This is a genomic window from Cupriavidus necator, from assembly GCF_016127575.1.
In the GTDB taxonomy this organism is placed as follows: Bacteria; Pseudomonadota; Gammaproteobacteria; order Burkholderiales; family Burkholderiaceae; genus Cupriavidus; species Cupriavidus necator_D.
The window spans coordinates 2,325,325-2,382,805 of the sequence record NZ_CP066019.1 but is presented as its reverse complement, the minus strand read 5'-3'; the positions used below and the strand labels follow the sequence as shown (position 1 = coordinate 2,382,805).

Here is a 57,481-nt window from a genome sequence, read left to right as displayed (position 1 = left end):
CGGCGATATTCTCGTTGGCGGTGGCCGGTGCGGCCGCGACTGCGGCGGGTTCCTTGCCGGCCTTGCGCGGGGCCGATTGCGGCTTTACGTCGGCCAGTTCGGGCGGCAGCCGGAACTCGGCATGTTCCTCGCGCCCGGCCATGGTGGTGACATCCACCGGGCCCAGCCGGCGCAGCGCGTTGATCACGTCCTCGACCATTTCCTCGGGGGCGGAGGCGCCGGCGGTGATGCCCACCACGTTGGCGTCGCGCACCCAGGCGGGGTCCAGCTCGGCGCCTTCGGCGATCAGGTAGCTGGGCACGCCGCTTTCAGTGCCGATCTCGCGCAGGCGGTTGGAGTTGGAGCTGTTCGTCGCGCCGATCACCAGGATCACGTCGGCCAGCTTGCACAGGTCGCGCACCGCGCTCTGGCGGTTCTGCGTGGCGTAGCAGATATCGCGCGTATCGGGACCGACCAGGTTGCTGAAGCGGCGCCCGAGCGCGGCGATGATATTGCGGGTGTCGTCCACGCTCAGCGTGGTCTGCGTGACATAGGCGACCGGGGTGTCGGCGGGCAGGTCCAGCTGCGCGACCTCGGCCTCGTTCTGCACCAGGATCACCTTGCCCGGGATCTGGCCCATGGTGCCTTCCACTTCCGGGTGGCCGGCATGGCCGATCAGGATCACGGTGCGGCCGCTGGCCGCGTACTGGCGGCCCTGGGTATGGACCTTGATCACCAGCGGGCAGGTGGCGTCGATGGCATGCAACTGGCGCTGGCTGGCATCGGCGATGACCTCGCGCGAGACCCCGTGCGCGCTGAAGATCGTCACGGCGCCGGTCGGGACTTCGTCCAGTTCTTCGACGAAGCGCGCCCCCTTGTCCTTCAGTCCCTCTACGACGTGCTTGTTGTGCACGATCTCATGCCGCACGAACACCGGGGCGCCATGCTTGACGAGGGCGCGGTCGACGATCTCGATCGCGCGCACCACGCCAGCGCAGAAGCCCCGGGGCTGAGCAAGAATCACCTGCATAGAGTAAGCCCCCCGACCCTTTGCAACGGGTTTCAGTGTTTGGGATGGCGGGACAGGAAATGCACCGGCATCCACCGGAGATCCACCGCAGATCACATTTCCGTCGCACGGTGGTTACTATATACCCGACACGCCGGCTTTGTCTGGAGTCGCCTTGGCCAGCGCGAGGCTGGCCCGGGGCGACTCCGCCTCACGGGAAAACGGGCTTATGACGAAAAACGATGACGTGCTGGTGACAGGCGCCTCGGGCTTTCTGGGCTCGGCGGTGGTGCGCAGGGCGCTGGCACGCGGCTTCCGGGTGCGCGTGCTGGTGCGCCCGCAAAGCCCGCGCGCCAACTTGGCCGGGCTGCCGGTGAGCGTGGCGGAAGGCGACATGCGCGACGCCGGCGCGGTGGCTGCCGCGCTGCAGGGCGTGCGCTACCTGTTCCATGTGGCCGCCGACTACCGGCTGTGGGCGCCGGACCCCGAGGAGATCGTGCGCACTAACGTCGACGGCACCCTGGCCGTGATGGAGGCCGCGCAGCAGGCCGGCGTCGAGCGGGTGGTCTATACCAGCAGCGTGGCGACGCTGCGCGTGGCCGGCGCGCGGGCGCCGGTGGACGAGACCGCGGCGCTGCGCCCGCACGAGGCCATCGGCGCCTACAAGCGCAGCAAGGTGCTGGCCGAGCGCGTGGTCGAAAAACTGGTGGCCGAGCGCGGCCTGCCGGCGGTCATCGTCAACCCGTCCACTCCGATCGGCCCGCGCGACGTGCGGCCGACGCCGACCGGGCGCATCATCGTCGAGGCGGCCACGGGCAAGATCCCCGCCTTTGTCGATACCGGCCTGAACCTGGCGCATGTGGATGACGTGGCCGAAGGGCATTTCCTGGCGCTGGAACGCGGCCAGGCCGGCGAGCGCTACATCCTGGGCGGCCAGGACGTGATGCTGCAGCAGATGCTGCGTGACATCGCGCAGCTGTGCGGCCGGCGCCCGCCGACCATGCAGCTGCCGCGCTGGCCGCTGTACCCGCTGGCGTACGGGGCGGAGGCGGCGGCACGCTTTACCGGCAAGGAGCCGTTCATCACTGTAGATGGACTCAATATGTCCCGGTACCGGATGTTCTTTACATCAGACAAGGCGCGCAAGGTGCTGGGCTATCAGCCGCGGCCATACCAGGAGGGTTTGCGGGACGCGCTGGAGTGGTTCCGGGCGCAGGGGTATCTCGACAAGCGCTAAGCTGGCAGGGAGCGCTCAGGACCGCACCGGCGCCTGCGCCCGGCCCTTCCACTGCCCGCCGCGCCGCAGCCAGTAGCGCCGTGCCGAGTCGATGGTTGCCCCCAGGTAGAACAGCGCCGTGACCGGCAGCAGCGGCGCCAGCCACGCCGGCTGCCGGTATTCGCGCAGCATCGGCAGGTAGGCCAGGGTCATCGCGCCCCAGGCCAGCCATGCCGGCCACAGCCGCCAGCCGAGCGCCAGCACCGGCGGCACCAGGTAGGTCAGCACCATGCCCGCCACCGCGCCGGCCAGCAGCGGCGGCGAGTAGCGCAATTGCGTATAAGCGCTGCGCGCGATCATGTCCCACAGGCTGCGCCAGTCGTTGTAGGGCCGCAACGACACGCTGTCGTCGGCCAGGTCCAGCCGGATCGCGCCGCCGGGCTTGATGCGCGCGGCCAGGCCGCAGTCGTCGATCAGCTCGCCGCGGATGGCGGCAAAGCCGCCAATGCGCGCCAGCGCCGCGCGGCTGGCCAGCATGCAGCCCCCGGCCGCGGCCGCCACGCGGCAGCGGGCATCGCGCACGCGGGCGAAGGGGTAGAGCTTGGCGAAGAAGAAGACAAAGGCCGGCACGATCAGCCGTTCCCAGGCGGATTCGCAGCGCAGCCGGACCATCAGCGAGACCAGGTCGCGCCGTTCGTGCTCGGCGCGCGCCACCAGACCGGCCAGCACGCCGGGGCCGTGCCAGATATCGGCATCGGTCAGCCAGACGTAGCGGGCCTGCGGGGCGATGCCGTCGGCCGCGGCCAATCCTTCGGACTGCGCCCAGACCTTGCCGCTCCAGCCGGCCGGCAGCTCGCGAGCGCCGATCACGGTCAGCCCCCGCGGGCGCGCGGTGGCCGCGGCGGCGGCGCGGGCGATATCGGCGGTGCCGTCCTGGCTGTGGTCGTCCACCACCACCAGCGCCAGCCGGCCCCGGTAGCGCTGGCCCAGCACGCCGGCCACGGCGCGGCCGATCACGTCGGCCTCGTTGCGGGCGGGGATGACCGCGACCACCTCCGGCCAGGCTGCGGGATCCGGTGCGGCAGCCGGCTTGCGCACGCGCCAGAAGCCCGCGCGGGCAAAGATCAGCACCAGCCAGACCGCCAGCGACAGCAGCGACAATGCCAACGCAAGGTGCATGGGCCGGCCCTACTTGACGAAGCGCCGCGCCAGCCGGGCCAGCCGCGGCACGGTTTCCGGGCGCAGCAGGCGCGCGTCGTAGCCGGCCATGCGCCGGTCGTTCTCGGCCAGGCACAGGTCGATCATCGCGCCCGGCGTCAGGGCTTCGCCCAGCGCCGCCGAGCCGTTCATGGTGAAGTTGGCGTCCTGGGCCACGCCGTCGGTGTCGATGCCGCGCGCGATGCCGATGCGCTCCCAGACCAGGAAGGCCCACACCCGCGCCACCTTCAGCGCAAACAGCGGACGGCGCCACCACGGCAGGGTGCGCCGGTACCAGGCGGCCCAGTTGACGAAGAACAGGATATGCCGGCCTTCCTCCTGGATCACCGGCTCGAAGGTCTCGACCAGCTCGGCGGGGAAGAAGCCGGAGCGCCTGGCCGCGGCGAACAGGCCGAAGGCGAAGAAGCTGTCGATGCACTCGCTGTAGCCGGTAACCAGCCAGCCCCATTCCGGATCGTCCGGGGGCGGGTAGTCAGGCTCGGGCGCGAGCGCGATGCCGTAGGCCTCGACCAGTTTCGACAGCACCACCTTGTGGCGCGCCTCTTCGCCGCCGTCCATTTCCAGCGCGATGCGCAGCAGCGGATCGCTGACGGTCTGGGCAAAGGTCTTGACTCGGATCGAGGCGCGGCCCTCGGTCTGCACGGCGATATCCCAGATCGGCAGCGAGGTGACGCGGTGCAGGGCCTCCGGCGACAGCTTCGGCCAGTCGATCACGGCGGGTTTGTAGGGGTTGTGGGTCTGCAGCAGCATATTGCAGAACATCTGCAGGTGCTGCGCGGAGCCGATGCGTACCGGCCCCGCGGTGGGGTCGGTCCAGTGGCGCATGGCATGGTCGGCCTGCTCGACGGCAGTGCGCGCGACCGTATCGGCAACCGCGATGGCGCGGGCCTCGGCATCGGCGGCGCTGTTGCGCGGCGGCGCAGCCGCCGCGTTGCCAGCAACCTCAGTGGTCTCGGACATTCGGCCCCCTGGCGTTGGATTGCCCGGGAGCCATTGTAGCGAGGCGCGCCGGCCGGCGCACCCCGCTGGCTACGGCAAGCTCAGGCGCGGTAGCTGACTGGCCCGCGCGAGCGCATGTCCAGCGCGTAGTAGCACACCGTCAGCAGCACCAGCCAGCCCGGGCCCACGTACAGCGCCACGCGGGTCTCCGGGAAGTAGGCCATCAGCGCCACCACCAGCGCCAGGAAGGCCAGCGCGATGTAGGAGCCATAGGGCCAGAACGGCATGCGGAAGGCCAGCGCCTTGCGCTCGGCCGCCGACAGGCTGCGGCGGAACTGGATCTGCGTGACCAGGATGATGGCCCAGGTCCAGACCGCGCCGAAGGTGGAAATCGCCGTCACCCAGACGAAGACCTGCTCGGGCACCAGGTAATTGAGCAGCACGCCGCACAGCAGCGCGGCGATCGACACCAGCAGCGCGCGGCGCGGCACGCCATTGCGGTCGACCTTGGCAAAGGCCTGCGGCGCCTGGCCCTGCTGCGCCAGGTTGTACAGCATGCGCCCGGTGCTGAAGATGCCGCCATTGCACGACGACAGCGCCGCGGTCAGCACCACGAAGTTGATGATGCCGGCGGCGGTCTTGATGCCCAGCCGCTCGAAAGTCAGCACGAAGGGGCTGCCCTGGGCGCCGATCTCGTTCCACGGGTACAGCGACAGGATCACGAACAGCGCACCCACGTAGAAGATCAGGATGCGCCAGAACACCGAGTTGATCGCGTCAGGGATCGACTTCTTCGGGTTGCGCGCCTCGCCGGCGGTCAGGCCGATCATCTCCACGCCGAGGTAGGCGAACATCACCATCTGCAGCGACATCAGCACGCCGGAGGCGCCGTTGGGCATGAAACCGCCGTGCGCCCACAGGTTCGAGATGCCGGTGGCGATACCGCCGTTGCCAAAGCCGAACACGATCATGGCGCCGCCGCCGATCAGCATCAGCACGATGGTGACGATCTTGATCATGGCGAACCAGAACTCGAACTCGCCATAGGCCTTGACCGCCATCAGGTTGACCGAGCCCATTGCCGCCAGCGCGGCCAGCGCCCAGATCCAGCGCGGCACGTCGGGGAACCACATGCCCATGTAGATGGCCACGGCGGTGATCTCCGCCACGCAGGTCACCAGCCACAGGAACCAGTAGTTCCAGCCGGTCAGGTAGCCGGCCAGCGGGCCCATGTGGTCCTGCGCGTAGCGGCAGAACGAGCCGGCCACCGGGTTGTGCACGGCCATTTCGCCCAGCGCGCGCATGATCAGGAAGATCACCGCGCCGCCGATCAGGTAGCCCAGCATGATGGCGGGGCCGGCCATCTTGATGGCATTGCCGGCGCCCAGGAACAGGCCCACGCCGATGGCCGAACCCAGCGCCATCAGCCGGATATGCCGTTCGCCCAGGCCGCGTTGCAGATGTTCTGCGCTTGCACTCATGTGTCGTTGTCTCCGTGTCATCAGAAAGGCCGCGCCGGCCTTCGTGGGGCCGGCGGGAGCAGCTATTTTCTCGTCCGCGGCGGGCCGTAAACGGAAAATAGCGGGCAGGTTAATCAGATAACGCGGGTATTTGTTGCTGAATTCGTGGTGAAAATCAGGAAAAATTGCTGACGACCTGAGCGGCGACACCCCCGCGCGCAATCGTGTGGCTCGATGGACTGAGTGCAGCCTTGCTATCCGTGTGCGGACACCCGCCCCGCCCCGGGCGGCTGCCCGAAGCGCCGCGTGAAGCTGCGCGAGGTGGTCTGGCGCAGTTCAGGCTGCGGCGGCGCCGTCGTAGGCGGGATAGTCCGTGTAGCCCTCGGCGCCGCCACCGTAGTGGTGCGCGCGGTCCGACGAGGCCAGCGGCCAGTTGTTCTCAAGCCGGGCAACCAGATCGGGGTTGGCGATGAACGGCTCGCCGAAGGCGGCAATGTCGATCAGGTCATCGGCAATCAGCTGCTCGGCGCGTGCGCGTGTCATGCCACCCGCAAGGATCAGCGCACCCGTGAAGCGACGTCGGAACCTTGCCAGGAAGTCGCCCGGCGTGGCCGAGCTGCCGCGCGTGCTCTGGTCCATGAGGTGGACGTAGGCGATATTCCGCTTCGAGAGCTCGTCGGCCAGATGGAGATAGGTCTGCTCCAGCTCAGGGTACTCGGCCATGTCGCCCAGTCCGCCATAGGGAGACAGGCGGATGGCCGTGCGATGCGCGCCGATCCGGGCTGCCACGGCGTCGATGGCAGCCAGTACAAAGCGGGTACGGCCTTCCAGCGTGTCGCCACGGAATTCGTCGGTGCGGTCGTTCACCGTCGGGTTCAGGAACTGTTCGATCAGGTAGCCATTGGCACCGTGAAGTTCCACGCCGTCGAAGCCGGCGGCGATCGCATTGGCCGCGGCTTCCGCGAAATCGGCGATTACGCCGTAGACCTCACCGCTGGCCAGCGCGCGCGGCGCGGATACATCGACCGCACCGGGCGTGCCGTCGGCGGTATAGCCCCAGGCCTTGGTGTTCTTCGCAACCTGGTCGGTTGCGCTGACCGGCTGGATGCCGCCAGGCTGGATCGAGACGTGGCTCACCCGGCCGACGTGCCAGAGCTGCGTGAAGATCGTTCCGCGCTTCGCATGCACCGCGTCGGTCACCTTGCGCCAGCCTTCAACCTGTTGCGGCGTGTAGAGGCCCGGATTGAACAGGAATCCCTGCGCGCTGGGCGAGATCACCGTGCCTTCGGTCACGATCAGGCCGGCGTCGGCACGCTGGCCGTAGTAGAGCGCGTTGAGATCGTTGGGCACCCCGTCCGGGTTGCGCGAACGGGTCAGCGGCGCCATGGCGATCCGGTTGGATAGCGTTTGCTCGGCCATGGCAAAGGGCTTGAAGAGGGGGCTCATTTGTGCTCCAGGGAATGGGTTTCGATGGAGCGCAGTTTGCCCGGTTCATCTTTGCAGATTAAGCCGTGTATCGGTCAAATACTTTTGATCTGGCATCAAATATGAAAACTAGCTCTCGAACGGCTTCTGGCCAAGCACCTTGACCACATACTCGACAAAGCAGGTGATGCGGGACGCCAACGCGGTGTTGCGATAGTAGACCGCGTTGATCGACTGGCGCACATCGAGGGTCTGTTTCGCAAACAGCTGCACCAGCCGCCCGTCTTGCCGATCGTCGCGCGTCATGAAGTCCGACAGGCAGGCAATGCCCTGGCCGTTCAGGGCCAGGCTCCGGAGGGTCTCGCCGCTGGACGAGGCGATGGTTGGCTTGATATGCAGCACGCTGCCGTCGTCGTCGCGCAGCGGCCAGTCGTTCAGCGATTCCGGCTGCGTGAAGCCCAGCAGCGCATGCTGCGCGAGCTGCGCCGGCTTGGTGGGCGTGCCGTGGCGCTTCAGGTAGCCGGGACTGGCCAGGATGCGGATTCGGCTGGTGCCGATGGGGCGCGCATGCAGCGTTGAGTCCTTCAGCTGGCCGATGCGGAACGCCACATCGGTGCGCTTTTCGATCAGGTCGATGATGCCTTCGTTCGAGTTGAGTTCCAGTTCCACTTCCGGGTAGCTGGCGCGAAAGCCCTCCAGCAGCGGCACGATCACATGCAGCATGAACGGCGTTGCCGCATCCACCCGCAAGCGCCCAACCGGCCGCAGGCGGCGCGCCGCGATCTGCTCTTCCGCCTCGTCAACCATCGCCAGGATGGCGCGGGCGTGTTCCAGGAATGCCGCCCCTTCCTCGGTCAGCTCCAGCCGCCGCGTGGTTCGCCGCAGCAGCGTGGTCTGCAGTTTCTCCTCCAGCCGGCCCAGGGTGCGGCTGGCGGCGGAGACCGTCAGCTTGAGCTGCTCGGCGGCCGCCGTGATCGAGCCGGTGTCCACCACGGCGGCAAAGGCCAGCAGTTCGTCGATGGTCGTCTTCATTATTGATTTCAAATCAAATGAATTTCCCTTATACACGGCTTTATCCGCAAAGGTAAGGGCGGCAAACTGCGTGCATTCGAGTTTCCTTCATAGGAGTTGCACCATGAGCGTTCCTTCATTTGGTGTCGGGACTTTCCGCCTGACCGGCCAGGCCGTGATCGATTCGGTGCGCAACGCGCTGGACCTGGGCTATCGCGCCGTCGATACGGCACAGATCTACGGCAACGAGGCCGACGTCGGCCAGGCTATCGCCAAGGCCGGCGTGAAGCGCGATGAACTGTTTGTGACCACCAAGATCTGGACGGCGAACTACGCCGCCGGCAAGCTTGTGCCGAGCCTGCGCGAAAGCCTGGACAAGCTGCGCACCGACTACGTCGACCTGACCCTGATCCACTGGCCGGCGCCGGGCAATGGCGTGGCGCTGCCCGAATACATGGCGGCGCTGGCCGAAGCCAAGGCGCTGGGCCTGACGCGGCAGATTGGTGTTTCCAACTTCAATATCGCACTGACGAAGCAGGCGCTCGATGCGGTTGGCAAGGGCGAAATCGCCACCAACCAGATCGAACTGAGCCCCTATCTGCAGAACCACAAGCTCGCCGCGTTCCTGAAGGAGCAGGGCATCGCCGTGACGTCGTACATGACGCTGGCCTACGGCAAGGTGCTGAAGGACCCGGTGCTGGCGCAGATCGCGAACAAGCACCGCGCCACCGTCGCGCAGGTTGCGCTGGCATGGGCGCTGCAACTCGGCTATGCGGTGATTCCATCGTCGACCAGGCGCGAGAACCTGGCCAGCAACCTGCTGGCGCGCGACCTGAAGCTCGACGCCGACGACATGGCCCAGATCGCCGCGCTGGAGCGCAACGGCCGCGAGGTCAGCCCCGAGGGCCTGGCCCCGGCCTGGGACTGAGGAGGCCATGATGTCCGATACACACGATCCGCTGTTCCAGCCGCATTCGCTGGGTGCCCTCACGCTGCCCAATCGCATCGTGATGCCGCCGATGACGCGTTCGCGCGCAAGCCAGCCCGACGACGTGCCGAACGAACTGATGGCCGAGTACTACGCGCAACGCGCCAGCGCCGGCCTGATCGTCAGCGAGGGCACCTGGATTTCGCCGCTCGGCAAGGGCTATGCGTGGACGCCCGGCATCCACACGCCGGCGCAGGTCGCCGGCTGGCGCAAGGTCACCGCTGCCGTGCATGAAGCGGGCGGTCGCATCTTCGCGCAGCTCTGGCACGTGGGCCGCCTGAGCCATGTCAGTCTGCTCGATGGCCACGCACCGGTGTCGTCGTCCGCCATCCCGGCGCACGGTGTGAACGTGTTCGTCGCCGATCAGGATGGCAAGCCGGGCTTCGTGCAGGCATCCCACCCGCGCGCGCTCAAGGTGGAAGAGATCCACGCCATCGTCGACGAATTCCGCCAGGCCGCGCGCAACGCGATGGCGGCCGGCTTCGACGGTGTGGAACTGCACGCGGCCAACGGCTATCTGGTCAACCAGTTCATCGACTCGGAAGCCAACAACCGTACCGACGAATATGGCGGCTCGCTAGAAAACCGCCTGCGGTTCCTGGGCGAGGTGACGCAGGCGCTGATCGAGGGCACGGCCAGCAAGGACCGGGTCGGTATCCGCCTGGCGCCGCTGACCACGCTCAATGGCTGCGTCGACGCCGATCCGGAAACCACCTATGCGGCCGCGGCAAAGCTGCTCGGCGAGCTGGGCGTGGGCTACATCCATATCGCCGAGGCCGACTGGGACGATGCACCGCATATGCCCGCCGCATTCAAGCAGCGGCTGCGCGAGGTGTATCGGGGCACGCTGATCTACGCCGGCAAGTACACCGCGGAACGTGCGCAGGCCGCGCTGAACGAGGGATGGGCCGATCTGATTGCCTTCGGCCGGCCGTTCGTGGCCAACCCCGACCTGCCGGAGCGCCTGCGCGCTGGCGCGACGCTCAACCCCCATGACCGCGACACGCTGTTTGGTGGTGGCGCACGCGGGCTGACCGACTATCCCGCACTGGCCGCCAGGGCGGCCTGAGTGGAAATCAGGAGATTCAGAATGTAAACACTGGCGCAAATCGCCGCTGGCGGCGAAATCGTCATCAACGGCATGCCGCCACGACGTCGCGCATGTCCGCGCTGTCCAGCCCTTCGGTAAATGCGCCGCGGATCTGGTCCAGCAGTTGCCTGGCCGGCTCGGGCCTGCCCTGGCGTTGCCAGAGCCGTGCAAGGCTCAGTGAGGCCCGCAACTCCAGCGACCTGGCATTCTGCTTGCGGGCTACCGTGATCGCCTGGTGAAAACACGCTTGCGCGTCATCTTCAGACAGAAGGCCATCAGAACGGCAGCCGTGAAGGATCATCTCGCCCTTGACCCGATGCCACTCAGCTTCGCAATAGTGCTCACCGGTCCTTTGCACCGCGTCTTGCGCTTCGGCTAGCGCGTCCAGGGCTGAATCCACCTGTCCCATGCGTGCGTAGATCTGCGCCAACAGTTGCTGGAAGTGCGAATGCCCCAGCGCCGCGCCGGTAGCGTGGTACGCCGCCAGCCCCTGGCGCATCTGCGCGATGCCTTGCTCATGCTGCCCTTGCTCGGCCAGGGCCCAACCGCGCAGGAAGGTCGACCAGGCAAGCCACACGGGGAAGCCCTGCTCGCTTGAGAGCGCGATGGCCGCGTCGGCGCACTCGAGCGTGAGCCTTGGGTCGCAGCGGAATTGGTGCAGCTCGGCCGCCAGGCAGAGGCCATGCGCGAGACTGAAGGGATGGCACAGCTGCCGGGCCAGCGTGAGCGAACTCTGTGCTCGCTTGCAGGCCTGGTCCGGATAGCCGAGATTCCACAGGACCAATGCCGAAAAGGATAGCGCCCGTGACTCCGGGTCGACGCCATGCATATTCACATGGACGTGATCCGGTTTGGCGCCATAGAGGGCGAGCGCATCTCGCAGGTGGCCATCGGAGGCCCTGAACTTCCCGCAGTAATACAAGGTCGTGGCGAGCGAGACATGGGCCTCGCCCAATAGCTCCGGGTCCTGCGTCTTCCTGGCCTGGGCAAGCAGTTGCTTGCCCAGCTTGTAAGCCTTGCGATGCTCGGCGCGCAGGGAGAAATACGTGCGCAGGCCGACCAGCGTGGGAAAAAGCTGCGGGGTCTCCCCGACCTCGCCGCACAGCGCCAGGGCACGGCTGTAAGTGGTTTCGACCTCGGACGAGGCAAAGCCCCTGGCGGCGATCAGCGCCGGCCCGATGGCAAGGCGCAGCGTGAGTTCCTGGCGGGCGCGTTCGGGCGAATCGGGCTGGCGCTGGAGCAATTCCAGCGCGGCATTCAGGTGGCGGATCGCTTCGTGGTACGCGGAGCGCTGCACTGCCTGCTGGCCGGTGCACTGCAGGTACTCGACGGCCTTCGGTTCATTGCCGCTCAGGCTGTAGTGCCGGGCCAGCTCGCTGTAGTGATCCTTCAGCTGATGCTGGAACAGGGCTTCGATTGCCTGCGCCGTGCGTTGGTGCAGCGCGGTGCGCTCCTCGGTCAGCAGCGAGCTGCCGGCGACTTCCTGGGTCAGCGCATGCTTGAACATGTACTCCGTATCCGGGAATGCGGGCCGCTCGTAGATGAATTCGCCGGCCTCCAGCCTGGCCAGCAGCGGCTGCAACTGTTCCTCCGGCTGGGAGACCACGCGCTGGATCAGGCTCAGGGAAAACTCCTTGCCGATCACGGCAAGGCTCTGCAGCAAGTCTTTCTCGGGGCGGGGCAGCCGGTCGATGCGGGCGGCCAGTACGCCCTGGACCGTGGTGGGAATATGCAGCGCGATCGGGGTCTGCTCGATCCGGTAGTGGCCAGGTTCGCCGAGCAGGGCCTTCTCCTCGGACAAGGTCTGCACCACTTCCTCCATGAAGAATGGATTGCCCTCGGTCTTGTCCAGGATGAGCCGCTTGAGCGGCATCAGCGCGGGATCGTCGCCAAGCAGCGCGGCGAGCAGTTCCTGGGCCTCGGCCTGGCCCAGCGGATCGAGCCGTAGCTCGGTGTAACGGTCCGGCTGATGTCGGCCATGCTGGTACTCGGGCCGATAGTTGAGCAGCAGCAGGATCCTGGCACCTGGCAGGTGGCTGGCGAGGACATCCAGGAACGCCTCGGTCTCGCTGTCCAGCCATTGCAGGTCCTCGAAGATCAACTCGAGCGGCTGGTTGTGGCTCTCTCGGACCAGCAGGCGCGTGATTGCGTCGAAGGTGCGCTGGCGCCGGATGCGGGGATCCATGTTCGGCAATGCCGAACCCGGCTCGCTGATACCCAGCAGGAAAAGCAGGTAAGGCAGCAGCTCTTCCAGTGTGCGGTCCAGCATCAGCATCCTGCCGGCGACCTTCTCGCGGCACCTGCGCTCATCATCGAGCGGCTCGATCTGGAAATAATTCTTCACCAGGTCGATCAGCGGCAGGTACGCGAACGACTTGCCGTGCGACACCGAGAAGGTCTCAAGCACCATGCAGCCGCGCTGCGACAGCACCTTGAACTCATGGAACAGCCGTGACTTGCCGACCCCGGCCTCGCCGACCACGCCCACGATCTGCCCGTGTCCCGCCTTGGCCCGCTCCAGCGCGTCACGCAATTGCGCCAGCTCACCCTCGCGGCCTACGAACTGCGCCAGGCCGCGGCGTTGCGCCACCTGCAGGCGCGTGCGCAACACGCCCAGGCGCAGCACTTCATACACGGCAAGCGGCTCCCTAATGCCCTTCACCTGGGTTGCGCCCAGGGCCTTGAAGTCGAAATACCCCTCCGTCAGCCTGCAGGTCGCCTCGCTGACCAGAATGGACGACGGCGTGGCGATGCTTTCCATCCGCGAGGCAATGTTGATCGTGTGTCCTACCGGATCGTAGTCGGTATGCAGGTCGTCGCGGCGGATGGACCGCACCACCACCTCGCCGGTGTGGATGCCCACCCGGATCTGGAGCGGTATGCCTTGCTCCAGGCGGATGCGGTCGCCGTGGCGGCGCATCGCTTCCTGCATCCGCAGCGCCGCATACAGCGCGCGCTGCGGGTGGTCTTCATGCGCGATGGGCGCACCGAACAGGGCCAGTATGCCGTCGCCCAGCGACTTGGCGACATAGCCTTCGTAGTGGTGCACGGCCTCCATCATCAGCGCGATCACGGGATCGATCAGGCGGCGCGCTTCTTCCGGGTCCAGGTCGTGGATCAGCGCCGTGGAACCCGCCATGTCGGCGAACAGCGCCGTGATGGTCTTGCGCTCGCCGGCGGTCGCGCCCCTGGCTTCCATCGCCGCCTGCTGCGCCAGGATGCGTTCGACCAGGTGGCGTGGGGTGTAGTCGATGGGAGCGGGCGCCGCCGTCAGCTGGTTTTCATCGGAAGGGCCGACAGTGGGTAAGGCCAGCGATGCGCCGCATGCGGTACAAAACCTGTCGGCCGAACCCGAGTCGTGGCCACAGTGCGGGCAGCGTCGGCCCAGTCGTGATCCGCAATCCTTGCAGAACCTCGCGTCAGGAGGGTTCTCGGATCCGCAGTTTGTGCAGTGCATACAGACCTCGTCACTTCAGGTCCCTTCTCTTGATGATTAGACGCTTTCTCCACTTTGGGATCAATGGGCGGCTGCTTGGCCGTGTTTTTCAGGTTCGGCTTCAATTCGAACATTTCACGGACCTGGAACCCAAGACCCGCTCAGTATCCTCGCCGAGACGAGGGGCAGGCTTATAGATGGAAGCAGGCGACCTGGAGAACAGGGCCGTCGGGCGGGTGGTTACCACGTCGCCTTCGGTGGGGTGCGTCATGGTCTGGAACAGCCCGGTGCTTTGTACCTGGGGATGGGTCTGGATGGTGTGGATGGAATACATTTCCGCGACCGGGATATCCATCTCGCGGCACACGTCCATCATCTCTTTTGTGGTGTACCGCGCGGTGATGTTGCGCAGCTCCGCATAGATCGCCTGGATGTTCTTGTTGCGCTCGATCCGGCTGCTGATGTTGAACTGTTCGATGAATTCGCCGCGCCCGAAGCGGTGAAAGAAGGCCTTCCAGTGCTGCTCCGTATAGGGCAGCAGGGCGATGTACCCGTCCTTGGTGGGCGAGGGCTTGCGGCCGCCCTTGAGCAGGCGCGCATAGCCGGCGTCGCCAATGGGCGGCTGAAAGCCGTGGCCGCCCAGATGCTCCGTCATCGTGAAGGCGACCATTGTCTCGAACATCGGCACTTCGACGTACTGGCCTTCGCCGGTGCGGACCTTGTGGACGATCGCGCCCAGGATGGCGTTGGCCGTGGCCAGGCCCGCGATCTTGTCGGCCAGCAGGGTGGGCGGGTAGTCAGGGACGCCGCTTTCGTGTCCCACCAGATGGGCCAGGCCGCAGGCGCCCTGGATGATGTCGTCGAATGCGGGCTGGCCGGCAAAGGCGCCGCCCTCGCCAAAGTCGGTGGCGGCGCAGTAGACGATGCCCGGGTTGATCTGCGCCACCGAATCGTAGCCGAACCCCAGCCGCTCGATCGCCTTGATGCGGATGTTGTGCACCAGCACGTCGCAGCGGCCGATCAGCTGGCGTAGCTGTGCCTTGCCTTCTTCCGCCTTGAGGTCGATGCACACCGAACTCTTGTTGCGGTTGATATTCATGAAGGTGGAACTCATGCCGGGCGTGCGGCTCACGCCGTTTGCACGCATCAGGTCGCCCTCGGGAGGTTCTACCTTGATCACCTCGGCGCCATAGTCCGCCAGCACCTGGGTGGCGACGGGACCCAGTACCACCGCGGTCAGATCCAGCACGCGGATACCGGCAAGAGGGCCTCGGGGAGCGGTGGCGTCCGGCTTCTTCTGGTCGTTCGTCATGTCGCTTGCGTTCATGGTTGCCTCGCTTCTCATCGTTATTACCTAGAGCAGATTCGTTGTATCCACTCTATAGTGTTGCTTGTTCGCAAGCAAGTAAGGATAAACATGGATACTTTGCACGTCACGGTCGGGGACCTGCCACCCGAATGCGAGGCGCTCCGGGAGGAGGCAAGAGCCTTTGCCAGGGAGCACATCACAAAGTATTCACGCGTCGAGCGGGCATACAACTGGGCCGGCCGCGACCCGGATTTCTCCAGGAAGATGGGCGAAAAGGGGTGGCTCGGCATGACCTGGCCAACCGACATCGGCGGCGGCGGAAAGAGCATGCTGGAGCGCTATGTGATGCTGGAGGAACTGCTGGCCGTAGGTGCCCCGATGGGCGCGCACTGGGCCGCCGACCGCCAGATGGGGCCGCTGCTCATCCGCTACAGCCGCGACCAGCTTGCTCCCAAAATCATCCCGCAGATCCGCCGGGGCGAGGCGTTCATTTGCATCGGCATGAGCGAGCCGGACTCGGGCTCGGACCTCGCTTCCATCCGGACCCGCGGCACCAAGGTCGAAGGCGGCTGGAAGATCAACGGCCGCAAGGTGTGGACCTCGGGCGCGCACCATGCGCACTACATGGTGGCCCTGGTGCGCACCAGGGAACGTGGCGATGACCGCCACGCCGGCATGAGCCAGATCTTCATCGAGATGGACCGCCCCGGCGTGACGGTGCGGCCCATCGTCTCGCAGCTCGGCACGCGCATCTTCAACGAAGTGATCCTCGACGACGTGTTCGTGCCCGATGACCACCTGGTGGGCGAGGAGGGCAAGGGCTGGAGCCAGGTGATCAATGAACTGAAGTACGAGCGATCGGGCGCGGAGCGCTTCCTGAGCAGCACGCAACTGCTGCTGGAGATGCTCGATGCGGCGCAGGCAGGCAACCGTCAGCAGGCCGTGGCCATCGGCAAGGTGATCGCGCGCTATGCCACCTTGCGCCAGATGTCGCAGGGCATCGCACTGATGATGGCCGAGGGGCAGGACCCGTCGCTGGCCGCCTCCATCGTCAAGGACCAGGGGGCGCTGCTGGAGCAGTCGCTGCCCGACATTGCCTACGAGGTATTCCCCGACAGACTGGGGGATGGAAGCGAGTTCGACCAGGTGCTGAACCTGGTGACGCTGGCGGCGCCATCGTTCTCACTGCGAGGGGGCACGAGAGAGATTTTGCGCGGAATTATTGCGAAAGGACTGGGGCTGCGATGAGCGACAACATGATTGAAGAAACCGTCAAGCGACTGCTGGCCAACGAGGTGAGCCGCGAGCTGCTGACCGCTGTCGAGACCGGTGAATTTGCCGGCGCACTGTGGCAAGCCATCGCCGACGCCGGCATGACCAAGATTCTCTGCCGCGAGGCGCATGGCGGCATCGAGGCCTCGTGGCCGGAAGCGTTGTCCCTGTTCTACCAGGTCGGCTATACCCAGGCGCCGGTGCCGCTGTCGCAGGCGGTGGTGGGGCAGTACCTGGCATCGCGCAGCGGGCTGGACCTGGCGGCCGGCAGCGTGATTGCGCTGGCCGCCGGCGCGCAGACGCGGGCACTGGCACTGACCGGCAATGAGGCGGGGACGCCCGCCACCCTCACCGGCACGATGACAGCGGTGAAGTGGGCGCGCCATGCCCATTGGCTGGTGGTGGAGGCGGCAGGCCACGTCTGCCTGGTGGATGCCAAGGGGACTGGCGTGCGGGTGGAGCCAAAGGCCGATGCCGCATCGCTGCCGGCCGACACGGTGGTGCTTGACCATGCCCCCGTGGCGCATGTGCTGCCTGCTGGCATTTCCGGGCTGAGCCGGCCGCTGGAAGTGTTCTACGCCGCCACCACCGCCGCGCAGCTGACCGGCGCGCTGGATTACGCGCTGGACCTGGCGGTGCAGTATGTGAAGGACCGCGTGCAGTTTGGCAAGCCCATCGGCAAGAACCAGGCTATCCAGCAGCAGATTGCCGTGCTGGCCGGCGAAGTGGCCTGCAGCTACGCGGCTGCGGCCACCGCACTGCGCGATCTGCCCGCCATGCAGGAGGACAGCGCGCCCCAGGCTGAATTCAGCGCCGCGGTCGCCAAGGTGACGGCCAGCGACGCGGTGCGCACGGGTGCCTCGATTGCGCACCAGGTGCATGGCGCCATTGGCTTTACCTACGAATACCCGCTGAACTTTGCCACGCGGCGCCTGTGGGCCTGGCGTGCCGAGGCCGGCAGCAGCACCGAATGGGCAGAGCGCCTCGGCCAGGCGTTCATCCAGGCAGGCTCGGACCAGTTCTGGCCGCACCTGACCGCGCGCACCCTGCCGTCGGCGGATGCCCCGGCAACGCCGGCTGACCACCAAGCCCAACCCACGCATGCAGAAAGGACCGCCACCCATGTCTGAGACGCCGAACCAGGCCATCCTGACCAGCCGCGACGGCCATGTTGCCATCATCGAGCTGAACCGCCCGCCGCACAATTTCTTTGATGTGGAGATGATTGCCCGGATTGCCGACGAGCTGGACCGGCTGCAGGCCGACAAGACCTGCCGTGCGGTGCTGCTGCAGGCGGGCGGCAGCGCGTTCTGCGCGGGGGCGGATTTTTCGCGGCGCAATGGCGCGGAGGGGCGCAGCGCCTCGCGCATTAATCCCATCTATCTGGAGGCACTGCGCATCTTCAGTTTCAGCAAGCCGATTGTGGCCGCCATCGAGGGCGCGGCCGTGGGTGGCGGCCTTGGCCTGGCGCTCGCGGCGGACTTCCGGGTGTCATGCGCAAAGGCCCGGTTTTCGGCCAACTTCAACCGGCTCGGGATTCACCCTGGCTTCGCGCTCTCTTACACCCTGCCGGCGCTGATCGGCAAGCAGATGGCGGCGTGGTTGCTGTACACCGGCGCCCGCGTAGATGGCGCCCGCGCCAGTGAGCTGGGGCTGGTGGACTTCATCGTCCCCGAGGCGGAGGTGCGCACCGCCGCGATGGCACTGGCCCGGGAAATGGCCACTTCATCGCCGCGTGCGTTGCAGTCCACCCGCCAAACCTTGAAGGCGGACTCGCTCAGCCACATCCGCAACGCCATCTCGCGCGAGAGCGCGGAGCAGGCTACCCAGTTTGCGGGGCCGGACATGGCCGAGGGCGTGAAGGCCATGGCCGAAAGGCGGCTGCCGGTCTTTGAAGACTGAATCCGGCCAAGGCCAAACCATTTCGATATACAGGAGACAAGCACCATGCAACGGAGACAATTTGGCGCCACGCTGCTGGCGGGCGCGGCAGCGTTGGGTTTCCCCTACATCGCCCGGGCGCAGGGCAAGGCGATTCGCGTCATCGTGCCCTTCACGGCGGGCAGCGGCTCGGACGAGGGCGCGCGCTTTTACGCGGAGCTGATCGGCAAGGCGCTGGGACGCTCCATCGTGGTCGAGAACAAGCCGGGGGCCAGCGGCCTCATCGCCGTGCGCACTGTGCTGGCGGAGCCGGCGGACGGCAACACCATCCTGCTGGGCAGCAACTCGCTGATCGCGGTGAACCCGGTGATGGTGAAGGACCTGGGCTACGACCCGTTCAAGGACCTGGTGCCGCTGCACGGCCTGGCGATCTCCGCCGCCGCTTTTGTGGCCGGCAACGATTCACCCTACAACAGCATTGCGGATGTGGTGGCCCGCTACAAGGCCACGGGCAACCCGATCTCGATCGGCAATTATTCCGAAGGCTATCGCCTGGTAGGCGAGTGGCTGGCGCAGGTAACGGGTATCAAGACCACGCCCGTGCCGTACAAGGGCGGAGCGCCCATGGTGACGGACCTGATCGGCAACCGGCTGGACATCGCCCTCAACGACATCACCGGCATCGCCCCCATGGAAAAGGCCAAGAAGCTCCGCGTGCTCGCGATTACCGGCGGGGCGCGCGACAAGCTGTTGCCGAATGTCCCGACGATGAAGGAACTGGGCTATGCGGACTTTGAATCCTACGTGTGGTCGTCCTTCTCGATGAAGGCCGGCACCCCGCAGGACAAGCTCAAGGAGCTTGCCGCAGCGATTTCCGCCGCGCAAGGGACCGAGGCGGCAAAGGCATACCAGTCCAAGCGCGCGGGTACCTTTTTGAAGAAGGCGCTCGGCGAATTGGGGGAATTCCAGCGTGCGGAATACCTGCGCTTCAAGGGTGTGGCGGAAAAAGCCAATATCCGGCCGAGTTGAGCGCCTGGCCTTACTGCTGCGCCGGAAACTGCGCACGCAGGGCCTTGTGTCGACGCAGTTCTGAAAAGTGGCCCGTTCGCTTCGGTACAATTTGGGCGCCGTGCAGCTCCGCGTGAACAGACCCATATCCTGTTCAACGCAGCCACAACGGCGCCATGGACCATTACCACTGCTTCGAGACATAGCCGGCCGATCCATGCATCGGTCGGCGCGCCGCAGGCGACATATCGCTCACTACCTATGAAACAGCAAACCAGTCGCACCCAGGAGCAACGGCGTGAGGAGTCTGTCAGCCGTATGGTGCAGGCCGCAATCGAGCTGATTTCTGAAAAAGGCCTCGCCGGGCTGACGATGAATGAAGTCGGCACCAAGGCGGGCTATAGCCGCGGCCTGGCGCACAATCACTTCGGCTCCAAGGAAAAGCTGCTGGAGGAATGTCTGGAACAGCTCTCGCGTGAATTCAATGCCCAGCGCAAGAAGGACGGCAGCGATACCCGCGGCATTCACGGCATCTATTCGCTGGTGGACGCCTACACCCAGCGGCCGGAAAACGCGGTCAACAGTATCCGCGCGATGTTTTTCATCGTGCTTGACTCGTCCGTTGCCGACTCGCCGCTGCATGGCTTTGTCCACGACTACAACGAAAAGAACATGGCCTACGTCGAGTACAAGCTCAACGAGGCGAAGACCCTTGGGCAGATCCGGGCGGACGTGGACACAAAATCCGCGGCCTTCATCCTGATGAGCCTGCTGCGCGGTATCTCCGTGCACCGCCTGAACCGGGCTTCCATGGACCCTGCAGCCGTGAAGGCGGAGATCCTGCGGATGATCGGGGAGTGGTTGCTATAGAAGAACCATCGTCATGGCGAGGCTGAGGGTGGGCTGAGGGCACCGGCGCCTCGGTCCGCGACGCCCTGCGCCGGCACTCGAGCGAGACCGGCGAGACGGTGCTGCTGGGCCGCCAGAGCGGCAAATAGGCTGCAATACCTGTCCGTCATTGCTGTTGCCGGATGCCGTTAAAAAGCCCGGGACGGTTTCTGCCAGGGCCAAGACACTCGCCGCAGGCATAAGTTCTGAGCCGAGGCCCGGCAGTGCCGCGAAGCGACCGACGTTCAGTGCATGGACGCGTTCGCTTCACTGTCGATCTGCTTGCGCAAAGTCGCGAAGCGCCTCTCCACATTGGCGCCGAATAGCGGATCGGCACTGGCCGGATCGATGGCGGCGACCTCCGCCCAGTCCGCTTCGGTCAGGAACCGGGCGGCGCGCGGCATGACCTGTTTCTCCTCGGTGGACAGATGGTTGCGGTAGTACACCAGGTACATGGCGGCGGCCGCTTCCAGTGCCGCTCGCGAGGTGACCACCTCGCTCTGGGCTTCACGCAGGCGGTCGAGCAATTCCGCGCCGACTGTGGCGATCACGCGATGTTCCTGCAGTAACCGGCTGATGATGATCCGCGTGCCGGGATCCCGGTCCACGAGCAGCGCGTAGGCAACATCCTCACGGGGGTGGTGCACGCAATCGCCATAGTTGCGCAGGTATTGGATGATCGTGGCCATCAGGCCGTAGTCGGGCTGCTCGCCCTGATGGAAGGTGCTGACCTGCTTTTCCAGCAGGTCGAGCATTGAGGCGAAATGGATATGGTCGGTATGCCAGGCGGCAAGCGGTGTCGGGCCCGGGGTGGAAAGCGCGGCGGAAGGTGAAGTTGGAAGCGAGGTGGCTAGTGGGGTGGCCATGGCGCCCTCCTGGGAAACTGGGCAAGCAGACCGTTGAGTCCGATGCGATATCGGGACTCGCGGGGCCCTATTGACACAATAGCTTCCCTGCATGATCTGAGTCTGACGCAGATCAATGCGGCGCTAAGCGCTCGGATCTCGCAAGGGGCGGAAGCCTTATACGCCGCACGTTCAACCTGCGCCGCCCTCTAACTCGCCTCGACGCGAGAGGGTCACCACGGTTAGTCCGGTGCCAGAATCGACTACCGCGCAGGCAGGCTAGCCGCGTGCGGCCGCCCGCCACGCCCCGGGCGGCTGCCCGAAGCGCCGCGTGAAGCTGCGCGTGAAGGTGGTCTGGTCCGGGTAGCCTGACGCCAGCGCGATCTCGGCCAGCGGCAGCGTGGATTGCGTCAGCAGCTGCAGCGCGCGGTCCAGCCGCAGCCGGGTCTGGTAGCGGTGCGGGGTATCGCCGAAGGCCTCGGCAAACAGGGTCTGGAAGCGCCGCACGCTCCAGCCGAAATGCCCGGCGACTTCCGCCACGCGCAGTGGCGCGGCCAGGTTGGCGCGCAGGTAGGCATCAACGGCCATCAGCGGGAATACCTGCTCGTCGCCGGGCATGCCGAGGCAGTCCGCCAGCGCCGCGGCCAGCGTTGCCGCCAGGTGCCAGTCGGTCTGCGGCCCGCGTGCTGCTGCGGCGGCGCGCCATGCCGCCAGCGCGCGCACGCGGCTGCCGAAGGCGCCGTCCAGCGGGAACGTGCGCGGGCGCGTCATCAGCCGCGCGGGCAGTGCCACCGAGCGCGCCGGGAAGTCCGCCACCAGCTGCAGGTTGCCGTCCAAGCCCAGGAATTCATGATGGCTGCCGGCCGGCACGATCAGGCCGGTGCGGTCGTCCACGCGATAGACGTGGCCGTCGATCTCCAGCTCGGTGGCGCCGGCCAGACCGAACAGCAACTGGTGGTAGCCGTGCTGGTGGCCGTCAGGCTGCGGGCGGTAGCGCCGATGCTCGACCAGCGGCGAGGCTTGGGGTTCAGCGGGCTTCGGCATGCCGCAACCTGCCAGGGGTCTGGCACAGCCAGACGCCCGCGCCGGCCACCGCCATGCCCAGCGCCTGCACCGCATCCAGCCGTTCGCCGAACAGCAGCCAGGCCTGCAGCGCGGCCAGCGGCGGCGCCAGGAACATCAGCGCCGCGGCATTGGCGGCCTGGCCACGCCGCACCAGGCTGACCAGCAGCCAGGTGCCGGCGCCCGACAGGCCGATCGCCGCCCATGCCAGTCCGGCCCACAGCGCCACGCCACCATGCCAGTGCAGCGGCGCGTCGGCGGCCTGGATCGCCACCATCGCGGCGGCTACCAGCATGGCGCCCAGGTTCTGCCAGGCGGAACTGGCGCGCAAGTCACAGGCGGCGATGGCGGGTTTCTGCAAGAGGGTTCCCATGGTGATGGAGACAATGGCCAGCACGCCCAGCAGCACGATCCAGGGCGACAGGGCCGACGCGGCCGGGTGAATGCCGGCCTGCATCGCCGGGGCGACCACCAGCGCGACGCCGAGCGCACCCAGCGCCAGGCCCTGCCACGTCCGCCTGGAAGGTAGCTCCTTCAGCAGGGGGATGGCAAGCAGCGCGGTCAGCAGCGGCTGCAGCGCGCCTAGCAGAGCCATGATCGTCGGCGGCAGGCCCCTGGCCACGGCGCCGTAGCCGGCGCACAGGTAGATGCCCTGCATCAGCGCGCCTGCCAGCAGGTGGCGCGGCGCCTCGCGCAGCGGCGGCCAGGCCGCGCGCGCCGCCAGCGACCAGGCCACGAACATTAGCGCCGCCACGGCAAAGCGGCCCAGCAGGAACAGGCTGGTATCGGCCAGCGGCACGATGGCCTTGCCGACGATAAAGCCGGTGGACCAGATCAGGACAAAGCCAACGGTGGGCAGCCAGGCGGCAGCGGACAGGGGGCGCGACATGCAAGCAGGCGTTTCCGCCGGGGGCGGGATCGGAGGGACAGAGCGCAAGGCTAGCCAGGCAGCGCGCCGCTGTCTTGGCAAATCCGGCAATCGGCGTGCTGAAAGCACTGGTAACACTCCGGCGGCGCCTCCGGGTCAACCAATGTGCGCTTGCCACGTAACATAGTGATGTTGATCGAACAGGGCGAGGAGCAAGGCATGAATCCGGCGCAGCATTCGAGACAATCCGGCCGGGGCGCGCTCGCCGCCTGGCGGGCCGCCGCGGCACTGGCACTGGCAGCGTGCCTGGCCGCCTGCGCCCAGGTGCCGGCCGAGGCTGGCGGCAGCACCGCCGCCACCGACCTGCGCTGGCTCAACACTGTCACCTACGGCGCTGACCAGACCACCCTTGGCGACCTGCGCCGGCTGGGCCGCAAGGGCTTCCTCGACCAGCAACTGACGCTGCCGCTGGCCGATCCGCCCGAACTGGCGGCCGTCATCGCAGCCTTGCCCAACCTGCAGGCCGATGCCGCCGCGCAGATCCAGTCCGCACGCGACGCCCGCCAGCGCATCGACGCGCTGCCCGACGACAGCAAGCAGCAGGCCCGCCAGGCGCTGAACGCGCAGGGCCGCGAGATCGTGGCCGATGCCGCGCGGCGCCACCTGCTGCGCGCGCTGTATTCTCCGGCGCAGCTGCGCGAGCAAATGACGTGGTTCTGGATGAACCATTTCAACGTCTACTCGGGCAAGGGCCAGGTCCGGCTGCTGCTGGCCGACTACGAAGAGCGCGCCATCCGCCCGCACGCGCTGGGCCGCTTCCGCGACCTGCTGATGGCCAGCGTGACCGCGCCGGCCATGCTGGTCTACCTCGACAACACCCAGAGCAGCGCCAACCGCATCAACGAGAACTACGCGCGCGAGCTGATGGAGCTGCATACCATGGGCGTATCGGGCGGCCCCAGCGGCTCCCGCTACACCCAGCAGGACGTGCAGGAGCTGGCGCGCGTGCTGACCGGCGTGGGCGTCAACCTGCGCGGCACGCCGCTGCCGCGGCTGCCGCCGGCGCGCGCGGGGCTGTACCGCAGTGAGGGTTTGTTCGAATTCAACCCCGCGCGCCATGACTTCGGTGCGAAGATGCTGCTGGGCCAGCGCATCGAGCCGGCCGGCTTCGACGAAGTGGCGCGAGCGGTGTCGATCCTGGCGCGCGAGCCGGCCACCGCGCGCTTTATCAGCGCCAAGCTGGCCGCCTATTTCATCGCCGACAACCCGCCGCCGGCGCTGGTCGAGCGCATGGCGCAGACCTTCACGTACACCGATGGCGATATCGCCGCGGTGCTGCGCACCTTGTTCCTGGCGCCGGAACTGGACCGGCAACTGGCGGCGCCCACGCGCAAGTTCAAGGATCCGATGGTCTATGTGGTGTCGTCGATGCGGCTCGCCTATGAAGGTCGTCCCGTGACCAACCTGCGCCCGGTGATGAACTGGCTGAACCAGCTCGGCGAGCCGCTCTACGGCCACGTGGCGCCGGACGGCTATCCATCGTCGGAAAGCGCGTGGGCCAGCTCGGGCCAGATGGTGCGGCGCTTCGAGATCGCGCGCGCGATCGGCTCGGGGCCGGCGGGATTGTTTGCCGGCGATGACGCGAGGCCGCGCGGCGCGCGCTTTCCGATGATCGGCAACAAGCTGTACTTCGACACCATCGAAGCCACCCTTGGCCCCGCCACGCGCGCCGCGCTGGGCCAGGCGGAATCGCAGGCCGAATGGAATACCGTGCTGCTCGGGTCGCCCGAGTGGATGCAGCGCTGACAGGGAGCAGACCATGCAACGCCGACAATGGCTGAAAACGATGGGCGGCGCCACGCTGGGGCTGGCCCTGCCCGCCATCGCCTCGCGTGTCTATGCGCTGCCGGCGCGGGCCGATGCGCGCTTCCTGCTGGTGTTCCTGCGCGGCGGCTATGACGGCACCAGCGCGCTGGTGCCGGCCGGCAGTGATTTCTATTACGCCGCGCGGCCCAATATCGCCATTCGCCGCCCGCCCGCGGCCGGTGCGGACGCTGACCCCAACGCGGCAGTGGCGCTGGCGCCGGCTTTTGCCGCCGACAGCGCCGCGCGCGGCATCGGCGACTGGGCGCTGCACCCGGCATTGGCCGCGACCATGCTGCCGCTATGGCAGCGCGGCCAGTTGGCCTTCGTGCCGTTCGCCGGCACGCACGACCTGTCGCGCAGCCACTTCGAGACCCAGGACGGGATCGAGGCCGGCTTGCCCGGCGAAGGCGAGGACCGCAAGTCCGTGGCCGCGCTGCGCGGCAGCGGCTTCCTGAACCGCCTGGCGCAGGCCATGGGCGGGCAGGCCGCGCCCGTGGCCTTCACCGACGGCCTGCCGATGGTGCTGTCCGGTCCGCGCGACGTGCCCAATGTCTCGCTCAAGGGCAGCGGCCGCGCCCCGTTCGATGCGCGCCAGGCGAAGCTGCTGGCGCAGATGTACCGTGGCACGCGTTTCGAATCGCTGATCGATGAAGGCTTCGAGCTGCGCGAAACGGTGGCGCGCCAGGCGCAGCCGCAGCCCGGCATGTCAGGCAACGACGCCGGCACCATGGCCGCGCGCATGCAGGAAATGCAGGCCGCCAACCGCCGCTCGCTCAGCGCGCGCGGATTCGAGGTCGAGGCCCGGCGCATGGCGGGCTTGATGCGCGAGCGCTTCAACCTGGGCTTTATCGACGTGGGTGGCTGGGACACCCACGTCAACCAGGGCGGCGCACAGGGGCAACTGGCCGGCCTGCTCGACAACCTCGGCCGCGGCCTGTCTGCTTTCGCCGCCGAGATGGGTCCTGTGTGGGACAAGACCACCGTGGTGGTGCTGTCCGAGTTCGGCCGCACCTTCCGCGAGAACGGCACGCGCGGCACCGACCACGGCCACGGCACCGTCTACTGGGTCGCGGGCGGCACCGTGCGTGGCGGCCGCATCATTGGTGAGCAGGTAGCGGTGGAACAAGCCACGCTCAACCAGAACCGCGACTGGCCGGTGCGCAATGAGTACCGGGCGGTGCTGGGCGGGGTCTTCCGCAGGCTGTACGGGCTCGATGAGGCGCGGCTGGCGCAGGTGTTTCCGGGGGTGCGGGGGCGGGATATCGGGTTGGTGTAGCCCCCGCGCCGCGCTGTCCGGAGGGGCGTTCAGTTGCTGCCGTTGGCTGGGGTGATGATGGTTGGCGCGAGGGGCGTGATGGGCGCTGGGGGCGCAGGCGGTGCGGGCGGATTTGCGGAAGCCGGGGAGGCAGGGGCGGCGTTAGGCGCTGGTTCGGCCTGAGGGGGTGGCGCAACCGGAGCGCTGCCCGCGCTCATGTCCTGCGGCACCGCAATCACCGTCTCCCCCCGATCCAGCGCCAGGCTGGACTCATCCGGGCCGACATCCACCGCGGCAGACGATGCCGCGCCGGCCGGCGGCGCGACCTCGGCCTCCGGCGTGGGCAGCGCCGGCCGACGCGGTGCCGGGCGCGGCGCCGGGGTCTCGCTGGCCTTGTCGCGCGTGAACAGCTGGCTGAACCAGCCGCGCAGCTGCGTTCCCAGCGATGCGAACAGGCTGGTCTCTTCGTGCTCGGCAAAGCGCGCGCGGCCGTCGACGATGCGCGAGCGCAGCGCGCGCTGGTAGAAGTCGCCCACCATCGGCAGCGCGCTGTGCGCGCCCTGGCCCCAGTAGTCGCTGCGCAGCGTGACGCGGCTGTCGTTGAAGCCGACCCAGGCGCCCGCCACCAGTTCCGGATGCATCAGGATGAACCAGCCGTCGGCATTGTCCTGGGTGGTGCCGGTCTTGCCGGCCACGTCGGCGCGGATGCCGAAGCGCGAGCGGATGCTGGCGCCGGTGCCGCGGTCGATCACGTCGCGCATCACGTCGAGCAGGGTTTGCGTGGTGGCGGCGGGCAGCGCGTGCTCGGCGCGCGCCGGCCGGAACACCTGCAGCACATTGCCCTGGCGGTCTTCAATGCGCGTCACCATGGTGGGCGCGATGTAGTCGCCGGCGTTGGCGATGGTGCCGTAGGCGGCCACCATCTCCTTGAGCGTGACCGGGCTGGTGCCCAGCGCCAGCGACGGCACCACGTCGAGCTGGCTGTCGCGCACGCCCATGTCGCGCGCCAGCCGCGCCACGCGCGTCGGCCCCACTTCGTGCATCAGCTGCGCGGTGATGGTGTTGCGCGAATAGACCAGGCCGTCGCGCAGCGTCATGGCGCGGCCGGTGGGGCGGCCTTCATCGGTGGGGCGCCAGACCTCGCCGCCAGCCAGTTCGATTTCCACCGGCTGGTCCACCAGCGTGTCGTCGGGGGTCTTGCCTTCTTCAAAGGCCGCGCCGTAGACAAAGGGCTTGAAGGTCGAGCCCGGCTGGCGGCGCGCCTGCTGCACGTGGTCGAACGCGTCCTGGGTGTAGTCGCGGCTGCCGACCCAGGCGCGGATCTCGCCGTTGCGCGGATCGATGGCCATGAAGCCCGCCTGGATGCGCGTCTTCTGCTGGTGCAGCGCGCGCATGAAGGCATGGTCGGACATCAGATGGCGCAGCGCCTCTTCCGGCGCGGTGCCGGCGGCGATGGCGGCACGGTACTCCGGGGTTTCGCGCACGAAGGCCTGCACCAGCGGCAGGTTGGCGGCCCAGCCCGCGCGCGGCGCCCAGGCCGCGTTGGCGATGGCCTGCAGCCGGTTGCCCTGCTGCACCACGGCCTGCGTGGCCATGGCCTGCAGGCGGGCGTCGATGGTGGTATGCACCACCAGGCCGTCGGCGTAGATGTCGTAGCCATTGCGGTCGGCCCAGCCGATCAGCCACTTGCGCAGCTGCTGCGCGAAATGTGGCGCGGGGCCTGGCGGCTCGGTCTGGCGCTCGAAGTCGATGCGCAGCGGGCGCTTCTTCAGCTGCTCGTAGCGCGCCGCATCCAGCTTGCCGCGCTTGACCATCTGGCCCAGCACGATATTGCGCCGGTCGAGCGCGCGCTCGGGGTTGAGCACCGGGTTGTAGTAGCTGTTGCCCTTGAGCATGCCGATCAGCGTGGCGCTCTGCAGCACGTCGAGCGAGCGCGCCGGGCGGTCGAAGTAGGTGCGCGCCGCCATCTCGATGCCGAACGCGTTGTACAGGAACGGCACGGTGTTGAGATAGGTCTCGAGGATCTCGTCCTTGGTATAGAGCGCCTCAATCTTCAGCGCGGTGATGGCTTCCTTGAGCTTGCGCGTCAGCGTGGGCGCGCGGCCAATTTCATCGGGATAGAGGTTGCGGGCCAGCTGCTGGGTGATGGTGGACCCGCCCTGGCGGTCGCCGGAGAAGGTATGCACCGCGGCCGAGGCCAGCCTGCGCCAATCCAGCCCGTGGTGGTGGTAGAAGCGGTGGTCTTCGGTGGAGATCAGCGCAGCCACCACATTGGGTGAAATCTGCGACAGCGGCACCCAGTCGCGGTTGGCCCACTTGAACACCGCCAGCTCCTTGCCGTCGGCGGACAGCACCTGGGCCGGCTGCTCGGACTTGGCCTTGCGGATATCGCTGATGCCCGGCGTGAACGGGATCAGGACCAGCACATAGAGCAGGAGGGCCGCCGGGATGGCGGCCAGGCCCACCAGCACGCCGCGCCGCGTGGGGCGCAGCGACCCGGGCCGGGTCAGGCCGGCGCGTGCAAGGCGCGCGGCCATGCCTGACAGGCGTTGCTGGAGGGGGGCAGGCAATGAAGCCTGCAGCGAGGCGAGCAGCGGGGCAAGCCGGGTCTTGATCTCAGCCAGCCTCATGAGGCGAAGCGGTCGAGGCACAGGCACATGGCGGCACGGGGCACTGGCATTACCGTCGTCGGAAAAGCATGCATCGTACCAAAACGTTCCCCTTGGTTACAGGGAAAACCCCCATTTGGGGCTATCCGTCACTTCCTGCTACGAAGCATGGGTCACAAAGGTTACATATTGCGCCGCGACAATGCCGAGGCCGCAACTTGTGCGGACGATGCGCCGTTGCCGGGTTGCCCGGCTGGACCTGGTTGGCCTTGCCGACCCGGCCTGGGTCCGGCGCGGTGTCGTGCCTCAAACAGAACACAGAGAAATTACAGTGAAGAAAGCTCTCCTTGCAATGACGGCAGCAGCGGCCGCGTCGGCCGTATCCGGGGTGGCGTCGGCCCAGTCCGCGTCGAACGTGACGCTCTACGGCATCGTCGATGCCGGCGTCGAAGTGATCAGCCACGTGCCGGGCAGCAACGGCGCCCAGGGTACGGCAACGCGCCTGAACTCTGGCAACCTGTCCGGCTCGCGCTGGGGCCTGCGCGGCACCGAAGACCTGGGCGGCGACCTGAAGGGTATCTTCGTGCTGGAGAGCGGGTTCGACATCGATACCGGCACCTCGGGCCAGGGCAACCGCCTGTTCGGCCGCCAGGCCTACGTCGGCCTGCAGGGCGGCTGGGGCGCGGTCACGCTGGGCCGCCAGCAGAACGCGCTGTACGACCTGTTCGGCGCCTTCGACCCGATGGGCGTGGGCCCGCGCTACTCGCTGAACAGCGTTGACTCGGCCTTCAATGGCCGCGCCGACAACGCCATCAAGTACACCGGCAAGTTCGGCGGCCTGACCGCCACCGGCTTCTACAGCTTCGGTCGCGACAACAACGGCGAAGTCCCGGGCGAGCCCAAGGTCGCGCGCAACTTCGGCGGCGGCCTGTCGTACGCCGCGGGCGGCTTCTCGGTCGGCGCTGCCTACGACCAGTACCAGGGCGCCACCGTGACGTTGCAGGACCGTGCCGCCAAGCGCGCCGCGGTGGGTACGGCCTATGCCTTTGGCGGCGCCAAGGTGTTTGCCGGCTACCGCTGGCTGAAGGACGACGGCGTGTCGAGCGCCAGCGCCATTTCGACCCGCAGCAACGTGTACTGGGCTGGCGCGCAGTACCGCTTCACGCCTGCCTTCCAGCTGACCGGCGCGGCCTACTACAACGACACCCGCAATAGCGACGCGGATCCGTGGATGTTCGTGCTGTCGGCGGACTACTCGCTGTCCAAGCGTACGGATGTGTACCTGAATGTTGGGTACTCGAAGAACAAGTCGGGTTCGGCGCTGGGCCTGAATGGTGTTGGCACGGTGGTGGCTGGTGAGAACCAGACCGGTGCTACCGTTGGCCTGCGTCATCGCTTCTGAGCGTAACTGCCTGATGCCCGCCTGGCAGGTTGTGATGCCTGCATGGGCGGGCGCTTGACTGTCATATCGACACCTGCGGCTGGTATTGCGGGGGGTCGTTGGGCCGGTTGATTTGATCGGCCTCTTTTTCTCTGGTCTTCGCCCTTTGGTTGCGGGGTGTTCTTGTTGTCGCCAAGCGCGACATCGCGATATCCGGCGGCATGGCGATGACTACCGATACCCCGCCGCCCCGATAAACTGCCCAAACCTCTCACACCAAATCACCACCGCCCCATACCGTGCCGGATCCACGCCAGCCGGCAACGCCACGGTGAAGTTGCCAAAGGTCTTCAGTTCACCAACCTGCAGCGACCGGTCCTTGATCCGAAGGAAGGCCTCCTTGTTGTCGACAAACTCCGGCGCCAGGTAGATCCGATAGTCCGGCCCCGGTGCAACGCTGCCTTCAAAGGCAAGCGCCTGCGGCGAAACATGGAGTTGGCCGCTGGCCCAGTGCAGCGCGTCGCTGCCTGCCAAGTCCTTGCGGAAGGTGCCGGTGTAGCGCGACTGTTGTGATACAGCCTGCACTTGCTCGGCACTGGCACCGGCCTGCTCCGTCAGGATCGGCAGGACATAGATGCCCGCGGCAAAGCCCACGGCCAGCGCGGCAAGGTGGGTCAGCACAAGGATGGCGGACTTGCGGAGCGGGTTGGGCGGCATGTTTTTCTCCCGAAGGCATGAGGATGCGGGTATGTCGGCGCCGGGGCCGGATCCTGACAGATCTGTGGTGCCTTAGCACATTCGCAACGGTTTCACCAATCCAACACACGGAAGTGGTTATGATTTGGTAGTCGCCTAGTCGAGAAGCTGCCTATGACCCTCCACGTCACGATCCGCACCATCCGTACCGGCACGCTGCAATCCGCCCGCTATCAGGCGCGGGTTTATCTCACCACCGATGCCGAAGCCCTGCCGTTGCTTGCAACGGACTGGAGCGAGCGCGAGGCCGAAGCCTTCCGTACCGCGCAGTTCTGGGCGCAGCGCCACGCCTATGTGGTGTCTAATCCACGCGCCGGGACTTTCTACGGAGTTTCGTGCCGGCGCTGAAGCCGGCCCGCGGTTGGCGCGGTGCCCCCGCGTTGTGGCTGGCGGCCATCCTGGCCCTGGCCGGCTGCACCGCCGAAAGCGTCGTCGGCGTCCTGTCGGGCGGCCGCGATGGCTTGTGGCGCAACGTGCAGCAGCGCTGCCTTGGCAGTACCGCGGCGGCTCATCCCGATTGCGCGCAAGTGGATCGGTCCCAGGGACTGGTGCTCTACAAGGACGCGATCGGCAAGTCGCATTACCTGGTGATCCCGGCACGGACGATGACCGGCATCGACGACGCCAGAGCCTGGGACGGCGCAGGCGCCAACCCCTGGGCCTTCGGCTGGGCCGCGCGCGGCATCGTTGGCCGCTCGCTTGGCAAGGCCGTGCCCGACGACATGCTGGGCCTCGCGATCAATTCCCGCGCCTCGCGCAGCCAGGACCAGCTGCATATCCATCTCGATTGCATCAGCTCGGCCGCGCGCGCCGTGGTCAATGGCGCGGCCGGGCCGATCGGCACCGGCTGGACCACGCTGCGGCTCGAGGACAAGCCGGTGCGCGCGATCTTTGTGCCAGCCAGCGCGCCGGTGCTGGCGGTCGACCCTTTCCAGCTCGTGCGTGACGGCACCAAGGGGGGCGCCGCCGCAGCGCCGCCGGACCGCGGCATCTTTGTCACCTATGTGCGGGAGCGGCAGGGCGGGGCAGGCTTTGTCGTGATCGACCAGCCCGTCGACAGCGCGGCCGGCAGCAACGGCCACGCCAGCGATTTCCTGGACCGGCGCTGCCGGCTGGCTGAAGGCCTGGCGAGCGCGGCGGGCTGATCGGCGGCCCGCCCGCCGGGCCTTACTGCGCACGGGCGCCCGAAGCCGCAGGCGTTGCAACGGGCTTCGCGGGCGTTCCGCCGGGCTTGGCGGGCGGAATGCCGGGTGTCGCCAGCGCGTCCAGCGCCTTGGCCGCCGCCAGATGCTGCGGGATCATCAGCCCTTCACGCGCCGTTGCCACGGCAATCTGCGCGCCCTGGGCGCTGCCGCGGGCGACAAAGTCGCGCCCGTGGCGGTAGACCAGCCGCGTCAGCTCGGCCACTTCGGTATCGGACAGGTCCGGCCCGGTCACCAGGATCGCCGCCGTGGCGATGGTGCGCACCGGCGTGTGCAGGCCGGGATAGGTGCCCGGCGCGATGGTGGCGCGGAAATAGCCCGCCTTCTGCCCGACCATCGCGGTGATGACCCGTTCGTCCAGCGGCAGCAGCCGCAGCGGCATTTCGCCGAGCGCGTCGCGGATGCTGTCGGCCGGCACGCCGATCACCTGGATCACCGCGTCGACCTGCTTCTGGCGCAGCGCCACCAGCCCGGTGCCCAGCCCAACTTCCTCGGCCTTGAAGTCCTTGTCGGTCAGGCCATGCGCAGCCAGCACACGCAGCGCGGTCACGCGCGAGGCTGAGCCGCGCTCGCCCACGGCGATGCGCTTGCCGCGCAGCTCTGACACCGAGCGGGCGGGATCGGCGTCGCGCACCAGCACGTGCACGGGCTCGGGGTAGAGGCTGCCGATGGCGCGCAGCGAGGCTTGCGGGCCGTCGGCGGCAAACACGCCCTTGCCCTCGTAGGCTTCCAGCGCCGCATCGCCCTGCGCCAGCGCCACCGAGACCTTGCCGGCGCGCAGCAGCCGCAGGTTCTCTTCTCCGCCGTGCGTGACCAGCGGCATCGCGCGCACGCGTGCCCCGTCCACCAGCGCCTTCGCGAAGCGCAGGTACTGGCCGTGTTCGGCGCCGGCGGCAATGGCATAGCCCTCGTTGACCCGTGCCAGCCGCGCGCGGATGTTGGCGTGCGCGGTGGTCAGCTCCTGCTCGATCACGGCGCGCTGCGCCGGCGAGGCATCCTTCTGCACGGACTCGATCACCTTGCGCATCGCGTCCAGGATCGCCGCCGGGCCCCTTTGCGCATCGGTGGCGACGGTCGGGGCTTCAGCGGGGCGGTAGCCGGCCGGCAGCACGCCGACCCAGCGCTCGCCGTCGCGCCGGTACAGCGCCGTGCCATGCGCGCGGATGATGTCGCCGGCCTTGTTGCCGCCGCTGGTGATGCCGGTGATGCCGCGCGGGCCCGCGCCCAGCGCCGACACCAGCCCGGCCACGCCGGGCGAGTCCCAGGCGCCGAAGTCGTAGTCGCGCAGCAGTTTCAGTTCCGCATCGAAGTACACCACGCGGCGGGTTTCACCGGCCGGGGCCTTGGTGTCTGCCTGCGAGCCGCGCCGGTCCAGGCCGGCCAGTTCCACCGTGCCCGGCGGCAGCGCCTGCGCCAGCCGCTCGTTGATGCCGGCGCGGATGCCGTCGGCGGGCGGGCCGCCGCCGCAGCCTGCCAGCCAGGCGCTGGCCACCAAGGCAATGAGGAGGGTGAAGAGGGCGCGGCGCATGTCAGCCTCCGATCAGCGGCAACGCCAGCAGCATGGTCAGCACGAAGGCGTTCATCAGGTCGACGAAGAACGCGCCGGCCAGCGGCGTGATCAAATAGCTGGTGGGTGCCGGCCCGTAGCGGGACGTGATGGCGCGCATATTGGCCATGGCGGTGGCGGTCGACCCCATGTTGAAGCCGATAAAGGCGGCCGAGGTGACCGCAGCCTCGTAGTCACCCCCCATGAAGCGGAAGCACACCAGCACCACATACAGGATGATGAAGACCACCTGCATGGCGATGATCAGCAGGAAGGGGCCGGCGGACAGCGCCACCTCGGCCAGGTCCAGCGCCATCATGGTCATCACCAGGAACAGCGACAGGCAGATATTGGTGATCAGGTCGGTGGCGCGGTCGTCAAAGCGCACGCCGGCAAAGGGCAGCAGGTTGCGGATGGCGATGCCGAGCATCATGCACCACAGGAAGCCGGGGATGGTGATGGCGCCGGTGGGCATCTGCGCGGCGATCCAGCGCCCGCCGATCACCGCGGCCAGGATGCCGGCCAGCGAGGCCAGCGCGCCCACGGTGGTGATGGGGGAAACCGCGGCGGCTTCTTCCTCGGTGTCGCCGGCCTCGCGCGCGGTCGAGCGCAGCTTGTAGCGCGAGATCAGGTACTGCGCCACCGGGCCGCCGATGATGCCGCCCACAATCAGGCCGATGGTGGCCACTGTCATCGACAGGTCCATCACCGCCTGCAGGTTGTTGACCTCGGCAAAGCGCTCGGCATAGGCGGCGCCGGTGCCGTGGCCGCCCACCAGCGTGATCGAGCCGCTCACCAGCCCGAAGATGGGATGCAGGTCCAGCGTCCTGGCCATGGCCACGCCCACCACGTTCTGCACCAGGATGTAGGGCAGCAGGATGATGAGGAAGATCACCAGCGCCTTGCCGCCGCGCCTGAGCATGCGCAGGTCGGCGCAGAGCCCGACGCCGCCGAAGAACATCAGCAGCAGCACCGGCTTCATGCCGGGATCGATCACCACGCGGAAGTTCGCTGCCGCCAGCGCCACCGAGGCGATGATCGCGAACAGCAGGCCGCCGGTGACAGGGTCGGGAATGTTGTAGCGCGACAGCACGCCGACGCTGCGGTTGACCAGCGTGCCGATCAGCAGCACCACGACGGCAGTCAGCAGCGAGCCCAGCAGGTCGAGGTTCATCGGGGGCGTCCTGGCGGAGAGGGTTGCGGGGGTACCTTGCCATCGGGCGCCGCTGGCCGTGCCGGGGGTGCACTGGCCGCCGGCAATGCCTGACGGGGAGCATGCATCACTACGGGTTGTAGACGCGCGGGTGGAATAAGGCAAGGAAAGGTTGGGGGTGGGGCGCAGCGACTACCGGGCCGTGAATGCCGATGCCGTGCTCCCTCTCCCGCTTGCGGGAGAGGGGAGCGAACCCTCGCTCAGCGCGCCCGCAACGCGTCCACGATATTCATTCGCGCCGCCCGCACCGCCGGCAGGAATCCGCCCGCCAGCCCCATCACCATCGAGAACGCCAGCGTCTGCAGCGCGATGGCCGGGGTCAGGATGAAGCGGAACGAGAGGTCCGCGAAGGTCTGGAAGTTGGTGGTCGAGAACGACGCGAACTGCATCAGCGTGGCGCACGCAAGGCCTGCGATGCCGCCCACCAGCCCCAGCAGCGCGGCTTCGATCAGGAAGGCGGTCAGCACGTTGACGCGCTTGAAACCCAGCGCGCGCAGCGTGCCGATCTCCGCCACGCGGTTGGCCACCGAGGCGTACATGGTGATCATGGCGCCGATCATCGCCGCGACCGAAAAGATGGTGGACAGCGTGAAGCCGAGGATCTTGATAAAGCTGGACAGCGCCTTGGACTGGTCGCTGTAGAAGGCCTGCTCGCGCTTGGCCTCGTCGGCCAGCCGCGGGTCGACGTCGATATCGGCGCGAAAGCGGTCGAACAGCGCCGAATCCGCCAGCCGCACCACCATCGACGAATACGCATTGCGCCGGAACGACTGCATCAGCTGGTCCACGTCGCCCCAGATCTCGGAGTCGAAGCCGCTGCCGCCGGCGTCGAAGTGGCCGACCACGGTCCAGTCGCGCTGGGCAAAGCGCAGGTGCTCGCCGATCTGCACCCCGGCAAAGCCGCCGGCGATGCTGCTGCCGACGATGATCTCGGACGAGCCCGGCCGGAACATGCGTCCGGTCACCAGCCGCACCTGCGGGCGCAGGTCCATGCCCGGCGGCGAGATGCCGCGGATCACGACGTTGGACGGCTGCCCGGTGCTGGTCTTGGTAAGCGAGATCAGCACCACCGCCTCGCGCGAGGCCAGCGGCCGGCCAGCGCCGCTCATGGCCACGGCCGGGTGCATCTCCATGATGCTGGCTTGGTCGCGGTTGACCGAGCTCTGGATCTCGGTCTCGGCGCCCTTGCGGATCAGCACCACGTTGTTCTGCTCGCCGGTGGTGACCAGGGTCTTCTTCAGGCCGGCGTCCAGCATCAGCATGGTGGCAAAGACGAACACCACCAGCGCCAGCCCGCCCGCGGTCAGCGCGGTGGTCAGGCGCCTGGCCCACAGGTTGCGCGCGATATAGGTCAGCGGGATCGCCACATCAGCCTCCGCGCGCTAGCCGATGGCCCGCAGGCCCTCGACGATGCGCACGCGCGCAGCCTGCACCGCCGGCACGATGCCGGCAAAGACGCCCACCGCCAGCGCGCAGGCCGCCTGCAGCTGCATGGTCTGGGGCGACACGGTGAAGACCGGGAACACGCCGCCAACGGCCTGCTTGAAGGCGCTTGCCACCGGCGGCGTCGCCAGCATGCCGAGCGCGCCGCCGGCCACGCAGATCGCCAGCGACTCGCCGAACACCAGCAGCGCCAGGAAGCCGGGGCCGAAGCCCAGCGCCTTGAGCGTGGCGTATTCCACGGTGCGCTCGCGTGCGCTCATCGCCATGGCATTGGCCATCACCGCCATGATGATCACGATCACCACGTAGGACACCACGCGGATCGCCGCGATGATCTGGTTGGACATGGCGACAAAGCCCAGCTGGAAGGCCTGCTCGGTCTCGGTCAGCGTCTCCGCCAGTGAATTGCGGAACACCGCATCGACATTGCGCGAGATCGCGGCGGTGTTGTCGGGGTTGTCCACGCCCAGCACAAAGACGCCGACCTGGTCGGCCTGGCGCGGGGTGCGCTTGCGCACGGTCTCGTTCAGGTATTCCCAGTGGAACACCATCTGGCGCGTGATGGTGCTCTCGTCGCGCCCTTCCATGATGCCGCGCACCACGAACTCCCAGGTGCCGGGGTAGATGGTGCCCTTGATCGGGACCACGTCGCCAAGCTTGAAGCCGAACTGGTCGGCCAGCTGGCGCCCGACCAGCGCGCCCTTGCGGTCGCGCTGGTAGTCGGCGCGCTGCTGGTCGGGCACGATGAATTCCGGATAGAGGTCGAGGTAGTTATCGGATACCGCGAACTGCGCGAAGAAGTTCTTGGGATCGCGGTAGACGCCGCCGAACCAGTTGGAGCGCGCCACCGAGGTCACGCCGTCGACGCCCCTGATGCGGCTTTCGTAGCTCAGCGGCAGCGGAAACACCAGCGAGATCGCATTGCGCGTGACCAGCCGCGCGCTGGATGCTGCAGACGCGCCCGCATACCAGGCATCGATCACCGTCTGCAGCAGCCCGAACGCCAGTACCGCGATCACCAACCCGAACACCGTCAGCGTGGTGCGCAGCTTGTGCCGCAGCGCGTTGCGGGTGATCAGCTTGAGTGCGTACATGACGACTTAGGCAATCTCGCCACGGATCAACTCTCCCTTCTCCAGGTGCACCAGCGACCCGGCCGCGGCCGCGGCGTGGGCATCGTGCGTGACCATGATGATGGTCTTGCCGGCATCGGCATTGAGCCGCTGCATCATCGCCAGGATCTCGGCGGCGGAGGTGCGGTCGAGGTCGCCGGTGGGCTCGTCGGCGACGATCAGCGCGGGGTCGGTGATCAGCGCGCGCGCAATCGCCACGCGCTGCTGCTGGCCGCCCGACAGCTCCGACGGGTAGTGGCTCATGCGGTCGGCCAGGTTGACCATGTCCAGCACCAGTTCCACGCGCGCACGACGCTCCGCACGTGGCAGGCTGGTCAGCATCAGCGGCAGCTCCACGTTCTCGAACGCGGTCAGCACCGGCATCAGGTTATAGAACTGGAAGATAAAGCCGACATTGGCGGCGCGCCAGTCGGCCAGCTCGGCCTCCGGCAGCCGCGTGATGTCCAGCCCCGCCACATGCAGCGTGCCGCTGTCGGGCCGGTCGATGCCGGCGATCAGGTTCAGCAGCGTGCTCTTGCCCGAGCCCGACGGTCCCATCAGCGCAACAAATTCGCCTTCGCCGATATCGAGCGAAATATCGGTCAGCACCGGCACGGTCTGCACGCCGCGCCGGTAGGATTTGGCGAGGTGGCTGATCTGCACCAGCGGTGCTGCGCTCATGTGGTCCTCTCTACGGCTTGGCCACGGTGATGCGGTCGCCGTCGCCGAGATTGTCGGCCGGCGACAGCACCAGCACGTCGCCGGGCTTGACGCCCTGCACGGCCACCAGTTCGCCCAGCTTGTCGCCGGTCTTGACCTGCACCTCATGCGCACGGCCGTCCTTCACCACATAGGCCAGCTCCCGGCCCTGGCGCGTGACCACGGCGGCGGGCTGCACCGCCACCACCGGCTGGCGGTCCTGCGCCGAGGCGGTGCGCGACAGGAAGGCGATCTTGGCGCTCATGTCCGGCAGCACGCGCGCATCGCGGTCGACAAAGCGCACCTTGACCAGCACGGTGGCCTTGGAGCGGTCCACCGTCGGCACGATGCGCGACACTTGCCCCGCCAGCCGCAATCCCGGCAGCGCATCCAGCAGCAGCTCGCACGGCTGGTTGGCGCGGATCTTGCCGATATTGGATTCGGCGACATCGGCTTCCACCTCCAGCGTCTCCATGTCGGCGATGGTCACGATCGCGCCCTTGGTGTCGGCGGCGGCAGAGAAGGGCGTGATGTTGTCGCCCACGTTGGCATGCTTGACCAGTACCACGCCATCGAAGGGCGCGCGCACCACGGTCTGCTCCACCGCGACCTCGGCCGCGCGGGCATTGGCCTGGGCCGAGGCGATCGCCGCGCGCGAACTGTTGACCGAGGCCCGCGCCTTGTCAAAGCGCGCCACGTCGGCGTCGTACTGGGTGCGCGAGATGGCGTTCGGCACGATCAGGATCTTCGAGCGGCGCAGGTTCACCTCGGCGTCCTTCAGCTCGGCCTGCTGCAGCGCCAGGTTGGCCTGCGCCACCTGGACCTGTGCCTGGGCCTGCGCGAACGAGGCGGCGACGTCCTTGCTCTCCAGCCGTGCGATGATCTCGTCCTTCTTCACGCGCGAGCCTTCCAGCACGCCCAGCCATTCCAGCCGGCCCTGCGCCTTGGACGCGACCGCCGCCTTGCGCTGCGGCACGACATAGCCGGTGGCATTGAGCACGGTGAAATTCTGCGTGGGATAGGCGGAGGTGACGGTGGCGGTCTGCACCGCCTGCGGCCCGGCCAGCTTCATGGCGATGCCGGCCAGGGCCAGCACGGCCAGCGCGATCACTGCATAGCGCAGCCACCTGCGCCGGGGGCGGATGCCGGCGCCGGCCGCGGCGGCGCTCCGGTCGATTTTCAGCCTGGACAGGTCGTGGTCAGCCACTGCGCGCTTCCTCTCGCTGTGATGGGCGGGGCTCCCAGTATAGCGGCGAGTGAAAGGGTGTCCATTGCTTGCGAGAGGGGAGCAAACCGCTGGCGTGCGGGGGGAGGTCAATGCTCGGCTTCCACCGCCAGCTTCAGCTTTGCCAGCGCAAAATCCCATTGCCGCCCGATCGCTTCCAGCGACCGGCGCGCGGCTTCGACCTGGCCGGGCTCGAACTGCCACAGGCGCTCGCGGCCGGCGCGGCTGTCGCGCACCAGCCCGGCCTGCGCCAGCACCTGCAGGTGCTTGGTGACCGCCTGGCGCGTCATGGCGCTGCCCGCGGTCAGCTGCGCGATCGACAGCGCGCCGCCCGCGCACAGCGCTGCCACCAGCCGCAGCCGGGTTTCGTCGCCAAGCGCGGCGAAGACGGTCGCCGCATCGCGCAGTTCGAGCGCGGGCGGGGTTTCAGGCTGCGCCGCTGACATGCTTGCGGATGTTTTCCATCTGCCCGTCCCAGCCGCCGCTGTTCATGCGGAAGGCTTCCATGCGGCGTTCGGGCGGGATCTGGTCGAAGCCGGATTCGACCACGGTCAGCAGCGTGCCGCCTTCGGCTTCCTTCAACTCGAACACCACCAGCGTGGGCGGTTCGGCCGAATAGTCGCGGCCGCGCTCCATCGGCGCCGGATGCCAGCGCCAGGACAGCAGCCTCGGTGGTTCCATGCGCTCGACCTCTACGTCGAACTTCAGGTATTCATAACCGGGATAGGTGATGCTGCCCACGGCACGCTGGCCTGGGGCGAAGGTCACGCCGTCGAATTTCACGCCAAACCAGCTGCCGAAGGTGTCGGCGTCGGCCAGTGCATGCCAGACGCGTTCGATGGGGGCGGCCAGCAGGATGCTGCGCTCGATGCGGTCGGTGGATGAAGCCATGTCCGGTCTCCTTGTTCAGGCATGAATGGGCAACGTTGTGGTTGCATGTTAGGAGACCGGACGGGGAAGCGCAACCGAAAGGTTGCGAATGGCCTCAGTATGGTCAGAGATCCAGCACCAGCCGCTGGCCCTTGCAGCGCGACACGCACAGCATCATCGTCTTCTGCGCAGCCTTTTCGGCATCCGACAGGTACTGGTCGCGGTGATCGGCCTGCCCTTCCAGGATGGTGGTCTCGCAGGAGCCGCAGATGCCTTCGCGGCACATGCAGTCTACCTTGATGCCCGCCTTCTCGATGGCGCGCAGCAGCGGCTCGTCGGCGCCGACCTGCAGCGTCAGCCCGCTTTTCTGCAGCACGGCCTCGAAGGCGCCGCCGGTGGCGTCGACCTCGTTGCGGAACTGCTCGAAGTGGATGCGGCCCGCGTCCCAGCCCGCGGCGCGCGCGGCGTTGACCACGGCGTCGTTCAGCGGCGCCGGGCCGCAGACATAGACGTGCGTGTCGGCAGGCTGCGCGGCGATCAGCGCGGCGAGGTCGAGCATGGTGCCGCTGTCGCTCTCGTACAGGTGAAGCTGGCCGGGCTGCAGCGTGGCGGGCAGCACGTCCAGGAAGGCGGTGGAACGGGCGTTGCGGAAGCAGTAGTGCAGTTCGAACGCCGCGCCGCGCGCGGCCAGCGCCTGGATATGCGTCATGAACGGCGTGATGCCGATGCCGCCGGCGATCAGCAGGTGGCGGCCGGCGCCGTGGTCCAGGCTGAACAGGTTGCCGGGCGCGCCGATATGCAGTTCGTCGCCTTCGCCGACCTGCTCGTGCATATAGCGCGAGCCGCCGCGCGAAGCCTCTTCCAGCCGCACTGCGATCTGGTAGTGGCCGGGCTCGCCCAGCGTGCTGGTCAGCGAATAGGCGTTGCGCAGCCGGCCGCCGTCCATATGGACGACCACGTGGCTGCCGCTGTCGAAGGCGGGCAGCGCGCCGCCGTCGCAGGGTTGCAGGGTGAAGCGCTTGATGCCGGCGGCCAGCGGCTCGACGCGGCCGACGCGCACGCGGAGCGTGTCAGTCATGGCGGTACCTCGGAATTCAGGGAAAGCAGGGAAATCGGGAAGGGGGGCAGGCCGGCACCGGGCCGGCCTGCCGGAGCCGTCAGGTGATCACCGTCAGCCTGGCGGCGATCCACACCACCAGCCCGCCGACGACCAGCGCCACGTAGGGCAGCACGCCGGCGCGCGCATTGGGCAGCTCCATGTCGCGGCGCATCGACTCGGGGAAGCGGCCCTTGTCCTGGATGTAGTGGCGGTACACGAACACCGGCACGATCAGCAGCGCGGCGATCAGGCCGTTGCGCAGCGTGTGCTCGCCCTGGAAGTTGGCGCCGGCGCCGACGAAGGCCAGGTCGAAGAAGCCGAAGAACGCGCCCAGTGCCAGCAGCCAGTTCTTGCACTTGTACGGGCGGGCCCAGTCCGGGCGGTCCATGCGGTGGATCCAGCCCGACTGCAGGTTCAGGAACACGAAGATCATGTAGCAGACGTTGCTGATCGACAGCACTGCCATGTAGTTCGACATCAGCAGCAGGAACAGGTTGAACACCAGGTCCGTCCACATCGCGCGCGTGGGCGAGCCGTGCTCGTTCACGTGCGAGAGGTAGCGCGGCAGCCAGCCGTCGACCGAGGCCTGGTACAGCGTGCGCGACGAACCCATCATCGAGGTCATCACGATCAGCAGGATCGCCAGCACCAGCATCACCACGATCACGTTGAACACCACCGCGCCGCCGCCGACGAACTTGGCCATGGCCGCGCCCACGCCGGAGCCGTCGACGATGGCCGGTTCCAGCATGCCCGACAGGCCCAGCGAGCCCTGGAAGGCGATCGGCACCGCGATGAACATGAACAGGCACAGCACGCCGGACCAGAAGATCGCCTTGAAGGTGTCCTTCTGCGGATCCTTGAACTCGCGGGTGTAGCAGACCGCGGTCTCGAAGCCGAAGGTCGACCAGCACGCCAGGAACATCGCGCCCATGGCGGTGCTGATGCCGGCGGCGTTCCAGCCGCCCAGCACCGGGGCGCCGGCGCCGTCATGGGTCAGCGGCAGCAGCGGCAGGAAGTTGGTGGACGGCATGTCGCCGGTGAACATCGGCACCAGCGCGATCAGCACCAGCGGCGTCAGCGAGGCAATGCCCAGGATGCGCTGCGTGGTGGCCGCGGCCGAGGCGCCGCTGTGCTGCAGCTTGAAGGTGACCAGCAGGAAGGCGGTGGCCAGGATGAAGGTGGAGTTCACCCGCAGCGTCAGGCCTTTGCTGACAAAGCCCAGGTCCACCAGTGTCAGTTGCCAGGTGTTGATGACCGAATCGGGCGGGAACAGCGCGCTCAGCATGTAGCCGGCGGCGAGGCTGGTGCCCAGCGCCAGCATCGGCGACCAGGCCACCCAGTTGCACCACACCGAGACCGGTGCGACAAACTTGCTGTAGCGCACCCAGCCGAGCGCGCCATACACCGAGGCGCCGCCGGATTTGTGCGGATACAGGCCCGAGATCTCGGCATAGACGAAGCACTGCGCAAAGCCGACCAGGATGGCGAGGATCCAGATCACCCAGGCCGGGTTGCCGATGGTGGCGGACACGCCGCCGATGGTGAAGAGCACGCCCGCGGGCACGCCGCTGGTGACCCAGAAGGCATCCTTCCAGGTCAGGGTGCGCTGCAGTTCATGCGATTGGGTTTGCTGCTGCGGTTGGGCGGGGGCGATCGGCGCCTGCGCGCCGATCGACAGCACGTCTTTCTGTGAATACACGATGTCTCCTTGCTTCCCGGGTTGCCGTTTATCTGGAGCTGCGCTCCGTCACGGTCTGCCGTCTGCGGTCTGGGTGGGTACGTTGCGGTACTGCCTGCCGGGGGTTACGACGGTCGGGAATGGCTGGCGGGGATTCTGGGGGCGTTTCTCATCCTTGTCTCCTGTTGTCATCCCGGGGTTGCCATGCGGCCCGTTACGGGTCTCAGGCTTTCGGGTTTCTTGTCGATTCACTGTAGGTTAATTAGATTACCAATAGTGTTTCGCGGTGAGTATAGAAACGGCTGGGAGCCAAGGCAACGGAAGATTTGTATCGTCGTTGCCAAGCGTCCTGGCCGTCTCTTCGTTACTGCTGCACGGGCTGTCCCGGGCGCGGTCCGCCCAGCGTTTCCACCACCGCATGCCCCGCCCGCCGGTTGCGCCACCAGCCCAGCAGCGTCAGCCCCAGCCAGAAGCACTGGGTCAGGAACGACGCCAGGTTGAAGGCGCCGGTCAGCGAGATCAGGATGCAGCTCGGCCCGATCACGTTGAGGACGACGGCCAGCCTGCCGGTCGGGGATTTGTGCAGGACCTGCACGGCAAAATGCGCGGCAACGTAGGCGGCAACGCCGACAAGTCCGGTCGCGTCGGTAAGACCCAGGGAGGCCATGGTGGTAGGAAGCGGTAAAACAGCGGTTGAAGATTGCCGTCAGAACGTCTTGGTCACCGAGACCAGGAACGTGCTTTTCAGCGGGTTGGAAACGGACGGGTTGCCGGACGAATCCAGCGCCCCGGTGGTGTACTTGTCGTAGACGTCGGTACGCCCCCAGCCGCGGGTATAGGCGCCGGTCACGGTCCAGCTGCCCTCGAAGGCCTTGGACAGCGCCACGCGCACGTCGCGGAAGTTGTAGGCGGCAAAGTTGCGCACGCGCTCCTGGCCGTAGTGCAGCAGCAGCGTGACGCCGTGGCCCAGGTCGAAGGTGCCGTTGATATCCAGGTAGCCGGAGCCGCGGCTGTGCAGGTCATTGCCGGCGAGCAGCGAGGCGCTGTTGTAGCCGAAGTAGTCGGGCGTATAGGTCAGCCAGTACTTGACGTTGAACCACTTGTACGTCAGCGACGCGACGGCTTCGCCGTAGTTGTACTTGGTCTGCGCGTACTGCAGTTTCGCGCCCGGGTACAGGTAGTAGTAGACCTGCCCGGCATAGGTGAAGTCGCCAATGGTGCCGGTGTAGCCGGCATACAGATCCCATTCGACGGTGCCGCCCTCGATGAACTTGTCGCTGATGCTCGACATCCACGTGCCCGCGGAAAAGCCGCTCGGGTGGGCGTAGTCGATGCCGCCCTGCACCGCAGGCCTGCCCCAGGTCTGGCGGAAGCCGCGCGATACGTATTGCGATGTCAGGGTCAGGTTGGCGCTCAGCGGCGCTGGCGATGCGGCCTCGGCCGGCGGCACGGTCGCCGTGACCTGCGGCACCGGCGCCACGGCCAGCCTGGTTTCGGCCTCGGCACTGGTCTGCGCCTGCGCGCTCAGCGCCTGGCACAGCAGCAGGGGCAGGGCGCCTTGCAGGGCCCGTCTTGAATCAAAGTATTTGCGCAGCATGGAAGTCTCCTCCTTGCAGCCGGTCTGGGTTTGTTCTGGGTAGCCGGCTTTGTGGTGTGGGTGCGCGGCGCGCCGACCGGACGCACGCTGCCCGCCGGGGACCGAAGTCCCGGCAGCACATGCGTCGGTCAGGGGTTCTGGCGGGAAGCCCGCGCGCCGCGCCGCCTGGTCAGGCGGGCATCGGCATCGGCATTCGCGCAGTGGCTGGCGGATGCCGCTCCGCGTCTGCCTGCGCCCCGCCGCGCGCGGTGGCGGCCTTGTAGTAAGGCGCCGTCGAGCGTTGCAGCGGTGCGCGGCCGCGGATCACGTCGGCCAGCTTCTCGGCCATCATGATGGTGGGCGCGTTCAGGTTGCCGGTGATGATCTTCGGCATGATCGAGGCATCGACCACGCGCAGGCCAGACAGCCCGTGCACGCGGCCCTGGTTGTCGACCACCGCCATCGGGTCGGAAGCGTCGCCCATCTTGCAGGTGCAGGACGGGTGCAGCGCGGTCTCGGCATGCTCGCGCACGAAGGCGTCGATCTCGGCATCGCTCTGGATCATCATGCCGGGCTTGATCTCGCGGCCGCGGAACTGGTCCATCGCCTGCTGGCCGATGATCTCGCGCGTCAGGCGCACCGCGGCGCGGAACTCGCGCCAGTCGACGTCGTGCGCCATGTAGTTGAACAGCAGGCGCGGCTTCACGCGCGGGTCGCGGCTGGCCAGCTTGACAAAGCCGGTGCTGGGCGAGCGCATCGAGCCCACGTGGCACTGGAAGCCATGCGACTGCACCGGGTTGCTGCCGTCGTAGTTCATCGCCAGCGGGATGAAGTGGTACTGCAGGTTGGGCCAGGCAAAGTCATCGCTGCTGCGGATAAAGCCGCCCGCCTCGAAGTGGTTGGAGGCCGCGGTGCCGGTGCCGCGCAGGTACCATTCGACGCCAATCGCGGGCTTGTTCCACCACTTCAGCGCCGGGTACAGCGATACGGGCTTGGTGCATTCGTACTGCAGGTACATCTCGAGGTGGTCCTGCAGGTTCTCGCCGACGCCCTTCAGGTCTGCCACCGACTCGATGCCAAATGCGCGCAGCTCGTCCGCATTGCCCACGCCCGAGCGCAGCAGCAGTTGCGGCGAGGCGATCGCGCCGTTGCTGACGATCACTTCCCGGCGCGCACGCGCTTCGCGCACATGGTCGCCCTGGATGTACGAGACGCCGATGGCGCGCTGGCCGGAGAACAGGATGCGGTCCGCCAGCGCGCGCGTATGCACGGTCAGGTTGGGCCGGTCCTTGGCCTGGTCCAGATAGGCCAGCGAGGTGCTACAGCGGCGCCCGCGCGCGGTGGTGGTGCGGTCCATCGGGCCGAAGCCTTCCTGCTTGTAGCCGTTCAGGTCATCGGTCTGGCCATAGCCGGCCTGCTCGCCGGCCTTGATAAAGGCGCGGAACAGCGGGCTGATATCGGCCTTGGGCGTGGTCACGTGCAGCGGGCCGTTGCCGCCGTGGTAGTCGTTGGCGCCCTTGTCATAGGTCTCGGCCTTGCGGAAATAGGGCAGGCAGTCGGCGTAGCTCCAGTTCTCCAGCGAACGGTTTTCGGCCCAGCCGTCGTAGTCCATCGCGTTGCCGCGGATATAGACCATGCCGTTGATCAGCGACGAACCGCCCAGCCCCTTGCCGCGGCCCTGCGTCATGCGCCGGTTGTTCATATGCGGCTCGGGCTCGGTCACGTAGGCCCAGTTATAGGTGGTGCCCTGCAGCGGATACGCCAGCGCGGCCGGCATCTGGGTGCGCCAGTCCAGGCGCCAGTCGGGGCCGCCCGCTTCCAGCAGCAGCACCGAGACATCGGCATCCTCGGTCAGCCGCGCGGCCAGCACGCAGCCGGCCGAGCCTGCGCCGACGATGATGTAGTCGTACTCATGGATTGCCTGCATGGTGCAATCTCCTTGTTTGCTTGACGCCGTGCGTGGCGGCCCGGGGGAGGGCCTGCCGCGCGCGCGATTGCGAAGTCAGCTGCGCTCAGGCGCCGAACCAGCCCATCGCCTTGGGGGCCAGGTTGATATAGCTGTGCTTGAGTTCGGTGTACTCGTCCAGGCCGATGCGGGCCAGCTCGCGGCCGATGCCGCTCGCCTTGTAGCCGCCCCACGGCGCTTCCGGGAAGTACGGGTGGTAGTCGTTGACCCACACCGTGCCGAAGCGCAGCCCGCGCGACATCCGGTTGGCCTTGTCCAGGTCGCGGGTCCAGACCGCGCCGGCCAGGCCGTACGGGGTGTCGTTGGCGGCACGCAGCACCTCTTCCTCGGAGCGGAAGCGCTCGGCCGTGATCACCGGCCCGAAAATCTCCTCCTTCGCAATTTTCATGTCTGCCGTCACGTCGGCCAGCAGCGTCGGTTCCAGCCAGTAGCCCGTCTTGAAGACGTCGCCAGCCGGCCGCTTGCCGCCGTGGACCAGCCGTGCACCCTCGGCAATGCCGGCCTGCACCATGCCCAGGATCTTCTCGTGCTGTTGCGCCGACTGCACCGGGCCCATCTGGGTCTCGCCGTGGAAGCCGTTGCCGATCACGATGCGCGGCAGGCGCTCGGCCAGCCGGCTGATGAATGCATCATAGATGCCGTCCTCGATCATCAGGCGCGAGCCGGCGGAGCAGACCTGCCCGGCGTGGAAGAACGCGGCATTGAGCGCGTAGTCGACCGCTGCGTCCAGGTCGGCATCGGCAAACACGATGTTCGGGTTCTTGCCGCCCAGCTCCAGGCCGATGCGCTTGAAGTTGCCGGTGGCGGCCTTCATGATGCTTTCGCCGGCATAGGCGCCGCCGGTGAAGGACACCAGGTCCACGTCCAGGCTCTCGGCCAGTTCGGCACCGACTTCGGCGCCGCCGGTCACCAGGTTGAACACGCCCGGCGGCAGGTCCAGCTCGGCCACCAGTTGCGTGAAGTGGTGCGTGGTCAGCGGCGTCAGGTTGCTGGGTTTGATCACCACGGTATTGCCGGCGCCCAGCGCGGGCGCGATCTTCCACGCGGCCTGCAGCAGCGGGTAGTTCCACGGCGTGATCAGGCCGCACACGCCAACCGGCTCGCGCAGGGTGCGGCTGATCACATGGTGCGGGGCTTCGTTGACGGCGCCCGACTCGGATGCGACCAGCCCCGCAAAGTAGCGGAAGGTGGCGGCGATATCGCCCATGTCGGTGCGGCTCTCGGTCAGCGTCTTGCCGGTGTTGAGCGACTCCAGTCGGGCGAGCTTCTCGGCATCGCGGTCAATCAGTTCGGCGATCTTGTTCAGCAGCCTGGCGCGGTCACGGATCGTCGTCTGGCGCCACGGGCCGTCGAAGGCCTTGCGCGCAGCGGCGATGGCCAGGCGCGCGTCGGCGCGGGTGGCTTCGGCTGCCTGGGCGATCACGGACTCGTCGGCCGGGCTCAGGATGGCGCGCGTGCCTTGGTCGATGGGCGACTGCCACTGGCCGTCGATATAGAGCTGGGTCAGGATCATTGCTGCGGTTCCGGTTCGGTGGTTCGTTTCAGGCGGCCAGGGCGTCGAGCACCATCTGCTGGAAGTGCTGCACGCCGTGCTCGCCGATGGCGGAGGTCTTGTCGTCGGTGACCAGTAGCGGGCCCTGCCCGTTGCGGTAGCCGCGCGACTTCAGGCCGCGCTGCACCGATTCGACGATGCTCAGGTCTTCGGGCTTGAGCACGTTCTTGTAGTACTCGATCAGTTGCTCCTGCTCGGCCGTGGGCGTGCTGTCGCGGAAGTAGAACTCGAAGTGCTGGATGGTGGTGTCGGCATCCACCGGGAACATGTAGAACACGCCGTAGTTGCCATCGCCCGGCAGCACGTTCAGCGTCACGTTGGGCCACAGCCAGTAGGCGGCGAAGTCGGTGTTGGGGGCGTCGCTGTCATAGGTGAAGGCGTCGCTGCCCGAGCGCGTCTGGCCGACCTGGCTGGTGTAGAGGCCGCGCACTTCGTGCTTGTAGGTCTCCATCCTGATCGACTCGACCAGCGCCGGGTGCGCGGTCTGGCAGTGCAGGCATTCCAGGTAGTTGTCGACCACCACCTTCCAGTTGGCCTTCATCTCGTAGGTGAGCTTGTGCGCGGGCACCAGCTTGTCGACATCCGGGCAGCGCGCGCGGATCTCGTCGTTGAGGCCGCCTGCCAGCTCGGCCAGCGGTTTCGCGTCCATGTCCAGGTTGACGAAGACCAGGCCGCAGAATTCTTCCACGCGCACCGGCGTCAGGCCGGCGTTGTCCTTGCAGAAGCCCGGCACGTTCTCGGCGTTGCGCACGTGGATCAGCTTGCCGTCCAGGCCGAACGACCAGGCGTGATACGGGCAAGTGATCACGTTCTTGGCCTTGCCCGCGCCATCCGCAAACAGCTCATGGGCGCGGTGCGGGCAGACGTTGTAGAACGCGCGCAACACGCCGTCGCGGCCGCGCACTACGAACACGTTCTCGCCGGCCACTTTCACTGTGGCGTACTGGTTGTTCTCGGCCACCTGGCTCTTGTGCATCACACACACCCAGCTGCGCGCGAAGATGGTCTTCTTCTCCTGCTCGAAGACTTCCTGCGAGGTGTAGTAGTGGGCCGGCAGCGTATAGGCCAGCGGCGGGGTGGTGCCGCAGGCGGGGGCGGTGGTCTCTTGCATGGGTTGTCTCCTTGTTGGTCTCGTTGCCTTATCGATTCACTAACAGTTAATTAAATTACTGTTGGTGATGTGAAGTGAAGTCTAGTGAGGAGCGCAGGTGTATTGCAATTCAAAAAACCGATGAAATTTGCTCGCTTGATGGTCCATGGCTATCAATTCGCGCGATTTGCGGTGATGGTGTAAGGTTCGAGTTACTCAATTCACCATCGGTTGAAAAAAAGCGGAGGGGATGCCCATGACGGAAGACACTTTTGCCACGCGCCTGAAGGGGGTGCTGGAAGGCAAAAGGATCATGCTCAAGCAGGTGGCAGAGGCGCTGTCGGTATCGCCGTCGGCGGTGCACAAGTGGACCCGCGGCGGCGAGATCGAATACGAGCGGCTGCTCGCGCTGGCGCGCTTCCTGGGCGTCAACTGGCTGTGGCTGCGCTACGGCGAGCAGGCCATCGCCGACCTGGAGGCCAGCACCGCCTCTGACCCACACATCAAGGAACTGCGCCAGAAGCACCTGGCGGAGATCATGGAGAGCGAGGCGCGCATGAAGTTCGCGCAGGAGGTCTCGGGCATCGTCACCTGGGAATGGAACGTGCTGACCGATGGCCTGACCTACTCGTCCAACGACGTCACGCTGTTCGGCCGCCACATCCGCAACATGGACGACTTCTGGGCCTGCGTGCATCCGGCCGATGTCGCGCGCCTGCGCGAGGTGCTGGCGCGCACGCTGGGCGCGCAGGAGATGCACGAGTGGGAGTTCCGCGTCGTGCACGGGGACACCACGCGCTGGATCTCGTCGCGGGCCACGCTGGTGCGCGACTTCGACCAGCGCCCGGTCAAGATGATCGGCGTCAGCCTGGACATCACCGAGCGGCGCCGCGCCGAGGCTGCGCTGCGCCAGAACGAGGCGCTGCTGGCCAAGGCGCAGGAGATTGCCCACCTGGGCGGCTGGTACTGGAATATCCAGACCGACGACTGCGCCTGGACCGACGAGGCCTACCGCATCTTCGGCTGGGCCCCGCAGGCGTTCAAGGTGACCATGGAGCGCTACCTGGCGTCGATCGTCGAGGAGGACCGCGCGCGCGTGCAGGCGGCCATCCGCGCGGCCATCGTCGACAAGGCGCCGTACAGTGTCAACTACCGCATCCAGCTGCCCGACGGCAGCCATCGCGACATCCATGAGGAAGGCGAGGTCACGCTGGACGAGCACGGCAACGCCCTGACCATGGTCGGCGCCTCGCAGGATGTCACCGGGCCGGCAGCGCCGCCGGCAAGAGGCGGCGGCAAGGCCCCGCGCAAGCGTGCGGCGGACAAGCCGCGCGCACCAGCCTGACAGCGCCACAGGGCGGCATGCATTGCCGCCCTTTTTCATTTGGCGGGTCTTCCGCGTCACGTGAAGGAATAAAACCGTTTGTTTCAGTGTAAACGTTAGTGGAACGTTTGTTTCATACTCCGCTATGATGGCATCTCCATGGCGCCGGATACCGCGCGCCCGTACAAGGAGGAGATCCATCATGTCCCTGGCCAAGCCAGCCATCCCGCAGTCCCCGGGCCACGCCGCGGTGTTGCCGGACGCCGCCGCCGCCGCGTTCGCCAAGGTCACGCGCCGCATCGTGCCGTTTATCGTGCTGTGCTATTTCTTCAGCTACCTGGACCGGGTCAACGTGGGCTTCGCCAAGCTGCAGATGCAGCAGGCGCTGGGGCTGAGCGACGTGGTCTATGGCCTGGGCGCGGGCATCTTCTTCTGGGGCTACATGCTGTGCCAGGTGCCCAGCAGCCTGCTGATCTACCGCCTCGGCATGCGCCGCAGCATGGCGGCCATCATGATCCTGTGGGGGCTGGTATCCGCCGCGACCATGTTCGTGACCACGCCGATGGAGTTCTACGCGGCGCGCTTCCTGCTGGGCGTGACCGAGGCCGGCTTCTTCCCGGCCGCGGTGATGTACCTGAACAAGTGGTACCCGGCCGACCGGCAGTCGCGCATCATGTCGATCCTGTTCCTGGCGATGCCGCTGGGCATGGTGCTGGGCGGCCCGATCTCCGGCGCGCTGATGTCAGCCACGCATGACCTGCACGGGCTGCAAGGCTGGCAGTGGATGTTCCTGATCGAGGCGCTCCCGGCCATCGTGCTGGGCCTGCTGCTGTTGCGCATGCTGCCCGAGTCGCCGGAGGCCGCGCCATGGCTCACGCCGGCCGAGGCGGGCGCCATCACCCACACGCTGACCACCGAGAACGCGAAGAAGAACACCCGCTTCATCGCCGCGCTCAAGTCGCCGGTCCTGTGGATGCTGATGGCGATCTGCCTGCTGTTCAATATCGGCAACTACGGCCTGGTGTTCTGGCTGCCCACCATCATCCAGTCGACCGGGATGTCGTCGCCGCTTGAGATCGCCATGCTGACGGCGATCCCGTATGCGGTCGCGTGCGTGGCGATGAACGTCAACGCCGCGCACGCCGAGCGCACCGGCGAGCGCCGCCTGCACTCCGCGCTGCCGCTGCTGGTGGCCGCCGTCGGCATGTGGGCGAGCACGCTGTTCCCGCACAACACGGTGATGGCGATGGTGTTCCTGACTATCGGCATTTCCGGCCTGATGGCCACGCTGTCGATGTTCTGGGGCCTGCCGGGCCGCGTGCTGGCCGGCACCGCCGCGGCTGGCGGCATTGCCATGATCAACAGCGCGGCCAGCCTGGCCGGCCTGATCGGCCCGGTGCTGATGGGCGGCATCAAGCAGAGCACCGGCAGCATCTCGCTGGGCGTGCTGGCGCTGGCCGGGCTGATGCTGGCCGCGGCGGTGCTGATCCTGGCGATTCCACGCCAGCTGATGCAATCGCGGAGCTGAGGGATGGCGCAAGCAACCATGGCACAAGCACGCGATGACGATCCCGCCGGCCTGGTGGCACAAGCCGCCGCGGGCCTGCAGGTGCCGGTGGCACCCCAGGATTGCGAGCAGGCCGCCGCGCTGCTGGCCGGCATGGCGGCCATGGTGGCGGGCCTGCGCCAGGCGCTGGCGCAAGCGGAGGGGCAGCATGGTTGCTGACACGCCGACCGCCGCCGCCATGGCCGCGCAAGTACGCAGCGGCGAGCGGCTTGCCCTCGACCTGGTGCAAGACGCCCTGCAGCGCGCCGAAGCCGCCGCGCCGCTCAATGCCTGCTCGGCGCTGCTGGCGGACAGCGCACTGGCGCAGGCCGCCGCGCTGGACCGGCTGCGCGCGCAGGGCCGGCTGCTGCCGCCGCTGGCGGGCGTGCCGTTCGTGGTGAAGAGCCTGCTGGACGTGCGCGGCCACGCCACGCTGGCCGGCGCCGCGCCACGCGCGCAGGAGCCGCCGGCGCTGCGCCATGCCGATACGGTCGAGGCGCTGGTCGCCGCGGGCGCGGTGCCCGTTGCGCTGGCGGCGATGGACGAATACGCGTGCGGCGCTACCGGCGAGAACGTGATCGGCGGTCCGGTGCGCAATCCGCTCGATCCGTCGCGCATCACCGGCGGCTCGTCGGCCGGCACCGCGGCGCTGGTGGCTGCCGGGGTGGTGCCGTTCGGGCTGGGTTCGGATACCAATGGGTCGATCCGCGCCCCGGCCGCGTTCTGCGGCATCTGGGGGCTGCGCCCGACCACGGGGCGGTTGTCCCTGGCCGGATGCGTGCCGTACGCGCAGAGCCTGGATACGGTCGGCCCGATGGCCGGCAGCGCCTGTGACCTCGCGCTGGCCTATGCGGCAATGCTCGGCGTGGACGCGCCTGCTGATCCGCAAGGCCGTGGTGCCGCGACGCTGCGCGTCGGCGTGCTCGGCCGCGGCTTTTCCGATTTTGCCGAGCCCGCGGTGCAGGCGGCGGTGCTGCGCGTGGCCTCGGCCTTTGGCGCGGTGCGCACCATTGACCTGCCCGACGCCGACAGTTCGCGCGATGCCGCCTCGGTGATCTCCGCCTACGAAGTCGGGCGCAACCACCAGGCCATGGGCTTCTCCGAGCGCCATGGCGGCTACAGCGCCTTCGTGCGCCAGCGCATCCTGGCCGGGCTGGCGATGCCGCGCGGCTGGTATGACATCGCGCGCCAGTACCAGTCAGCGTGGCGGCAGCGGCTGCTGGCGCTGTTCGATGACGTCGACCTGCTGCTGGCCCCTTCGACGCCCTATGCGGCCACGCCGATCGGTGCCGACACCGTCAACGGCACCGGCCGCATCTATTGCCCACGTGCCGATGCCGGGCACCTGACGCGCCCGTTGTCGCTGGCGGGCCTGCCCGTTGTAGCCGCGCCGTGCGCGGGCGAGGGCTTGCCCGCAGGCATCCAGATCGTGGCCGCGCCCGGGCTCGAGAGCCAGGCACTGGCGGCGGCGCGCTTCCTTGAGGCGCAGGGGCTGTGCCGCAGCGCGACGCCCCGATGGCTGTAACGACTGTTTCATGGAGTTCGGGCCGTTGCGGCAAAGGCATTCGTGCCGGCGTCGCATCGTTATTGTTTCATGATGAGCATTTAAGAAACAAATGTTGCATTGGTTCGGGTCATGCCCCTATACTGCAAACGCGTAGCCGGGTCCAACCCAGGTACTGAACGGGATATCGAGATGCAAGATCAAAGGCAGCAGCAAAAGCGACGGTTCATGGCCACCCTGTTGTGGCTGGGCGCCGTGGGCCTGGCTGGCCCGGCAATGGCGGACAGCTATCCGTCGCGCCCGATCCGCCTGGTGGTGCCGTCAGCCGCCGGCGGCAGTCCCGACGTGCTGATGCGCGCATTGGGCGCCGAAGTCGGCAAGTCGCTGGGCCAGTCGTTCGTGATCGACAACAAGCCCGGCGCCTCGGGCGTGATCGGCATCTCCGAACTGGAACGCGCCGCGCCTGACGGCTACACGCTCGGCTATGCCAACAACGTGACGCTGTCGATCAACAAGAGCACCTTCCGCAAGCTGCCGTACCGGCCCGATGCCTTCGTGCCGGTGGTGCTGCTGTTCAAGGTGCCGAATGTGATCGCGGTCAGGCCGGAGATGCCGGTGAAGACCTTTGCCGAGCTGGTGGCCTACGTCAAGGCCAACCCGGACAAGGTCACCTATGCCTCGCCGGGCCAGGGCACGTCCGGCCACCTGACTGGCCAGCTGCTCGCGGACAAGGCGGGGCTGGCCTGGACGCACGTCGGCTACAAGGGCAGCCCGCAGGCCGCCACCGATGTGATGGGCGGCCAGGTCAATGTGCTGATCGACAACATGCCGACCATCCTGCCGCTGATCAAGGCCGGCAAGCTCAAGCCGCTGACGGTGACCAGCCTGGCGCGCTCGCCGCTGCTGCCGGCGCTGCCCACCATCGCGGAGTCTGGCGTGCCGGGTTTCGAAGGGGTGGCCTGGGGCGGCCTGGTCGCGCCGCAAGGCACGCCCGCCGGGGTGGTGGGCAAGCTCAACGGCGCCTTCAACCGCGCGCTGGCGGATCCGGCCATCAAGGACAAGTTCGCCGCACTGGGCGCCGAGACGGTCGGCGGCACGCCGCAGGCGCTGGCCGGCTATGCCGCGCGTGAAACCGACAAATGGGCGGCCGTGGTCAGGCAGGCCGGCATCACGCCGCAGTAAGGCCCGCCAACGAGACAAGGATTGACGATGGCATCGCAACCAGCCGCGCACCGGCGCGCCGACCTGATCTTCCGCAACGCCACGGTCGTGGACGGCACGGGCGCAGCCCGCCGCGCGGCCGATGTGGCAGTCGCGGGCGACCGCATCGTCGCCGTAGGCGACTGCGCTGACATGACCGCGGACCATACCGTGGACGCAGCCGGCCGCGTGCTGGCACCGGGCTTTATCGATGCCCACACGCACGACGACGGCTACCTGCTGGTGCATCGGGACATGACGCCCAAGGTGTCGCAGGGCATCACCACCGTGGTCACCGGCAACTGCGGCATCAGCGTGGCACCGCTGGTCAGCAGCGCGCCGCCGCAGCCGCTGGACCTGCTGGGGCCGCCCGCGCTGTTCCGCTTCGATACCTTCGCGCAGTGGCTCGACGCATTGCGCGCGACGCCGGCCAACGTCAACGTGGTGCCGCTGCTCGGGCATTCGACGTTGCGCGTGCGCGCGATGCCGGAGCTGAACCGGGCCGCCAATGCAGAAGAAATCGCTGCGATGCGCGACGAGGTCAGGCTGGCAATGGAGGCGGGCGCCTTCGGTGTCTCGACCGGCACGTTCTATCCGCCCGCGGCAGCCGCCACCGAAACCGAGATCATCGCCGTGTGCGAGCCGGTCCGCACCCACGGCGGCCTCTATTCCACCCACCTGCGCGACGAGACCGACGACATCGTGCCGTCGATCGAAGAAGCGCTGCGCATTGGCCGCGCGCTTGACTGCCAGGTGGTGTTTTCCCACCACAAGGTCGCGGGCAAGCGCAATCATGGCCGCTCGGTCGAAACCCTCGGCCTGCTGGCCGACGCCGCGCGCTTGCAGCCGCTGTGCCTGGACTGCCATCCCTATCCCGCGACCTCGACCATGCTGCGGCTGGACCGCGTGCGCCAGTCCACGCGCACCATGATCACCTGGTCCACCGGCTACCCGCCTGCGGGCGGCCGCGACTTCCACGAGCTGATGCAGGAGCTTGGCCTGGACGAGGACGCGCTCTTGGCAAAGCTGCGCCCCGCGGCGGCGATCTACTTCATCATGGATGAGCGCGATGTCGAGCGCATTGCGCAGTTCCCGCTGACCATCTTCGGCTCGGACGGCCTGCCGTTCGATCCGCGCCCGCATCCGCGCCAGTGGGGCACCTTCCCGCGCATCCTGGCGCGCATGGTGCGCGAAGACCAGCTGATGACGCTGGAAACCGCAATCCACAAGATGTCCGGCCTGGCCGCGCAGCAATACGGGCTGGCGGACCGCGGCCGGATCGTGCCGGGCGCGTTTGCCGACCTGGTGCTGTTCGATGCGGACCGGGTGCAGGACCGTGCCACCTTTGAAGACCCGCTGCAACTGAGCACCGGCATCCACGGCGTCTGGGTCAACGGCGCCAGGGTCTGGGAACAGTCCACACAGACGGACAGCGAAGGCAGCGCACTGCCCGCGTTTTCCGGCCGCGTGCTGGAGCGCCACCCCGCCGACACCGATTCCGCTCTGCGCCGCTGACGCGCGGCACCACCACCACACCATCATGACCCACGTATTCCATCGCAATCCGCGCCAGAAGCTGCCCGTTGCCGTTGCCGGGCAGGGCATCGAACTGATCGACAGCGAAGGCCGGCGCTATCTCGACGCCTCCGGCGGTGCCGCCGTGTCGTGCCTGGGGCACGGCCATCCGCGCGTGATCGAGGCGATCAAGTCGCAGCTCGACACCATCGCCTACGCGCATACGTCGTTCTTCACCACCGAGGTATCGGAAACGCTGGCCGAGACGCTGGCGCAGGCCGCGCCGGGCGATCTCGACCATGTCTACTTTGTCTCCGGCGGCTCCGAAGCGGTGGAGTCGGCGCTGAAGCTGGCGCGCCAGTATTTCGTCGAAGCAGGGCAGCCCAGCCGCCGCCACTTCATCGCGCGCCGCCAGAGCTACCATGGCAACACCCTGGGCGCGCTGGCCATCGGCGGCAACGCCTGGCGGCGCGAGCCCTTCCTGCCGCTGCTGGTGCCGGCGCACCACGTGTCGCCGTGCTATGCCTACCGCGACCAGCAGGCCGGCGAGACCGACGCGCAATACGCACAGCGCCTGGCCGACGAGCTGGAAGCCAAGATCCTGGAACTTGGCCCCGACACGGTGGCCGCCTTCGTTGCCGAAACCGTGGTGGGCGCCACCGCCGGCGCGGTGCCGCCGGTGGGCGACTACCTGAAGCGCATCCGCGCCGTGTGCGACAAGTACGGCGTGCTGCTGATCCTGGATGAAGTGATGTCAGGCATGGGCCGTACCGGCTTCCTGTTCGCGTGCGAAGAGGATGGCGTGGTGCCCGATATCGTCACCATTGCCAAGGGCCTGGGTGCGGGCTACCAGCCGATCGGCGCGATGCTGTCGACGCGCAGGATCTACGACGCCATCGTCGGCGGCAGCGGCTTCTTCCAGCATGGCCATACCTATATCGGCCATGCCACGGCCTGCGCCGCGGCGCTGGCGGTGCAGCGGACCATTGCCGAAGACAACTTGCTGGCCAACGTGCTGGCGCGCGGCGAGCAACTGCGCGCACGGTTACGCGAGGTGCTGGGTGACCATCCCAACCTGGGCGATATCCGTGGACGCGGCTTGTTCGTCGGTGTGGAGTTCGTGGCCGACCGCGACAGCAAGGCCACGCTCGATCCGGCGCTGAAGACGCATGCGCGCCTGAAAGCCGCCGCCGTGCAGAACGGCCTGCTGGTCTATCCGATGGGTGGCACGGTCGATGGCGTGCATGGCGACCACGTGTTGTTCGCACCGCCGTTTATTTGCACGCCGCAGGATATCGACAGGATTGTCGAGCGCTTTGCGGCGGCGGTGCAGGCAGTGCTGCCGGC

At 67.5% G+C, this 57,481-nt stretch carries 48 protein-coding genes (2 of these 48 running past the window's edge); 20 read left to right on the top strand and 28 right to left on the bottom strand.

The features are described 5' to 3' along the window. A protein-coding gene (ispH, locus tag I6H87_RS29695; RefSeq protein WP_010810967.1) for a 4-hydroxy-3-methylbut-2-enyl diphosphate reductase crosses the window boundary here: on the bottom strand, positions 1 to 1,009 show its 5' portion. The gene continues 5 nt to the left of window position 1, outside the view; 1,009 of the gene's 1,014 nt are visible here — the first part of the coding sequence; it begins with the start codon at positions 1,007 to 1,009; the stop codon falls past the left edge of the window. A gap of 208 nt (positions 1,010 to 1,217) precedes the next feature. On the opposite strand from ispH, the gene hpnA reads away from it, so the two are divergent. Further along, positions 1,218 to 2,225, top strand: a complete 1,008-nt coding sequence (hpnA, locus tag I6H87_RS29690; protein ID WP_011617688.1) for a hopanoid-associated sugar epimerase — start codon at positions 1,218 to 1,220, stop codon at positions 2,223 to 2,225. Between the two features lie 15 nt (positions 2,226 to 2,240). Here the strand turns inward: hpnA and I6H87_RS29685 are convergent, their stop codons facing one another. The 5 genes from I6H87_RS29685 to I6H87_RS29665 all read right to left on the bottom strand — a co-directional run bounded on the left by I6H87_RS29685 (position 2,241) and on the right by I6H87_RS29665 (position 8,278). Then, positions 2,241 to 3,383, bottom strand: a complete 1,143-nt coding sequence (locus I6H87_RS29685; RefSeq protein ID WP_011617687.1) for a glycosyltransferase — start codon at positions 3,381 to 3,383, stop codon at positions 2,241 to 2,243. A 9-nt stretch (positions 3,384 to 3,392) separates the two neighbouring features. Further along, positions 3,393 to 4,382: a hypothetical protein gene (locus tag I6H87_RS29680; RefSeq protein ID WP_011617686.1), complete on the bottom strand. Its 990-nt coding sequence runs from the start codon at positions 4,380 to 4,382 to the stop codon at positions 3,393 to 3,395. 80 nt (positions 4,383 to 4,462) lie between these two features. Further along, positions 4,463 to 5,842: an amino acid permease gene (locus I6H87_RS29675; protein WP_010810971.1), complete on the bottom strand. Its 1,380-nt coding sequence runs from the start codon at positions 5,840 to 5,842 to the stop codon at positions 4,463 to 4,465. A gap of 315 nt (positions 5,843 to 6,157) precedes the next feature. Continuing rightward, positions 6,158 to 7,267: an alkene reductase gene (locus I6H87_RS29670; protein ID WP_011617685.1), complete on the bottom strand. Its 1,110-nt coding sequence runs from the start codon at positions 7,265 to 7,267 to the stop codon at positions 6,158 to 6,160. A 108-nt stretch (positions 7,268 to 7,375) separates the two neighbouring features. After that, positions 7,376 to 8,278, bottom strand: coding sequence for a LysR family transcriptional regulator (locus tag I6H87_RS29665; RefSeq protein ID WP_010810973.1), 903 nt, complete (start codon positions 8,276 to 8,278; stop codon positions 7,376 to 7,378). 103 nt (positions 8,279 to 8,381) lie between these two features. Between I6H87_RS29665 and dkgB the strand changes: the two genes are divergently transcribed. After that, positions 8,382 to 9,185 carry a 2,5-didehydrogluconate reductase DkgB gene (gene dkgB / locus I6H87_RS29660; RefSeq protein ID WP_011617684.1) on the top strand — a complete coding sequence of 268 codons (804 nt, stop codon included), beginning with the start codon at positions 8,382 to 8,384 and terminating at the stop codon, positions 9,183 to 9,185. A 7-nt stretch (positions 9,186 to 9,192) separates the two neighbouring features. After that, positions 9,193 to 10,314: an alkene reductase gene (locus tag I6H87_RS29655; RefSeq protein WP_011617683.1), complete on the top strand. Its 1,122-nt coding sequence runs from the start codon at positions 9,193 to 9,195 to the stop codon at positions 10,312 to 10,314. Between the two features lie 64 nt (positions 10,315 to 10,378). Here the strand turns inward: I6H87_RS29655 and I6H87_RS29650 are convergent, their stop codons facing one another. Then, a complete protein-coding gene (locus I6H87_RS29650; RefSeq protein WP_011617682.1) occupies positions 10,379 to 13,792 on the bottom strand; it encodes an adenylate/guanylate cyclase domain-containing protein in 3,414 nt (1,137 codons plus the stop codon). Between the two features lie 100 nt (positions 13,793 to 13,892). Then, positions 13,893 to 15,098 carry a CaiB/BaiF CoA transferase family protein gene (locus I6H87_RS29645; RefSeq protein WP_011617681.1) on the bottom strand — a complete coding sequence of 402 codons (1,206 nt, stop codon included), beginning with the start codon at positions 15,096 to 15,098 and terminating at the stop codon, positions 13,893 to 13,895. A gap of 90 nt (positions 15,099 to 15,188) precedes the next feature. Here I6H87_RS29645 and I6H87_RS29640 point away from each other — a divergent pair, with 90 nt between their 5' ends. The 5 genes from I6H87_RS29640 (at position 15,189) to I6H87_RS29620 (ending at position 20,111) form a co-directional block, all read left to right on the top strand. Then, on the top strand, positions 15,189 to 16,328 hold the full coding sequence (locus tag I6H87_RS29640; protein ID WP_011617680.1) for an acyl-CoA dehydrogenase family protein: 1,140 nt from the start codon (positions 15,189 to 15,191) through the stop codon (positions 16,326 to 16,328). A gap of 8 nt (positions 16,329 to 16,336) precedes the next feature. Beyond that, a complete protein-coding gene (locus I6H87_RS29635) occupies positions 16,337 to 17,482 on the top strand; it encodes an acyl-CoA dehydrogenase family protein (RefSeq protein WP_231881461.1) in 1,146 nt (381 codons plus the stop codon). Further along, positions 17,454 to 18,254 (top strand): enoyl-CoA hydratase/isomerase family protein, encoded by an 801-nt coding sequence (locus I6H87_RS29630; protein ID WP_231881460.1) that lies wholly within the window; start codon positions 17,454 to 17,456, stop codon positions 18,252 to 18,254. Before I6H87_RS29635 ends, I6H87_RS29630 begins: the two co-directional genes overlap by 29 nt. Positions 18,255 to 18,299: 45 nt before the next feature. Then, complete coding sequence (locus tag I6H87_RS29625) at positions 18,300 to 19,262, top strand: tripartite tricarboxylate transporter substrate binding protein (RefSeq protein ID WP_010810981.1); 963 nt, start codon at positions 18,300 to 18,302, stop codon at positions 19,260 to 19,262. A 240-nt stretch (positions 19,263 to 19,502) separates the two neighbouring features. Further along, positions 19,503 to 20,111 (top strand): TetR/AcrR family transcriptional regulator, encoded by a 609-nt coding sequence (locus I6H87_RS29620; protein ID WP_231881459.1) that lies wholly within the window; start codon positions 19,503 to 19,505, stop codon positions 20,109 to 20,111. 263 nt (positions 20,112 to 20,374) lie between these two features. Here the strand turns inward: I6H87_RS29620 and I6H87_RS29615 are convergent, their stop codons facing one another. The 3 genes from I6H87_RS29615 to I6H87_RS29605 all read right to left on the bottom strand — a co-directional run bounded on the left by I6H87_RS29615 (position 20,375) and on the right by I6H87_RS29605 (position 22,925). Continuing rightward, positions 20,375 to 20,995 carry a hemerythrin domain-containing protein gene (locus I6H87_RS29615; protein WP_011617678.1) on the bottom strand — a complete coding sequence of 207 codons (621 nt, stop codon included), beginning with the start codon at positions 20,993 to 20,995 and terminating at the stop codon, positions 20,375 to 20,377. Positions 20,996 to 21,253: 258 nt separating this feature from the next. Next, on the bottom strand, positions 21,254 to 22,018 hold the full coding sequence (locus I6H87_RS29610; RefSeq protein WP_011617677.1) for an AraC family transcriptional regulator: 765 nt from the start codon (positions 22,016 to 22,018) through the stop codon (positions 21,254 to 21,256). Further along, positions 22,002 to 22,925 (bottom strand): DMT family transporter, encoded by a 924-nt coding sequence (locus tag I6H87_RS29605; RefSeq protein ID WP_010810985.1) that lies wholly within the window; start codon positions 22,923 to 22,925, stop codon positions 22,002 to 22,004. Before I6H87_RS29605 ends, I6H87_RS29610 begins: the two co-directional genes overlap by 17 nt. A gap of 198 nt (positions 22,926 to 23,123) precedes the next feature. Here I6H87_RS29605 and I6H87_RS29600 point away from each other — a divergent pair, with 198 nt between their 5' ends. Then, positions 23,124 to 24,710, top strand: a complete 1,587-nt coding sequence (locus tag I6H87_RS29600) for a DUF1800 domain-containing protein (RefSeq protein WP_011617676.1) — start codon at positions 23,124 to 23,126, stop codon at positions 24,708 to 24,710. Positions 24,711 to 24,723: 13 nt separating this feature from the next. Then, positions 24,724 to 26,046: a DUF1501 domain-containing protein gene (locus I6H87_RS29595; RefSeq protein WP_011617675.1), complete on the top strand. Its 1,323-nt coding sequence runs from the start codon at positions 24,724 to 24,726 to the stop codon at positions 26,044 to 26,046. A 29-nt stretch (positions 26,047 to 26,075) separates the two neighbouring features. Here I6H87_RS29595 and I6H87_RS29590 read toward each other — a convergent pair whose 3' ends face one another. Further along, the gene (locus I6H87_RS29590; RefSeq protein WP_062804627.1) at positions 26,076 to 28,655 is read right to left on the bottom strand and encodes a penicillin-binding protein 1A; all 2,580 of its coding nucleotides are present in this window, start codon (positions 28,653 to 28,655) and stop codon (positions 26,076 to 26,078) included. A gap of 310 nt (positions 28,656 to 28,965) precedes the next feature. Between I6H87_RS29590 and I6H87_RS29585 the strand changes: the two genes are divergently transcribed. After that, positions 28,966 to 30,036, top strand: coding sequence for a porin (locus I6H87_RS29585; protein WP_041688196.1), 1,071 nt, complete (start codon positions 28,966 to 28,968; stop codon positions 30,034 to 30,036). A 210-nt stretch (positions 30,037 to 30,246) separates the two neighbouring features. On the opposite strand, the gene I6H87_RS29580 is transcribed toward I6H87_RS29585, so the two are convergent. Then, entirely contained in the window at positions 30,247 to 30,732 is a 486-nt protein-coding gene (locus tag I6H87_RS29580) for a DM13 domain-containing protein (protein WP_011617672.1), read from the bottom strand. A gap of 153 nt (positions 30,733 to 30,885) precedes the next feature. Between I6H87_RS29580 and I6H87_RS29575 the strand changes: the two genes are divergently transcribed. Next, complete coding sequence (locus I6H87_RS29575; RefSeq protein ID WP_010810991.1) at positions 30,886 to 31,119, top strand: hypothetical protein; 234 nt, start codon at positions 30,886 to 30,888, stop codon at positions 31,117 to 31,119. After that, positions 31,107 to 31,916 carry a CDP-diacylglycerol diphosphatase gene (locus I6H87_RS29570; RefSeq protein WP_010810992.1) on the top strand — a complete coding sequence of 270 codons (810 nt, stop codon included), beginning with the start codon at positions 31,107 to 31,109 and terminating at the stop codon, positions 31,914 to 31,916. Before I6H87_RS29575 ends, I6H87_RS29570 begins: the two co-directional genes overlap by 13 nt. A 22-nt stretch (positions 31,917 to 31,938) precedes the next feature. Here I6H87_RS29570 and I6H87_RS29565 read toward each other — a convergent pair whose 3' ends face one another. The 15 genes from I6H87_RS29565 to I6H87_RS29495 form a co-directional block, all read right to left on the bottom strand. Continuing rightward, entirely contained in the window at positions 31,939 to 33,501 is a 1,563-nt protein-coding gene (locus I6H87_RS29565; protein ID WP_011617670.1) for a TAXI family TRAP transporter solute-binding subunit, read from the bottom strand. Position 33,502: 1 nt separating this feature from the next. Continuing rightward, entirely contained in the window at positions 33,503 to 34,693 is a 1,191-nt protein-coding gene (gene gltS / locus I6H87_RS29560) for a sodium/glutamate symporter (protein WP_010810994.1), read from the bottom strand. Positions 34,694 to 34,932: 239 nt separating this feature from the next. Then, positions 34,933 to 36,099, bottom strand: a complete 1,167-nt coding sequence (locus I6H87_RS29555) for an ABC transporter permease (RefSeq protein WP_010810995.1) — start codon at positions 36,097 to 36,099, stop codon at positions 34,933 to 34,935. A 15-nt stretch (positions 36,100 to 36,114) separates the two neighbouring features. Further along, complete coding sequence (locus tag I6H87_RS29550) at positions 36,115 to 37,269, bottom strand: ABC transporter permease (RefSeq protein WP_011617669.1); 1,155 nt, start codon at positions 37,267 to 37,269, stop codon at positions 36,115 to 36,117. A 6-nt stretch (positions 37,270 to 37,275) separates the two neighbouring features. After that, positions 37,276 to 37,968: an ABC transporter ATP-binding protein gene (locus I6H87_RS29545; RefSeq protein ID WP_011617668.1), complete on the bottom strand. Its 693-nt coding sequence runs from the start codon at positions 37,966 to 37,968 to the stop codon at positions 37,276 to 37,278. Positions 37,969 to 37,978: 10 nt separating this feature from the next. Further along, entirely contained in the window at positions 37,979 to 39,193 is a 1,215-nt protein-coding gene (locus tag I6H87_RS29540) for an efflux RND transporter periplasmic adaptor subunit (protein ID WP_010810998.1), read from the bottom strand. Between the two features lie 107 nt (positions 39,194 to 39,300). Continuing rightward, positions 39,301 to 39,657: an ArsR/SmtB family transcription factor gene (locus I6H87_RS29535; protein WP_010810999.1), complete on the bottom strand. Its 357-nt coding sequence runs from the start codon at positions 39,655 to 39,657 to the stop codon at positions 39,301 to 39,303. Then, positions 39,638 to 40,102, bottom strand: coding sequence for an SRPBCC family protein (locus I6H87_RS29530; protein WP_011617667.1), 465 nt, complete (start codon positions 40,100 to 40,102; stop codon positions 39,638 to 39,640). Before I6H87_RS29530 ends, I6H87_RS29535 begins: the two co-directional genes overlap by 20 nt. Before the next feature lie 103 nt (positions 40,103 to 40,205). Continuing rightward, complete coding sequence (locus I6H87_RS29525) at positions 40,206 to 41,159, bottom strand: PDR/VanB family oxidoreductase (RefSeq protein ID WP_010811001.1); 954 nt, start codon at positions 41,157 to 41,159, stop codon at positions 40,206 to 40,208. Positions 41,160 to 41,238: 79 nt separating this feature from the next. Further along, positions 41,239 to 42,861, bottom strand: a complete 1,623-nt coding sequence (locus tag I6H87_RS29520; protein ID WP_062804628.1) for a trimethylamine N-oxide permease — start codon at positions 42,859 to 42,861, stop codon at positions 41,239 to 41,241. A gap of 364 nt (positions 42,862 to 43,225) precedes the next feature. Continuing rightward, positions 43,226 to 43,528 carry a CBU_0592 family membrane protein gene (locus I6H87_RS29515; protein ID WP_010811003.1) on the bottom strand — a complete coding sequence of 101 codons (303 nt, stop codon included), beginning with the start codon at positions 43,526 to 43,528 and terminating at the stop codon, positions 43,226 to 43,228. A 39-nt stretch (positions 43,529 to 43,567) separates the two neighbouring features. After that, on the bottom strand, positions 43,568 to 44,458 hold the full coding sequence (locus I6H87_RS29510) for a TorF family putative porin (protein ID WP_010811004.1): 891 nt from the start codon (positions 44,456 to 44,458) through the stop codon (positions 43,568 to 43,570). Between the two features lie 169 nt (positions 44,459 to 44,627). After that, positions 44,628 to 46,364: a choline dehydrogenase gene (gene betA, locus I6H87_RS29505; RefSeq protein WP_010811005.1), complete on the bottom strand. Its 1,737-nt coding sequence runs from the start codon at positions 46,362 to 46,364 to the stop codon at positions 44,628 to 44,630. 85 nt (positions 46,365 to 46,449) lie between these two features. Next, positions 46,450 to 47,916, bottom strand: a complete 1,467-nt coding sequence (locus I6H87_RS29500; protein WP_010811006.1) for an aldehyde dehydrogenase family protein — start codon at positions 47,914 to 47,916, stop codon at positions 46,450 to 46,452. Between the two features lie 28 nt (positions 47,917 to 47,944). Then, entirely contained in the window at positions 47,945 to 49,066 is a 1,122-nt protein-coding gene (locus I6H87_RS29495; RefSeq protein ID WP_010811007.1) for an aromatic ring-hydroxylating oxygenase subunit alpha, read from the bottom strand. Positions 49,067 to 49,301: 235 nt separating this feature from the next. Between I6H87_RS29495 and I6H87_RS29490 the strand changes: the two genes are divergently transcribed. The 7 genes from I6H87_RS29490 to I6H87_RS29460 all read left to right on the top strand — a co-directional run. Continuing rightward, positions 49,302 to 50,390: a helix-turn-helix domain-containing protein gene (locus tag I6H87_RS29490; RefSeq protein WP_041688194.1), complete on the top strand. Its 1,089-nt coding sequence runs from the start codon at positions 49,302 to 49,304 to the stop codon at positions 50,388 to 50,390. A gap of 181 nt (positions 50,391 to 50,571) precedes the next feature. Then, complete coding sequence (locus I6H87_RS29485) at positions 50,572 to 51,897, top strand: MFS transporter (protein ID WP_011617665.1); 1,326 nt, start codon at positions 50,572 to 50,574, stop codon at positions 51,895 to 51,897. Positions 51,898 to 51,900: 3 nt separating this feature from the next. Continuing rightward, positions 51,901 to 52,095, top strand: a complete 195-nt coding sequence (locus I6H87_RS29480; RefSeq protein ID WP_041688192.1) for a hypothetical protein — start codon at positions 51,901 to 51,903, stop codon at positions 52,093 to 52,095. After that, a complete protein-coding gene (locus tag I6H87_RS29475) occupies positions 52,085 to 53,440 on the top strand; it encodes an amidase family protein (protein ID WP_011617664.1) in 1,356 nt (451 codons plus the stop codon). Before I6H87_RS29480 ends, I6H87_RS29475 begins: the two co-directional genes overlap by 11 nt. A gap of 207 nt (positions 53,441 to 53,647) precedes the next feature. Beyond that, positions 53,648 to 54,601 (top strand): Bug family tripartite tricarboxylate transporter substrate binding protein, encoded by a 954-nt coding sequence (locus tag I6H87_RS29470; protein WP_231881458.1) that lies wholly within the window; start codon positions 53,648 to 53,650, stop codon positions 54,599 to 54,601. A gap of 27 nt (positions 54,602 to 54,628) precedes the next feature. Further along, a complete protein-coding gene (locus tag I6H87_RS29465; RefSeq protein WP_011617662.1) occupies positions 54,629 to 56,134 on the top strand; it encodes an N-acyl-D-amino-acid deacylase family protein in 1,506 nt (501 codons plus the stop codon). Positions 56,135 to 56,159: 25 nt separating this feature from the next. Further along, positions 56,160 to 57,481: the 5' portion of an aspartate aminotransferase family protein gene (locus tag I6H87_RS29460; protein ID WP_011617661.1), read on the top strand. Its footprint extends 16 nt past the window's final position; 1,322 of the gene's 1,338 nt are visible here — the first part of the coding sequence; its start codon is at positions 56,160 to 56,162; its stop codon lies beyond the right edge, outside the window.

Coding starts and splice junctions, on each gene's coding strand:
- I6H87_RS29470 (WP_231881458.1), top strand. CDS start 53,648: ATGGCCACCCTGTTGTGGCTGGGCGCCGTGGGCCTGGCTGGCCCGGCA.
- I6H87_RS29545 (WP_011617668.1), bottom strand. CDS start 37,968: ATGAGCGCAGCACCGCTGGTGCAGATCAGCCACCTCGCCAAATCCTAC.
- I6H87_RS29655 (WP_011617683.1), top strand. CDS start 9,193: ATGATGTCCGATACACACGATCCGCTGTTCCAGCCGCATTCGCTGGGT.
- I6H87_RS29595 (WP_011617675.1), top strand. CDS start 24,724: ATGCAACGCCGACAATGGCTGAAAACGATGGGCGGCGCCACGCTGGGG.
- hpnA (WP_011617688.1), top strand. CDS start 1,218: ATGACGAAAAACGATGACGTGCTGGTGACAGGCGCCTCGGGCTTTCTG.
- I6H87_RS29480 (WP_041688192.1), top strand. CDS start 51,901: ATGGCGCAAGCAACCATGGCACAAGCACGCGATGACGATCCCGCCGGC.
- I6H87_RS29635 (WP_231881461.1), top strand. CDS start 16,337: ATGATTGAAGAAACCGTCAAGCGACTGCTGGCCAACGAGGTGAGCCGC.
- I6H87_RS29640 (WP_011617680.1), top strand. CDS start 15,189: ATGGATACTTTGCACGTCACGGTCGGGGACCTGCCACCCGAATGCGAG.
- I6H87_RS29645 (WP_011617681.1), bottom strand. CDS start 15,098: ATGAACGCAAGCGACATGACGAACGACCAGAAGAAGCCGGACGCCACC.
- I6H87_RS29650 (WP_011617682.1), bottom strand. CDS start 13,792: ATGCACTGCACAAACTGCGGATCCGAGAACCCTCCTGACGCGAGGTTC.
- I6H87_RS29535 (WP_010810999.1), bottom strand. CDS start 39,657: ATGTCAGCGGCGCAGCCTGAAACCCCGCCCGCGCTCGAACTGCGCGAT.
- I6H87_RS29590 (WP_062804627.1), bottom strand. CDS start 28,655: ATGAGGCTGGCTGAGATCAAGACCCGGCTTGCCCCGCTGCTCGCCTCG.
- I6H87_RS29465 (WP_011617662.1), top strand. CDS start 54,629: ATGGCATCGCAACCAGCCGCGCACCGGCGCGCCGACCTGATCTTCCGC.
- I6H87_RS29605 (WP_010810985.1), bottom strand. CDS start 22,925: ATGTCGCGCCCCCTGTCCGCTGCCGCCTGGCTGCCCACCGTTGGCTTT.
- I6H87_RS29615 (WP_011617678.1), bottom strand. CDS start 20,995: ATGGCCACCCCACTAGCCACCTCGCTTCCAACTTCACCTTCCGCCGCG.
- I6H87_RS29685 (WP_011617687.1), bottom strand. CDS start 3,383: ATGCACCTTGCGTTGGCATTGTCGCTGCTGTCGCTGGCGGTCTGGCTG.
- I6H87_RS29675 (WP_010810971.1), bottom strand. CDS start 5,842: ATGAGTGCAAGCGCAGAACATCTGCAACGCGGCCTGGGCGAACGGCAT.
- I6H87_RS29495 (WP_010811007.1), bottom strand. CDS start 49,066: ATGCAAGAGACCACCGCCCCCGCCTGCGGCACCACCCCGCCGCTGGCC.
- I6H87_RS29600 (WP_011617676.1), top strand. CDS start 23,124: ATGAATCCGGCGCAGCATTCGAGACAATCCGGCCGGGGCGCGCTCGCC.
- I6H87_RS29510 (WP_010811004.1), bottom strand. CDS start 44,458: ATGCTGCGCAAATACTTTGATTCAAGACGGGCCCTGCAAGGCGCCCTG.
- I6H87_RS29530 (WP_011617667.1), bottom strand. CDS start 40,102: ATGGCTTCATCCACCGACCGCATCGAGCGCAGCATCCTGCTGGCCGCC.
- I6H87_RS29620 (WP_231881459.1), top strand. CDS start 19,503: ATGAAACAGCAAACCAGTCGCACCCAGGAGCAACGGCGTGAGGAGTCT.
- I6H87_RS29565 (WP_011617670.1), bottom strand. CDS start 33,501: ATGCGCCGCGCCCTCTTCACCCTCCTCATTGCCTTGGTGGCCAGCGCC.
- I6H87_RS29515 (WP_010811003.1), bottom strand. CDS start 43,528: ATGGCCTCCCTGGGTCTTACCGACGCGACCGGACTTGTCGGCGTTGCC.
- I6H87_RS29550 (WP_011617669.1), bottom strand. CDS start 37,269: ATGTACGCACTCAAGCTGATCACCCGCAACGCGCTGCGGCACAAGCTG.
- I6H87_RS29670 (WP_011617685.1), bottom strand. CDS start 7,267: ATGAGCCCCCTCTTCAAGCCCTTTGCCATGGCCGAGCAAACGCTATCC.
- I6H87_RS29680 (WP_011617686.1), bottom strand. CDS start 4,382: ATGTCCGAGACCACTGAGGTTGCTGGCAACGCGGCGGCTGCGCCGCCG.
- dkgB (WP_011617684.1), top strand. CDS start 8,382: ATGAGCGTTCCTTCATTTGGTGTCGGGACTTTCCGCCTGACCGGCCAG.
- betA (WP_010811005.1), bottom strand. CDS start 46,364: ATGCAGGCAATCCATGAGTACGACTACATCATCGTCGGCGCAGGCTCG.
- I6H87_RS29625 (WP_010810981.1), top strand. CDS start 18,300: ATGCAACGGAGACAATTTGGCGCCACGCTGCTGGCGGGCGCGGCAGCG.
- I6H87_RS29525 (WP_010811001.1), bottom strand. CDS start 41,159: ATGACTGACACGCTCCGCGTGCGCGTCGGCCGCGTCGAGCCGCTGGCC.
- I6H87_RS29630 (WP_231881460.1), top strand. CDS start 17,454: ATGCAGAAAGGACCGCCACCCATGTCTGAGACGCCGAACCAGGCCATC.
- I6H87_RS29610 (WP_011617677.1), bottom strand. CDS start 22,018: ATGCCGAAGCCCGCTGAACCCCAAGCCTCGCCGCTGGTCGAGCATCGG.
- I6H87_RS29475 (WP_011617664.1), top strand. CDS start 52,085: ATGGTTGCTGACACGCCGACCGCCGCCGCCATGGCCGCGCAAGTACGC.
- gltS (WP_010810994.1), bottom strand. CDS start 34,693: ATGAACCTCGACCTGCTGGGCTCGCTGCTGACTGCCGTCGTGGTGCTG.
- I6H87_RS29575 (WP_010810991.1), top strand. CDS start 30,886: ATGACCCTCCACGTCACGATCCGCACCATCCGTACCGGCACGCTGCAA.
- I6H87_RS29485 (WP_011617665.1), top strand. CDS start 50,572: ATGTCCCTGGCCAAGCCAGCCATCCCGCAGTCCCCGGGCCACGCCGCG.
- I6H87_RS29580 (WP_011617672.1), bottom strand. CDS start 30,732: ATGCCGCCCAACCCGCTCCGCAAGTCCGCCATCCTTGTGCTGACCCAC.
- I6H87_RS29665 (WP_010810973.1), bottom strand. CDS start 8,278: ATGAAGACGACCATCGACGAACTGCTGGCCTTTGCCGCCGTGGTGGAC.
- I6H87_RS29490 (WP_041688194.1), top strand. CDS start 49,302: ATGACGGAAGACACTTTTGCCACGCGCCTGAAGGGGGTGCTGGAAGGC.
- I6H87_RS29500 (WP_010811006.1), bottom strand. CDS start 47,916: ATGATCCTGACCCAGCTCTATATCGACGGCCAGTGGCAGTCGCCCATC.